Origin of the sequence: Pseudomonas sp. DSV-1, from assembly GCF_035830915.1 — a bacterium.
In the GTDB taxonomy this organism is placed as follows: domain Bacteria; phylum Pseudomonadota; class Gammaproteobacteria; order Pseudomonadales; family Pseudomonadaceae; genus Aquipseudomonas.
Genome location: NZ_JAYMYG010000002.1, coordinates 55,214 through 112,884, shown reverse-complemented (window position 1 = coordinate 112,884; position 57,671 = coordinate 55,214). Strand labels below are relative to the sequence as shown.

Here is a 57,671-nt window from a genome sequence, read left to right as displayed (position 1 = left end):
CTCCCAGCCGAGCACCGACGCAAAGTCCATCATAGAGTCATAGGAAAGATTCAAATGCTTCTCGCGTTCTTTTTGATTCGTCCAGTTACCGTACTCAACCCCGCTAAAACCGAAGGTCTTCAGAAAGTCCTCTGAAATTACCGACACACCTTTTCGGTAGTCATCCCCCACACGGACAACATCCCCGCGCATTACACGTGAACCCGAGGCTGGTCTTGTTACCTTTTTGGACTTCAGGTGATCATCCCACGTCGCATCTTTGAGAACGCTCCGCATAGAAGCCGAATCAGTGAAGGGGGAGTAGTGCCCTACTTTCAGTCCAGGCATTCCTCGTACCTTGATTTCTTTGTAAACCCCTTTCACTGAGTCGCTTTGGCACGTCGCACGAGTAAACAGCTTGAATTCAATATCAAGCAATGCACCATTAATGAATTTTGTATCATGCCGCTCTGTGTCCGGCAGTTCACCGCTCTTCACTTTCTCAATCAGATCAGCTGTACCGTCGCGCATACCCGCGATAAGGTCCGTAAACGCCTTTACATGCTCTGTGGCCAGCGACTTGGGGGCTTTCGGGAGGCTTTTCCACAACGTATCAATGGCTATCGCTGTGTGTAGGTGCAGCCCTTTCTCCTTCATTTCCTCAAAGCTTGTGCGCGGCCAGATCAACTCCCTCTTCACATAAATCTCTTTTTGTTCGGCGCTCATCTTTCCTGCGTGGAGCAACAAATCATCGCGGCTGAAGTTACGAATATCTTTGCGTGCATATCCTGCAACCACTCCAGTGTCTTGATAGTCACCACTAGCGCCCTCAACCACCTTTTCCAGTCCAGATCGTTCACCCGCGATCAATGAGCATAATTCAGGGTCCGAGAATGAAATTGCGTCGAAAACTGCAAACTTTGCTTTGAGTTTGTATACCTCTTTCGTTTGAACCATCGCTTTGCCGAGTACCGCATCTCGGTTTTCAAGGACTGCATCGTCCGTACCTGGAACACCAAATGTATAGTATTTTTTTTTCTGACCTAACGCGGCGAGTGCAACAACAACACCCTGGTTTCCCCTGAGATTATTTGTGACTGCTTTAATGACTCGTTGGAAACCTGACTCTGACCATTCAGTGATACGGCCTTGAAACGATCTCATTAGCTCGTTCTTAACCCACTCGGCAACCTTGCTCTCATCTGCATTCTTCGTGGCTTCAATCGCCTTGTGGAAGCGTGCAACAAGCGGAAAGGAATCCAAACGCAGCTTAGCCACCGCAAGCTCTTCAGTGCGCTCTCCAACCAAGTCGTTGACTGAAAGGGCCTCAAGAACCTGCTCCATTGCAGAAACAGCGTCAGCATGGTTTTCCAGGGGGATGATGCGCATCCGCTTTGGGCTGGTGCAGGTGAGGTGAGGGATCTTTCGAGATAGATCTGCCACCTCGCTACTTTCATAGCTCATCGACATTTGAGCGAATGAAAGCTTCGCGTCAATTGGTTGGATGCTTGCATGCGTTGGGCTTTGAAGCTCGCGCAAGATGTCAGCTACAGATACCAGAGAGACTGTGTCGTGGGAGATGCCAAGACTCAGCTGCCCATGGCTCATACCCCTAACATCGCTGGGCACCGGATAGTTGAAAAGAGTGAGGCTTACTCCTTCGCCTTTCTCAATTCCGTATAGCGCTTCTTTGGCGACACCATACTTGTCACCTGCAACAGTGATAATCGACATGAGTTGATTTTGGGTGATATTGCTTCCCAGTCCGGAGGACTCCAGTTCATTGAGCGCATTCGTAACGCGATAGCCTCTATAGAACTCAAGCGGGATAGCGCTTTCAACGCCTGCAGCTGCGCCGAGGGATTGGGCATCTCTTTCAAATTCGGCAATACGTAACCGCAGCTGCTCGTCTAACTCACTGGCCACTTGGTCATAATGTATCAGCCCGTTATCAAGGACCATTGCTGGGGTTACAGAATCAGTGACAGAGTAAAAGCCGAGTCCATTATATGAGCCGATTCTCACCGCTAAACCTGCGCTTGATGGGGTCATCGAGCGATTTTGGGCGAGACAAAAGCCTATTCCTGTTGGACCATAATAATGTTGTGAGACTGCATGTAGATTTGACTCGATTGATTCCAGTACACCCTGTACTTCATCGAGCATTACTGCGAGCGCGTCGTCATCTTTGGCCCTACTTGATAAATCCACTTTCCAACGATCTTGGGGGAAGTAGATGCACGTCTTGAGGAATGCAACAACTGCTTGCCCTGCTTCATTCGACAAGTCAGCAAGGCGGAACTCAATCGTAGGTTTGTAGGGTGCTGTAGAGGTATTCGCAAGCTCGGACCCAGCTGCCACACTCTGGTTTCTAGACCACTCTTCACCTGCATCCAAAAACTGAACCTGTTGTCGACTGACTTGGCCAAGTGTGGATGCAGAGATCCCGCCAACAAAGCGAGGGCCCCCTTCATAAACCCAGACTTTGGCATCCCCCACGCGCAGTGGCATTGCCAGTCGGCCCTTGTGAATCACGCCCTCGGAGTCAGCCCAATTCACGGTGTCGCCACTATGCAAAATGCATTTGCCACGCGGCACCACCTGATTAAGGTCAACTCCTCCCCAGCCTTTAAACGCGGCGTAATCGAGCGCATCTCCCACTAAGGTTTTCTGGTGACGCATCCTGGCAAACGCCAACTCTGCGACGGCGTCAGCTTCTGGTGTGGAGTCACCTGCTAACGCCGACTCCACATGACTCCACGCTACAGCCTTGGAGGTAACGTCATGGAAGCTCATCTCAAAGAGCACAGCATCCAAGTTACTTTGCCAAAGCTTAACAATTTCGTCCTGAACGGAAAGAGGCACTGGGTTTACCTGGGTCTCCTCTTGCGCGTTGACCAGATCCTCGGGCCGGAATCCAGTCAGAATAATTGAGGGCGAAAGGTACTGGAACTCTGACTGGGTCACCGGTCCAACGCGCAGCCATGCGCGACTCCCCTTTTTGAACCCCAGATCGTCCAGACGTGCGCTCCAATCTGCTGGGGCGCGCTCGACAGTGGTTATGAGCTTGTTCTTCACCATCACGGGATTGAACAAGGCTTCTCCGTGCTGCCCCCAAATGGAGGGAAGCGAGGAATCACGAACAGTTGCCATTCCTACATCCTTGGGCTTGAGTTGTACCCGAAGGTCTCAGCTACTTTGCTGAACATTGACTTGAGAAAATCGGCAACCTGGTCAATTAACTTGTCGAGACGTTGGCTCAGCGTATTCCCATTATGGTCATGGAGGGAGTCGAGCATTTCCTTGTGCTTATCGCTGACGCCCTTCAGTTTGTTGGCGATCTCGCCTTCAAGGTGATCACCGGATAAACCCGCCGCGACACCAGCCAATGCAGCCTGATTGGTCTTGGTCGATAGAGTGCCAATAGACTGAAGCAGGTCGTCAAACATCTGCCTGTTAGCAGGATTTGCCATGAACTCCTTCACGAACTCAGTCTTGTGGTCCCCTTTAAGGCCCTTGATGCCAGCCTTAAACCCATTGGCATCTAACCTATTCAGGATTCCGTCCATATTCTGAATATGAGAGTCCATTTCCCCTGTCAGCTTTGTGTACTTACGGGTGTTGATCGAGGTATTGATCGAGTTTCCACCAGCGCGGAACATTTGAGCCAAGCTCGCGAGACCGGCACCGCCGAGCATGCTCATGCCTTGGATCAAACCGACTTCCTGGCGCTGAGCTTGTTGGTCGCCCAACATGCCTGGTGCTTGAGCCCGCGCAATACCTTCTGAGGTATCCGAGCCCTGTTGACGCTGCGCTGCAGCGAAAGCAGCGTTGATGTCATCAGCATTGTTTGTGGGACTCTGTGATAACGAATCACCAGCTGGGTTTTGGGAAGGCGCTTCACCGAATGATTCACCCAGTTGATCCATCAGGCTATCCTGCGAAGCGTCTGCAGGGTTCAATGAGGCCTTCTCTGTTTCTGCATCAGCTTTCGGCTCTAAATCTGTGCCAAGATCCAATTCTTCGTCGAAGAGAGCCGCATCGAGCAAAGCATCGTCTGTCATCTCCTCGCTAGATACCTCGGAATCGGTTTTGCCTTGAGAAGCAAATGCACTGCTTAGAAGAGCGTCCATATCGCTTAGGTCTAGGCTTGGCTCAATTCGTAGATCGTTGTCTGCGCGATCAAGAGCAGCTTGTGCTCGTACAGCTTGCAACTCCTCTTCTGCGGAAATACTTGTATCTAGGCTTGCAGTAAGCTTTGTATCTGACTCAATTTCATTACCCAACATAAAAATCTCCTTAGCGTGTCTGCAAGCCATCTTTTGAAATTTCACGAATTTCTTTCATTGCAGAAAGAATAGACTGTTCGCGTTGTATCTTATTACTGCGACCCTGCTGATAGAGCAGCTCTGCTTGCGCGAGAACCATTTCTTTCAATAAAGAAACCTCACTCACGTTTGTAGCTACCCCCTTGATCCAAGAAGGCGACAGCGCTCTGTAATTGGCACCCAATTCATCAACCTGGTACGAAGATAACTTGCCAGTTGTCCAAAGCGCTTTTGTTTCTTTATCCATGCTCTCGACATAATAAGACAACTGATCTTTAAATGACTCAGAGTTGATATATTGAATGCGCGAACTTTCGTCCTGATCGAGAATGAATTGAGCCGCTTCTTGGCGGCTCTTAAGCACCTTCATCTGCGACAAACCTTCCCGTTCACCCTGCGAACCGTTTTTCTCTATGCGCAATATTTCTTCGGCGGGTGGTAACTCCACAGGATATGGGTTAGTAGTGGCATCTCGGACCAGCCGGTGCTTTGCAATTGCTGCGGCATCGTTTGGAATAGGTTCGCCAGAGAGAATGATAGTTGGATCAGATTTTTCTTTCTCGGCGAAGACTTCTAGCACCTTTGTAATCGAATATTCTTTCCGACTTTCACCTGGGGGTAGATTAGCGCCACGAGAATTATAGCTCGCTGTTTTTAAGGCTAAAGTCTTTCGCACTGCCGACGATGCGCCTTTACTTCCTGACCGGATACCTGCTGTTGCTGCCTGCGAACACGCGAGTCGAGGCTTGGCAATAGACGGGTCCATTGTGTATGCGTTCTTAATACGCTGCTCAGTCACACCCTGCGATGTTGCAATAGCAGTTTGAATGCCCAGCGATGTCCGCATGACATAGTCATCGGCATTAAGTAGGGCTTCGGTTTGCATACGCATAGCATCGATTATGGAATGCGCGGCGTTAAAAGTCGCATCTTGGCAGTTGTAACAATAAACAGGTATGCCAACAGCAAATGACTTCGAAGACGCTGCTAAGATTGCCGTGGCAAGAGCAACCTGCAAGATTTTTTTAGAGCCCATCCATAGCATCCTTAACACCTTTATCAATGGTGTTTTCAATACGTGGAGTTCGGTCACTAGCAGCGTTAGGCAAGCTATTCGTAACTGCTTTAGTTTGCTCTCTAGAAATTTCTCGTGCCTTGGCTGCAGCAGCATCTGCCACCTTATCTGCGACGATAGCTCCAAAGTCATAGGTTTCTGTTTGCACACCTCCGGAGCCATTAGTTGCTCCAACGCCTATAGATGCGACTCCATAAGGATCTGAGATGTTGTAGCTCAATTTCCCAGCAATACCAGCTATAAAGTCATTCGCAAACTTACAACTCATGTCGCGAATTTTAGCCATGATTCCGCTCATTAAGGCTCCAGTTGATGGAATCCTCATGCGCAGCAAGGTATCTAACGTGTCAAGGATTGGCAGGCACGACGCATCCTTAACGTTGGGGGCGGTTTCGATCTGATTTGCAATTGGCACTTCAAGATTTTTCTTGTAAATACCAACTGCCATTTCGTCCATCTTCCGAACGTTGGCAGTCATCATGTCATCGATGTCGCAAGCCGAATCCGTAGTGGTTACGGTTTCAGCTTGAGCAAAATTAATTGGCAGCACTAAACAACCGCACAGCAGTAGTGCTGTTGGCTTCAGCTTATTCATGTCGGGTTTCTCTGATGGTTCTGATAGCTTCTGCTATCGCATTGGTTCGGTTATCACCGAAAACCCGCCCTAAAAGCTCCCCCCTGTGCACGACCATTACTCGCTCAAAAAACAGATCCGCAAACCTGCCTGATCCACCGCCCACTCGACCCAACGCCAGTGCAAAACGGTTTACAAAATTCGGCGAATTCCTGTCCATTACCTCTAACAGCCTAAAGAACCTGGAAGACGCCACCCAAGCCAGTAATTCTGCGAGCGCCGCTGCCATGTAGGGCTTATGCATGTCCTTTACCCATGTCTCGTGCTCGCTTAGCTCGATGAGTTGATTCAACACCCCGTCAAGCTCTTCATCACCGCCTTTGTTCAGCCAAACCTCTTGGCTATCCATCCAAGTCATCAACCGGGCCAGAGAATCTCCCAAGTCTTTCCAGCGCTGGGCGACGACAGCAGAGTCAAGCAAACCCCCATCTAGACTGGCTCCATGGGAGCAAACTGATTCACTCAAGGTGTTCTCCCTAAACCTTTTTAACAATGTATCGTATTTTTATACCATACTTATTCGAGCTTGCCTAAACGGCGTGTAGTAGCCCATAGCGAGAATAAACATGGAAAAAACCACCCCCACGGACCTGCGACCTGAGGCTGCTAGCGCCCAACCAATGCAGGCGCCTAGTCCAAAAAAAGGGAGCCCTTTTGTTGGCGCCCTCAAGTGGTTGCTCGCCACCAAATCTTGGTCAAATCAAGCGTCCATCCTTAAGAAGCGTGGGTCATTCCCCCTTCTACGCCATGTACTGAAGAACCAAGTCATTTCGAATCGAATAATTATTCCGACGGAAGCCATCAGCGACCACCTGATCGCGAAGTCAATTATTGGCCATCGGATAATTCTCGCTGCGTCATCAATTACGTGTTTTTACTCGCTCATGCTCATTCCTCGCGGAGTGGCCATTGGCGTAAAACTAGACTCTTGGTTCAACGCCTCTCTTGTACTTGCCACACCATTACTTATTTACTCAGGCCTGAAGATCTTGATGAGTCTGAAGGTATTAAGGGCTTTAAATGAAGAGCTTGATTCAAGAGAGCATGCACAGGCGCAATCTACGGTTAGAGGTGGCGCTGATGCTTAAGCGCAATATTTCAATTCCAAAGTATGGTTTATACATAGCGGCGTTGACCCTTTTCTTTGGGGCTGGACTGGCGCATGCAGACGAGGGGTTCAAAATTGAATCACTCGCTTCCGTTTCGAATGCGGGTTATGACTTTGGGCAAAAAATAATAAACTGGGTCACCTACGGTTCTGACACGGGGTCGCATGGCGAGAAGTCTTTGCTCTCTGTGCTTTCCTTGACGCTAAATACCATTGGCCTATTCATGATGGCTGTGCTGATGGTTTTTGGTGGTGGCAACTACATCATTCAAACCGCCAATAAAGGCGTCCCTGGTGGACAGGTTATTTCATCTTTCTGGATGCCTCTGCGTATGGCAGTGGCTAGTCTGATGATGATTCCACTGACATCAGGTTTCTCTGCAATGCAATATGGAGTCACTTCTGTTGCAGAGATGGGTAATACCCATGCAAACATACTTGAAGAAAAAGGGCTAAATTATATCTACGATTTTGGCGTATATCGTCCAATATCAATTATAAATGGTGAGGATGTAATTTTTAGTTGGATAGGTTCTGAAGTTTGTAGGCAATACATCAATTCCTATACCAAAGCAGAAACAATCGGATATACAGTCTCGACTGTTGGAGATGTGCACAAAGGTTTTGTCAATAAAATACAATACCCTTACAAAGAGTCCTCAAGCTCCTTTCGAGCGGCGAACCCTCGTTCAGAATACTGCGGTGCGATCACCATTAGCGCACCTGCAAAAGGCAAAATCCCCGATAGCACTGGTATGGCGGAATTCGCTAAGAAAACTGATATTTCTACCCAAGTAGCTACAGATGCCCAGTCGAAGTTGGTTTCTTTATTGAATGGGCTCCGTCCTGAAATCGCCTCTATAGCTGCAAAAATTATGGCCGATCAAAGCGCACTGCAAAATATGCAGTCAAACGGATCAGGGGCTCAAGCGACCTTTGAGAAAGCTTTAAATGAGGCAAGAGGCAAATCTTCTGGCTTAGTAGGCGAAATAAATTCGGTACTAAAAAAATACAACGAAGGCCGTCAATCAATTGTTGCTCAAGCTGTTAACACAGCCAACACTGCTGGGCGCGACGGCATGGACTGGAAAAAGCAGACCATTGATGGTGGCTGGCCATTGCTAGGTACTGTCTTCTGGCAGGTGAGTAACGGGCAGTCTCAAATCAATAGTCTGGCCCAGCTCATGGTAGCCACAACCTCGGACCCCCAGATTGATGGTGAGTGGGCTCAGGACCAAAGGCTCGACGAGTTGTCCCAGCGTGTCGTCAACGTTAAAAAAGCATACGGAAGTTCAGGTGCCAGCATGCTGGCAGATGGCTCTCCAGGCCAAGTGATACCGTCACTATCTGCAATATCAATGTCAGGGAGTGAGGGTGCTGGCATGTACGATGCCATAAAAATGTCCCTGTACAACATGCTCAGCTCTATCACAAGAAGTGCTTTGCAGATGAACTCGCCAGATGACCTGATCATCAACATCCAGTTTATCGGGTCGGCAATTGGCGCAGGCGCTGAAGCCATGTATTTGACTAAAGCAGGCGTATTTACCGGCGCTACCTTCCTTGCAAAAACGGCTGAGATGGCAGGCGACGCTTTAAGCTCTAACGTGTTCTCGTGGGCCACTGGAACTGGCACAGCAGCAAAGTTTGTTGGTGGAGTTGGATCGGTGACGATTGCCGTCATTGATGCCATGTCAAAATTCTTGTTTCCACTCATAGACCAAATGCTGGCGATATTGATTGCCGTTGGATTTATAGCTGGTGTGGTCCTTCCAACAGTCCCGCTGAGCATCTGGTTTATGGGTGTTATCTCATGGATGCTTTTCTACATTGAATGCTTGCTTGTCTCCCCTTTCTGGCTAGCCGCACACGGTACTGCAGAGAAAGAGGGTTGGGGCACCGAACATACCCGCCAGGGCTACATGCTAATGATTGGTCTGTACTTAAATCCAATTCTTCGTGTGGCTGGTTTTTTTGCGATTTTTATTGCCCTCAAGCCGGTTGCTTACCTCGTCTCGTGGTTTTTTGACTACATAGCAGGCGTGCTTCAATCTGGGTTCGTGAACCTGTTTTCATCTGTTGGCGGCGTCGTCATTGGGATCTTGTTCGCCTATACCGCAATCATTCGGTGCTTCTCTCTCCCCTCTGAGCTTTTTGAAAAGGGATTACGCTGGGTCAACGGTGGCCACGAAGTTACAGGCGATGGACACAGCGAAGAAAAGGCCCGAGGCAACTTCATGGCATTTGTGAGTAAAGGCGAGCATGCCGCCTCTCGACCAATGCAGTTTGCTCAGAAGAAACCTTCACCTGCCACGGGCGCTGGCTAAGCACAAATTATCAAGGCAAAAAAAACCAGCTCGATGAGCTGGTTTTTTTTGGCCTGTAGCAAAGGGATGGTCAACTTCACTTCATCAACGGTACTGCCATGCTACCCACTGCCAGGATGACGAATGCGAACATGAAAAGACCCGCAAGTGGATTTGACCCCGTCACCATCAGCTTGTTGAACCAAGTACCTGATTCTGGTTGTGCAAAGACAAAACCATCACGATATGCAACCTCCAACCATTTTCGCATCATGGTTACGCCTGCCACCTGAAACGCAAGAACCGAGGCCACCGCGAGCACACCGATAGTGAAAGCTATCTTGGCCAGGCGGTATATGAAGTCCAACAAGCCGTCCCTCATCAGCAGCAGCCCCGCAACACCTTCTACTAAGTCTACGGCCTTGCCTGCATTCCATGGGAGGACATAGGCCCACTCAATCAGCACGACGCCAATCACTGAACCAGCAACAAGCATTGGATAACTCTCACGCGCATAGCTGTAGCCAGAGAGCTTTCCAGCGATCACTGCGTTACGAAGAGCCCCCACTGCTCGTGGGCCAAAGACCAACAAAGAAAGTAGCCCGACTACCAGGCACCCTGCGCCCACTTTCATCTGCATGAATGCAATCGCAAAGAACACCAAAGCAACGAACCAAGCTGAAACTTTCCAAAGGGGCCAGACTTCGCTGAACCAGTTCCCAGTCGATTCGCGGCTGTAGTAGAACTTGTACTTGCGCTGAGCCCCTTCACCTTTCGAAGCAACGCCCATAGCTCCGTAGCGTTGCGCTAGGCAAAGAAGAATCTTTGACTCCACGCCTAGTGGACCGCCCATCCATGGCAGCGCTACAGGAGCCTGGGGATTGTTGCGCACAGACTGAGCAGCTTGGTCGAGGATTTCATTACAAGCGCTGAAGCCTGTAGCCTTTCCGTTCAAGCAATCCGTTTTGGTATTCATTTGTCATCCCTAAGCATGGTCTAAATTGGCCTGATCCTATACTGCTGCCAAAACCCCTCTGTGTCAATAAATAAATACCATATTTTTTTATTAGAATGCCTGCGTCTTCAATGGTAGGATGCGCCCCATTCAATACTACGCAACCTCGGGATTCATATGGCAGGACGACCTCGGCTCGAAGGCAACCACGTCACGGCCACCACTTTTAAACTACGCCCTGAGCTACTACAGGTCGTTACAAGTGGCGCCTATGCCCTCTCTCAACATCTAACGCGTGAACATCCTAAAAACCGGCCGCATTCACCCAATAACGCTCTTTGGGTACGCTCGTTGATTTCATTCGCTTTTGACAACAGATCTTGTGTCTCGCATGAAGCTCAGAAGGCTTCAATCGCCGCTGTGACCGCTCGTGTAGACAAGCCGATACTATTAAGCTTGAAATACTCTGAGGAGATTAGGGTCAAGTTGCGGAAGATAGAATGCTCCGTCCAGGCTTTGGACTGGACTGTCGATTTCAATAGTGGTGCCACCCTGAACTTCATCGTCATGGTGTACGGAGAGCACTTCAATCGTTCGCTTGAGTAGTGCCCTACCCGCCTCAATCGAGCAAAGCTCCCCTTAATCCGCATAAAAAAAGGGGCCTTCGGCCCCTGCTTAAATTTCTAGTATCGACCTACCCCATTGCGCCCAGCAAATTGCCTCGGGGCCTACTGCGCACCTGCGTTGGTAATGGAGCTTTGTCACTCGAATCCACACCTTTTCCATCCGCTTCAATCTCTCGGATTACGTTCCCGATGATTGCCCTAGGTGCTTCCTGATTCCGTACAGCCCCAACTTCTGCGATTACTTGCGCTTGAGCTGTGGGTGCCGGGTTCATGGCTTCAAAAACAACTACAGGCTCTCTTGATTCGGGGACTACTACTTTGGCCACAACAGGTGCCTGGTGAGGTTCTGACTGGTACGGAGTCTGTGGCTCAGCAGTTCTTTGAGGTCGGGCCTGAGGCCCGACTTCGACAATCGTGGATGCAACGACTGACTGCCCTTCTTCTTGGCGCAGTTTGGACTTTAGGGCATCAAGCAAGAACTCTTGCAGTACACCTGCCTCTTTCATGGACTCAATCATGTCCATTAGCCGACTCTTTTCACTGTTAAGCGCAACGTCGCTTTCGGTGGCACGGAGCATGAATTGTACGCGAGTCTTAATTTGGCGCGCCGATGCGATAGGTTTGCGTCCAACCATTTAAATATCTACCTGGTGATAAGCGATGTCAGACGTTTTCCAGCTGCGCTACCATGTACTTGAGTACGCCGCGAGCATTTGCAAATTCATCTCCAATGCTGCAAACAGGCACAGCAGTTTTCAATGCCTCACCGAAGAGCACTGCACCGCCGCCAACAAAGTGAATTATCTCAAAATCGTTTATGCGACCTGCCTTAGATTGCATATACGACACAACACGTTGTGTAACGGCTCGGAAAATCACCTGCAAATCTGCGTTCAGATCATGAACTTGGCCACCTGCTTTGTGTGTGCCGGTCTCCATAATACGAGCTAGTGCCCGAGGGGACAGTGCGGACTCATACCCTCCTGAACTGAAGCGTTTCTGATAGGCCTTGTTGATCTCATCTTTAGCATCGAGCACGCCGATCTTGGCAGTACCTGAGTGAGTGTGGTCGATCATAATATTGCCGTCGACCATTCGAATGCAGACGATGTCAGTAGTCGATCCGCCAATATCGACGATCAGGACACTACCGTCATTATCACTCAGCTCTTCGAATGCGTCAGTTTGGTTACAGCTTTCATCCAGTGCCCAGTCGTAGAATGCACTCATACCTTCAGGGAAAACCCTGGCACCTACGATTTTAACCTTCACTTTGTTGTGTTCGGCTACCACGTTGTTCTTGAGAAAATTAGCCTGGGAGCGTTCTTGAATCTCTAGGTTCATCTGCCCGTCTACATTGAAGTAGTCGGCGAAAGGGAGCGTCACTCCGATTTGAACCTCCTTTCCGGCCAAACCCGAGCGGATCAACGCATGATGCATTAGCACCCTGTTTGCCTCTACAAATGGGTAGTTCGAGTTGCGAAGGTCAAGAGGCTGCGTGATGGCCGAGCTACAGGTGTACGTATTGGTGACTTGTCCTTCTTCACCCAATACTTCGTAGGTGTCTTCCTTAACACCACCGACGCTGGTCAGTGTCGAGCCACCAATCTGGATGCTGGTATCGAATTTTGTGCAGACAATCTTCCTTGCTTCGTCGAAAACAACGACTTTGTGGGATGCGTAGCCATTGTCGTCAGCTGCTAGCACTACTTTTTGTTGCGGCTTCTTAGTCATTATCAGCACCTAAATTTTCAATACTTGGCCATTCTGGCCATTTTTCGATTAGTTGTTTTCGTCCGAAACGGTCCTGCGAAGTAATGCCTGAGCCGTTTTAATGCGTACATCACCGTCCAGCCTCTACGCTCAAGAACAACCAGCACTACGATCACGCAAAAACAGACTTTCACGGTGATCCAAAAGGGCAGAACTGGAAGAATGAGCAGCGGAACCAGAACGCTTGTATGAGCTTCCAGTACCTTGAAACTGATTTTTGACTGCTTGCTTACAAATGCGGTGTTGACCACCTCGCCCTTCGGTGTTGTTAGCAGCATCAGATGAACTCCGATTTCAGCTCTCGCTCAAGGGCATACAGGGTCGACTCATCGATGTTGCCGAGTTTGAATTGCCCCTCAGCTGAGGCAAGCAAGCTCAGCCCCTCACGCTCCGTAGCCTCTTTAACAAGCAGCGGGACTTTATCGATGTTGCTCTTCAGCAATTCGTTTCGGATGTCTTGTGTGAACGCCAGAGCTGAACGAATAGCAACAAGCCCATGACCATTCTTGTTTCTTAACAGCCGCTGATGAACGATTAGCCTGGTGTTATCGATCAATGCGTTGGTGACCCGTATGCGTTCGTTTGCTGGAAACGCATCAACCATCCTTGGGATAGTCATGTGGGTACTGCTGGTGTGTGAGGTCGTGTAGGTCGTGTGTGCTGACATCGAGGCCATAACTGCACCATCAATTGTCTCTCTGTCACGTGCCTCGCCAAATACGACCTGGTCGGGATGGCGACGGAGCATATTTCTCACAGCTAAGTCCCATTGCTTGATGTGAGCACCATGACCCGGACGCCCAATTTCCGACTGAATCACTTGACCTGTAATACCTGGGATGTCGTTTAGATCATTTTCAATTGGCGCGTAAAACGTTATGACCCGTTTGGCAGGGAACCCTGTGAGATTTCTGCGCAGAATTGAGTCGAGCAAAGTCGTTTTGCCAGAGCCCGTTGGACCCGTGACAATCACGATCCCAGACGATGGTTGAGAGTTTTCAATGATGTACGGCTCGATTCCTAGCTGCTCAAGCGGGACTACATCCTTCCCTGTTGGTCTAAAAATTATCTCCAGCCCTTCGCCCCCACCAGCGGCCAAACAACCTGTAGCGCAGCAACGGAAGCGAATAGGCTTCTTCACGCCCCTACTCACGATGTAATTGAAGTCTCTAGGCTCGGCCCGCGAGATCTCAAGGGCTGCATTTGGGTCATTCACCAGACCGCCTAAGAGTTCCTGCATTTCTTGCAGATAGAACTTACGTTCACCGAAACGGTAAAGCGTCCCACCTGCTTTCATGACGATCATGTCGCCATTCACCAGAATCAAATCCGACACTTTGTTAACGACGCAATGCAAGAGAAGCGCGTCCAAGAAATCAAGGTTGAGCCGAACAGGCACCTCAATGGTCGGGGCCTCAAGGGTTTTGTTGAGGACCAGAGACGCAACCACACCTTCACGTTGCTCAGATAGACGAGTATTGCCTTGCATTAACGCGTCCATATCGGTGCCCACGTTTGGCTATTTGTGAAGTTGCCCAGCTGGCCAATACCGATAATTTGCTCACCTACGTTCATGGTCCGGCCTTGGAAAGTCACTTGTGAGTTCACCACTTTCAGATCAGCTGGTGAAAACATCGCTCGCGATTCCAGGGTCACGTATTGGTGGCGCCCTTCCACAGCCTTCGTAAGCTGATTCACGCGATCCTTGAACATCTCATCGGCTTGATAGATGCCCGCATTCCATCCTTCTAGTAAGGAACGCTTCCACTCACTTGTTTCGAAGTCATCGCGTGGGAAAAGAGCCTCATGGGGTAACTCAGGTTTTTCGTATCGCTGATACACGTAGTCCCTCCATGTAGGGACCGAGGAGACCACCTGGGCCTCTTCCTGAACGGTGTAACCGGCTTTGACTCGGTGCACCAAGCCGTTTTCCTTTGTGTACTGATCTCGAACCTCAGTAATCGCAGGTATGAGCAGGTGCCCGTCTCTAACGAACTGCGCAAAGTTGAAGGCCACATTGAGTTTTGGCTCAACAGCTTCGAGATAATCCATGATCATCCCGTACCGATAGGCCAAGGCTGTTTGCGCACCCACGCGAAGACCTTCTTGACGCAAGGCATCGGTCCGAAGCTTTCCGCCCTCATCATTGGAAAGCTCTTTCTTGTCTCGCCCCTTCAATTCGCCAATCAATCTCAACTCAGCAGGAGCCTCGATTTGCGATGCGGGCATTTCAGCTACCGGAAAATCGACCATCATTTACCCCGTATAAGAATACTAAACATTGTTACTCGGGACTTTATCACACCTCCAACTCTTGATCTCAGGGGAAGGAGGTGGATGTTCTGTACCACTTAATGCTGAGTAATGTACCACACGTTTTCTATTTACGTACCACATGATGGCCATTTTTGTGCCACATAAATGGCAATTTTCGCTAGCTACAATGCTCTATTACTCATGATCCACCGTGGCTGGTTGCCGAACCTTGAATTAGCCGTAGCTTAAAAAAGTTATTTAAAAGCCGTTCAGTGGCCATTTAAAAGCCATTAAGTGGTCATTTCATAGCCATTAAGTGGTCATTTCTGTGCCACCGAAATGGAAGAGCCATTGGAAAGCCATTAAATGGCTATTTCAAAGCCATTAAGTGGTCATTTCTGTGCCACCGAAATGGAAGAGCCATTGGAAAGCCATTAAATGGCTATTTCAAAGCCATTAAGTGGTCATTTCTGTGCCACCGAAATGGAAGAGCCATTGGAAAGCCATTAAATGGCTATTTCAAAGCCATTAAGTGGTCATTTCTGTGCCACTGAAATAGAGGATCATTTGTGAGGCTTTCAAAGAGGCATGGTTGTGCCACCTTAATGGCTTCGGATCGGCCCGCTACTTCTGCCCCTCCCCCATCACCATGACCAAACCCCCTCTAAAGCAACAGACATCGACAAATAACCCCCGTGATAATTCTTAAACCGCGCCACTAAAACTCTCTCTCTCTCCTGGCTCTTTAAGACCTAACTGAGCCCTAGCAAGGCCTGCTCATGTAACCCCCTTCCCATGTCTTCGACATGATCATAGGCAGCACCTCTATTCGAATTCAGCCTCTTAATAACTGACCTGATTCAGTTCTGTACCTAGCATCGGACGTTTTCTGTACCTAGGGGTGGACGTTTTCTGTACCTAGGGTAGGATTGTTGTCTGTACCGGGGTCCGGACGGTCTTGAAAAATGTCCCGAATCTATTACGTTTTGATGTTTTTTGGTGGTACACCGAAAAGCAGCGAAACGACCGGCCATCCCTATGAATGCCAGCAGAAGCGAATCCTCCGTCATCACATTTGTGTTGGATCGTTAACACCCATTTGGGCGCAAACCATGACTATCAGCAGTGAAATCCAGCTACGAGCAATCGGCATCCTCAACTCATTCAGAAGCGATAACTCAAACATCTCTGCGTCATCACCAAACAACAGCGCTGACTCAGCCACCTCCTCGGCGCCCACCCTTCCTGGCCCTGCTGATCACCCTGATGCGAGTGTTGACGTTGCAAAGTTCACGCGCTGGCTTGACCTACGCGTTACCGACAAAGGATTGGGTGAAAAAACTGCGCTGTGTTATCGCAAATGGGTTGCTAGCCATCTTGAATCTGTTGGTCATACGTCAACCCAAGAGCTTCGTGCCTGGATACCACCAAGCAGGCGTCAACGATTGAAGGAGGCGGCTTCAATAAGTCCTGAGAACGTACTTCTTAATGGGGTAGACGATTCAAAGCTGTTCGTGTCGTCGGCTAAGAAAAACCAGCGTTATCTCTCATTCGTCAGCGAGAACGTACTGGAGCTTCTGAAGGCTGACTTGATGCCTCCAGCTCGTACGAAAGATGAGGAGAACAATCCATCGCGCAATCGAATCGCGAGCATGGAAACCGCCATGTGGTTCATGTGCACGCTATGGACTGGACTGCGACCACACGAATGGCCCTATGCTCGTTATCTCGAAGAGCATTACGACCCGGACACACAGCAGACTATTCGACGTGTCTTGGAAGTGACCACGCTTAAGCAGTCAGGTCGGCGTGAAGACAATCCTCTTAAGGACAAGAGATACCTTGTGCTAGAGGATTGGCCTGATAACCAGCTGCGTGCTCTGAAGATGTTTCTTGAAATCGTGTACCAGCACGAGGATGCGAAACAGTTTGGCAATTTCTACGACCGACGCCGCAAGACGCTGCAGCGATCTTGGGCCAGAATCCTAAAGTTCCACGGTGGTACTATCGAACACCTTGGTGCTGAGATGGCTCCATCGAACAAGCCCAAATTGAAGATGCTTGCCGCAACTACCAGCAGCCCCGGTGTGTTTGAAGGGAACTCGCTCTGCTTCTATACGGCGCGTCATGCCTTTGCTGAGGAAGCTCGGCGTAGTGGCACCTTCAGCAGATATGACATAGCTGCTGTGCTTGGGCATTCGATGATTACGAACCAAAGCTATTACGGCCCGCGCAAGGAACATCTTGAGCGAGAGCACCGCTATACCCTTCCAAAACCATGGCCTGGTGAGTCAGACGCCATAGCGATGTGGGACCAGACAGCTAATCCATTGAGAGGTAAGTACACAAACCGTGACGACCTCTCACAGTCGCTTCTAGACACAGAGAGCAAGAATCGCAACCGTGAGGATGCGGATGGCATATCAAGCTTCTGGCTGGGCCTGTAGGGGCTCAGGTTCATGGCTTCTGGTGTGTAGGGTTGAGGGCCAATGTGCCCTCTTCCATTTCTGGTTGTCTTATCGCATAATCGTTTGGCACCGTAGCCGTTCGGCAATTTAATCGGTGCTCCAGCAATACCTCTTAAAATGGATCGTACGATCCAGACCCAGATACTGCGGCTCAGCAGCCCTTCAAATCCCTATAGTTCGTACCACGACCTTTCAATTCCCACATACAGACAGCTCTTGTCTGAGTTGGTCTATATCCTGTGTTTTTAAGGATTCCCGCACCTGATCGCGTCAACGCTAAAACGCTTTAAAGCGTTAACGTAGAGCAGCTTTACAGCGTTCCCACTTTCAAAGCTCCATAGCGTTCCCGCTACGTACAGCCCGTGAGTGTTATCGCTATCTCAGCTTTGGGTTCACTGTGAAGCATCTCGCCCTGGTGCTGGTGGCCTGTCAGTGGTGCGCAGTATTAATAGTTCCACGGTGGAACATTTCGTCGTTCCATACATTGTGGCTGAAGCGTTTGGCGGATGCCCATGGCTCAGTGCGCTGAAGGTCAGGCTGCTGATTGGGCCAACTCAATTTGAGTAAGGCCAGTGGGCGCAGTCTCAGCTATTGATTGCAATGTCTTGCGTGGCAATTCTTCGCTCTTCTACTGGAGTTCCACGATGGAACTTTTCGTCTTTCGTTTTGATAGTGGTATTGAGGCTAGGTGCTTGCCCGCCATCTCTGACTGAGGGTGCGGTATTGCGTCCGTGGTTTCTGCTAGAAAATCCTGAGCCCTGGACGGGTGTAAAAAATCTGGTCTCTGTGACTGGTTTCTTGCGCATGGGATGTGAGTTCCACGATGGAACTTATCGTCTTTCGTTTTGATTGTGGCTATGAGGTGTCGTGCTCTTCCGCCATTGCTCGCTTTGGGTGCAGAATTGCGCTCTCGGTTTCTGCTGCCAAATCCTCAGTACTGTCGTGTCTTGATGCTCTGGCCATTGAGCTTTCTTTCTGGGGGGGTGAGTGCCACGGTGGAATCCTCCTCTTAAACTCAAGAGGAATTGACCTGCACTTTGGTTCGCAGGAACTGAAACCGTCCTTATCGTATACAGCCTGTCGGGACCTAGATGGTGTTAGACATCAGTGCCAACTGTAGGATCTTCGGGCCCAGCAATGACATGACGTCTGTGTATTGAAAGGCGTTGTTGCTACCAGTTTCTGGTGCAATTCCTTGTCTGCTACGTGCCATTGCTTACTGGCGCCAACAACAGTTCAAGTCCTTCAGGTTGGGTGAGCATTGCGCCAGTTGTGGCAGCTGCGGGCTCTTGCTATTGGTCGGGATTGTTCAACAACTGGATGTCCTGGTGACAAAGCCCGGACCAGCCTTCGCCATTGTTCGTGTCTACTTGTCGGTCGCTGCATAATCCTGTCAGTAGTTCCACGATGGAACTCATGCGTCATAGGGTTGGTAACTGCATCAATGATGCTGCATCCGCTCTCTGGTCCTGATCAGCCGATTGAAACTTGGTGAGTGCCGTGGCGAACCAGATCTGAATTTCTGTCCTGCAGGGTCAGTCATAACCATCTTCCTGGCACCGCCCTACTCCGCTTGATTCTCATGACGCTGCGTCGTAGGCGTTGGCGCCCTAACCGCTTTAAGTGTTAACACTGGGGCTTCTTACAGCGTGAACCCTGGCTGCGCTGTGTGGCGTTGGCGCTCAGTTGTAAGCTCGTAATTGACAACTCATGTCTGGGATATGCAGGAGCTTCCGATTGCCGCTGTCATAGATGATGGCGCAGTAGTTTGAGCGTTGACGCTTCTTAATGACGGCGCCCATGGGTTCAACACTTCATGCTGTGTGTGATCCCTATGAAAAGCGCCAGCTCTGGTCTCAGTCAGCGCAGGGCATTGGGAGGCTAGTCAACTCGGTTTGATAGCCGGTCGTTCGTATCCGTAAGTGTTTAGCGATTGACGATGGGGGCAACGCACGTTGCTTTGCGGATACTGGTAACGAGCGCCCGCCTCGTCCAGTGCTAGCGTGGTGTTGCGTCACAGGCTTGGCGAGAACGCTCTACAGCGGTACCGAAAAACGATTCTAGGTGGTCACGCTAAGGCGATTCTTGGTGTCAACTGTGAAGCCGAGCCTCATCTGCCATGCACGTAAAGTGGTAGGACACACGCCGCTTGCATGATTGATTGGCATTTTGATGGGTTGGGATTGAGCCTTGTTGCTCATTTTATATAGCCTTTTAAGTGTAAGGTTATATCGTATATATCAATCGTACGAAAGGTTTGGTCCTAATCGCGTCCCCACATAATTGATCGAATTGAGGCTCACTCACGTGCATTGTTCCACTGTGGAACTATTGCGAGGGAACTCATCTCCCTGCTCAAGTTTGGTGAGTTCCATCGTGGAACTTTTGAGGGCTGGGCCTGCAGCGTGAGATTAGGGACTGTCGCAAATGTCCTGTTCCCTGCAACGAAATCACGTTCCCTGAAGGTGACCATTCAAAGTTCCATGGTGGAACTGCCTGGCAGATCACCAACTGCCAGCTTGTGCTTTGAAAGCTTGTGATGATCCGAATTTGCGTCACAAGTTGCTGGCACCGACCTACCATCACTTGACCCTTAAAATGTTCCACAGTGGAACTTTTGGTAGTGCGGCGCTATTGCGAAGGACTTATGGCTACTACTAAACACTCAGCCTCAAGCTCAAAGCCCATCCTAAGCAGAGCCGCCCTACTTCAGCCACTAGTGCGTCTAGCCCAAGATGTTATTTGTCAGCTCTACAATTGTTCCATCGTGGAACTCTTCATTGTCAGGCGTAGATATTGGTCAGCCAGCCCCCTTGAAAAGTGACCGGGCTTTTGAGCAAGTGCAACGGGTTTTCAATGAAGCGGTTTCCTACTGGCCAGAGTTCCAGCGTGGAACTATCTGAGTCAAAGCTGGTGTCGAGTATCTGTAGCGCAAACAATCAGAGTGGCTACACACCTACCTGCCAACACTCCTTGATCGTCATCAGAAACAGGTTGCCGCACGTGCTATCGGTGTTTCTGGAGTTCCAGCGTGGAACTATTGATAAAGCAGTCGACGGTCATTCGATTTAGTTCAACCCGTAGCTATGTGTCGCTCATGAGGGCGAGAGGGTTTTACTCTCGTGAAAGCATCGATATTTCAGGGCGGATTACGTTCCACCGTGGAACTCCCTATAGGTCTTTATGCAATGGCTACCTACTTGTGCAGTTGTTCAGCACGGCTTTAGAAATGGGATATTACGCGTGTGATTTTGCGGTGGGTTCTACAGCCTCAACTGACAGCGCAAGGAACTCTTGAGCGTTTGCCATTACTGACTGAAGTTCCACAGTGGAACTCACGTTGCTCCTCTATAAAACCATAAGGTTCCCACCATCGGCTTTTGTATAGCTGAGACTCGATATGGGTCACAACGGCGTGGTCCGCCATCCTGCACCTGGCAAACCAGCTGTGATCTTATGGCCATCCACTCAATGCTGCCAGCGCTGATCAGAGGCTCAATGTTGTTGATGCAGGGCTTTGAAAAGCTTGGGGGATGTAGGGGTCTGTTTCGAGGAGCAGAGTGCATGGACGACCGTGCAGTAGAGTCCGAGGTATAGCTGCAAACACATCCTACGGGTTCCACCGTGGAACTTTGACCAAGCTTATAAATTCCAAGCGCAATAGGGCATGCATCACACCCGTCAAGTAAGTTCCATCATGGAACTCGTATCGTGATCGCGATGAGTCACTGACCAGCGCCAGCATCATGAAAGCCATTTATCCCTTGTCGGTTTTGATTCGCCGTTCTTGGTTCTACCAAGTAAACCGCTGTGTGCTGTCTGACCTGTGAGGGGCAATCGTGATGTGTCGATTACTCTTCCAAACGTTCCAGGGTGGAACCTGGCTAAAAACGCTGAAGAGAGTGGCCATGGCGCAGGGGAGGGTTTGCCAATCGTGACGACACTCAACTCAGGCCTAGAATGACCGATTACGCAGTCTTCTTAATGCAGTGAAATTCCACCGTGGAATTTCACTCTCCCATTAAGAGAGCCAACAAGCCTGAAATGTGCGGTTTTTGACATTGCTGCTGCGTGAAATGTACAGGGGTGAGCTGAAGCCGCAGTCTCAGATTTCACGTAGCGTGAGATGGTGTGATTCGTTTAAAAACCATAATTTCGAGGCTTTTCGTTAACAGTTCCACTGTGGAACTGTTGAGCGACTCTGATTGCTAAAAAATCAGCCCTCGGTGGTTCGGTGTGCCAAGAAGAGATTTTGGTCAGAAGCTCAGCAGATTCTGGTTGTCTTGGCATGCTTGTGAGTGGACCGTTAGGGGAGGGTAGAAACTTTAGCTACGTATAGTGATTCGCTACGTAGTTTTATAGCTCCAGTGTAAGCGCTCAAAAAATCCATCGAGTTGACCCTCTAAAAGCTACAAATCGTTTTCACAAAAGCCTCTGCGTTAACGCGGTTTTCAGCCTCCAGTGAATGACCCAGCGGTAGATCGCGTTGGGTTCCCACCTAATTAGTTCAGCCATGCGCTCATGCTGGTATGCACAAGTAAAGTTCCACCATGGAACTATCACGCCCTGGTACCTGATTAGTTGAATTGCTGCAGGCAGACCATCAAAGGTCACTCCTATTGTTTTGAAGCTACGCTTTTATAGAGTGCCTGTTATGCCCCTTAGCAGGTGCCTGATTTGAGTTGAAGAAGAGACGGAAATGAGCCATTTCGTCAGCTGGGGTCTGTTATTGAAGTCGTTGATTAAGAGTTCGATACAAGAAAGGGGGCGGTAGAGACAAAGGGGGGGCATCCGGATCGTTGGAGATCGGTTGCAACAATGAATTGGTCGGGAAAAATGAAACCGAAGGCGATGAGGTACCTGGTCAAGAACCGAGGCTTATTTGGATAGGGATGCTTTGAGTTTCTTAAGGGCTTCGGCTCCAACCTTCCCGCGTGCAGGAGGTGTTGACGATTCCACTTGAGGAGGAGGGCCTGTTTGACGCGGTGGGTCCTGGTCTGCCTGGTTGTTCCACTGTGGAACTTTTGATTTCGGCATATCAGACATCATTGCAGCAGTCACTGCCAGCGCAGTGCTTGCCAAAAGCTTTCGAAGGGAAGGTCTTGCAGATGACCTGGCACTGAACCGATGAAAGCTCTTGTGCGGAACTATGGTCTCAGGATTCACCTTTACACCACGGTAGCCGCTTGTTTGAATCAGAGCGCGCAGTGAAGAGGCCATCGCCCTAGCTGAAGAATAGACGCCTAGCGCTTTATAGAAGGCTGGCGTTATAGCGATCAGGGCAACACCACGGTTTATCAAACGGTGCCGAGACAGATTGGACAGCGCTCGCTGTACCGTTCGCTTGCCAAGGCCAGTACCAGAAGCGATTTCGCGGATATAGAGTTCGCGGTAACGCTTTTTCTTTACTGAAACGCAAACGCCGCTGACTAGGTCAACTTTATCCACGAGGTATGACAAGACCAATGCGATGCTGCGGCGCAGTTGAGCATGCATCATGTGATTCCCGTAGGACTCGCGCTCAATCTTTATGCGTGCTGATAATGGGTAGCTACTGGTGTCTGCAGCAGGGGAATTCCACCGTGGAACTGGTTTGCCAGCTTCCTTTGCCGCCCTCATTTCACGATAGACAGCTGCATGCTTGCGGTTGCCGTAATAGTCGAGGTCAGCATCCCACTTGGAACGCCTTACAGAACGCAGATGTGCCAGCTCACTAAGGATCGAAGGATCAACCGCGAACTGACCGATGCGGTTTTTGAGCATCTGCTTGAAGGCCAGAACACTTTGTTGAGGTTGGTTTCGAGTAAGGGTTGTCATGATTCACGGGGGTTTGTGTGCCAAGCAGCACAACCAGTGATTCAAAAAGGGAGGAGGGGACAAATCTGGAGGGAAATGACAAATATCGTGGAACTTGGTATTGACCAAAGTTCCACGATAGCGGATTATGAGTGCCACAGGGTTTCGCTAAAAACCTTGTAGAACTCGCATAATCCGGCTTTGCATCTCGACCACCTAAACCCGCCTGCAAGCGTCTTTGAGGTCCTGATTGTATTGCCGGTTTTTTTTTCCCCTAAATCCCCCCTATAGCCAAATCCAACGGCTGGTCCATTGCATGAGACCTCTTGGTCATCATGTTGAGAGTTCCACCATGGAACCCTGGCGCTCCGCTAAAAGCGCATAAATCAATTCTTTGAGTGGGGCTTATGCCCTCTATTGTGTTGACCACGTGTGGTACGTTCCAGTGACCACTGTGGTACAAGACCGCACGAGAATACCGCAGTCCCTTTATTTGTCCGACCTGTTTATTTGTACAGTGCCCGGAAAATGGCAAGTTAGGTATCGTATTACGTTACGATAACAATTAGCTGAGTGGGCATTCAGTCGGCTCTAGTCAAATCCGCTCGTCAATGATCGAGCGCTCTCTATCGATGCAAGGCAAAGTCAATGACTCAAACGGATGACCTCGATGTGCTGCAGCACGGTGCTCACGCAAAACGATTGGGAGTGCGCTTTCCGCTGTTTGCTGTCGAATGGCTAAAACTGACAATGATCGAGAAAGGGAGCGGGGTGCCTGTGTTGTGCACACCTGGATGGAAAGGGCTGACGGTGCGTCTTTACGGTCGCTCGACGTTCAGGCGCTGGACCCAGAGTGGCATCACTGAAACACCCACCAATGCAATCGAGATAGTCCGAAGCACTGACTTCACCAACATTCAGTTGCTGAGCAAAACTGCCAGCTTTCTTCAGATACGAATGGGTGCCAGGGTAAGCCGGTCAAAAATGGTCGAAATGTGTGGCGATCAGGTTGCGGCACAGATCATCGAGCGCGTGATCCCCAAGCGGGGTCGAGACTATCCTCAGGTCGTGGTGTCAGGTGAGGATCTTGATGATGGCGCGGAGTCAGAGTCGGAAAGGCAAGCGAAGGACGCGTGAGGCTACCTACAGTTTTCAGACCTTGAAGACCCATTACATTGCGCTCAAGAAAAAGCCCGCTCAAGTGCGGGCTTTTTCATGATTGGTGAGCAGCGCCAGCAACTCAAACAGGTTTTGCTATCTGGCCAAGTACGCCGAAGTTGGAAGCGGCCATCTTACGTCTTGGTTTGTCGGTAGGGGCGGGTGTTTCTGGAACCGCTGGGGCTGCTGGTAGCTCAAGGGCCCTGGCCTCAATTCGGGTTTGCTTATTGAGGGCAGCGAGAATTGCTGCATCACCTGACTCAACAGAATCGCTGCCTTTATCTGCCTTCACTGAAGCTGCCTTGCGGATCATGCCTGTCCATCTCGGCGGAGGAAGGTGCGCTATTGGGGCCCCCTCTAAAATTTGTTTTATGAATATCTGTACTTCACTCTCACGCTTGTAGAGGACAAAGCCGCAGTCCGCGAACATGCGATGACGCAGTAGAAAAAATGCCGTCGATACGTTCTCAATTAACTGGCGAACCTCAACCAGCCTGTCATCAATCAAGCATTGGAGCGCTACAAAGTTTTCTCCATTTGCAATGCCATGCTCTCGGCAAAGCGGTAGGAATCGATCAGCGACCGCGATCAAGCTAGCTGGAGAGGTCGCCTTCTCAAGAATGACGCGGTGGTGTTCCTCGTCGCCGTTCTTTGTTATGCACACCACTTTGATTGGCATTGTGTCGAATCCAATGTACCTATAATTGCTTCGATTTTAGCTATTCATGTTGCGCATAACAAGGTTAAACGCAGTGCATATATCGTTTATTGCGCAGTGCATTGGCAGGCGCGTATCCTGCGCGGAATCAGTAAAAAATCATTTGGCGGCATAGAGGTGCCATTTTGACTCAATACAACTACGCCTCCGGTTTTCTGGCCCCTATCAGCGCTGCGCCTGTAGCGCGCAATGCCAGAGAGAACGGCAAACCGCCAAAGATCCATGCCCGGATGCTGGATGACTTCAGACTGGGCGTGTTTTCACGCGCTGCAGGGCAATTGCTATGCGGCGCCCCCGAGGAAATCCCGTGCCTACCAGTATCACTTCCCCTCGACAGTGTGAGCTGCGTCCTGTGCCGTACGCAGCTTGATCGATGGTCCCGTGACGCGTTGTTGTCAAAGTGCAAAGGGTTTGCCCTGAGTCGTGATGGGCATACCCGAGCAGTTGCTGCTAAGTCCACCGCTATGGCGAGTGAGATCCTGGGCATTGGTGATGGGATGATGGTTCGATGTGGCATCAACCAAATCGTTTTGGGAGCCCAAGTCGATGATGGTTACGATCACATTCGTAAAGCCCTTAAGTCCTTCGACTATGGCTCCGTTATACGTATGGATGATGGAGACACCGTGTGGACGCTTGAGCAATCCTCCGAACGAGCAGAGGAAATTCTACGCCAGCACCTGGTGAGCTTTTCCGTTCGTGGAAATACCCGTGTCGTGAAGAGTGCGCTGCAGCGAAACAGAAGTATCAGGTTGACCCCGTTCGAGGTGGAGGCTTTACGTGATCTGGGTGGCGCCGCATGGGTACGGGCGCGAATTGATCTGGCGAAGAAGAGCCATATTGAAAACGGGATGGAGACTCCCAGTGTCAATGTGACTATCCGCACCACGGAAGCTCAGTGGGAGAAGGTTCGAGCCATGGGCGGGTACACGTGGATTCGCTCGATGATTCATCGAGCATTGAAATCGAAAGTAGAGCAGAAAGGTGTGTAGAGCAGAGTTAATCGCGTAATGGTTTGAGCCCATAGTTCTGGGCTCGCTGAGCTTTCCTTCACGCTATGGAATGTGGCGCACTCCACGGCATTTAGGGAAGTCCATACACCCCCAAAAGCTACGTCCAACATTGGCTCCAGATTTGGCGGTCCTGTTCACCATGGACTTCCTACAAAGCGGGCAGCTGGGTTCGTTTGATTGTTGTGGTTCTGGCTCTGGCTCATGGTTTCTAGGTACAGCTCTATCAACATGGAGATTCACAGCAGGCTCGACCCTGGCCTTATCTGGCATTGCAGGAGAGCGTTTAGTTGCTGCGATCCATTCAGCAAGAGTCTGGCCGTCCACCAGATGTAGATTCCTACCTTTGGCAAACTCCCTTGCAGGTTTAGTAAATTTGCCACTGGTTACAACGAACCCGCCAGCGGCACCTTCTGCCGCCATGACCCCGTATAACTCACGAACGACTGAAACCCCGACTTGCATTGAGCGCCAATGCTTGCATTGCACAAGGAACCGCTCAGCGTCCTTCCTTGCAATCAAATCTACTCCTCCGTCCGGTCCACCGCCGCCAGCTTCCTGAATAGCAAAGCCTTGGCGTCGTAGAGACTCACCAACCAGAAGCTCGAAGTCTTTCCATGAATAGCCAGCTAAGGAATGTGTGGTGGAATTGTTAGCTGAGTTCAAAAGACGGCTGCGCTTGAATCGTTTGGCGATTGAAAGGATGGCAGCGAAGACGAAGATCATCGGGGCAACATACTGTGCAACCGAGGCGACACCCTTCAATATTGCTGGCGTAAAGTCAAAGCTCGAAGGGTTTACGACAACAGGCTCAATGGCGATTGTATGAAGGTAAAGACCTGATGCTACTGCACAAGCAAGACAGATCCACCACGGAAGCATGCTGGCGATGTGTATTAAGTCATTTAAGGCGGTGTTTCTCTTGGCCATGCTTAGCTCGATTGCTGGAGGGGGTTGGGAGAGAGGTTACTAGCGACCTGCAAGTAGCGTATTTGCGTTACACCTGTGGGTTAGGAGCTGAGAGCCGGTAAGCGGTGGGTAGGGTTGCCAAAACACACACGGCGCTGGCACCCAGCAATACAGAGCATGCGATTCCAACCTCAGTGCTACCGAGCAAACTCAAAATGCTTGGCGCGGTCATCGAGCCCACGACAGCGAGCGCCAGCGCAAAACACAAATCAGTTAACGAGGCACTGGCGCCGGTCACCGCCTTATTGCTGACCTGCAGCTGGCGAGCATTGGCCACCACCCCCATCATTTTCGCGACCACACCAGAAAAGTAAGTGCTAACTGCCAAGCACATTGTGCTGACACCGCTCATGTGGTCGTCGGACTCCCCGCTCGTCAGCGCCAGCACAACGCTTATAGCCACCCAGATGAACATGGCGAAGGCACCAGCGTTTGCTATGAATCTCCACTTTGAGCAGAGGGATTCGGCCAGTCGCCAAGCAACCAGTCTTGAAAACCGTTCTGACGTTGTTCGCATTTCGAAATCCTAGATGGTGATGAGAGGTCAAAAATAATATGAGAATTGCATGGTACAGAGATATTAAACATTGCAAAATCGCCTCACTTCACTGTGGGCGTTCTCATTTGCGTATACTCCGCGCCCCACAGGCCAACGGCCCGCTAATGCAAATCGGAGCGGCCATTAACGGATAGGGGGCGACTTGAATCCTACAACCGAAACCTACGATGAGATTCAGCGTGCTTTTGAGCACTTCAATACCGAGCTATTCGGGGGCCGTCTTCCTCGCTGCTTGATTACTCTTCCGCGCCAGCACGACACCTACGGATACTTCTCTGCCAATCAGTTTGTGAATCTGGGCGAGGACAGCAAAGGTGAGTTCTGTCATGAGATTGCTCTGAACCCAACTTACTTTGCCATTCGTTCGATTCCTGAAACCCTAAGTGTCCTGGTACGTGAAATGGTCAGCCTCGACCAATTACTCAACACGGAAGGGAAGCCACCGCGCCGCCGCTATCGCAATCGTGAATGGGCCGACATGTGCGAGGCTATTGGCCTGATGCCAACAGATACCGGAAAGCCGGGTGGCAAGCGTACTGGCGATAGCGTGCAGACCTACATCATCGAAGGTGGGCTGTTCGATGTGTCTAGCGCCATGCTCGTGGACAATGATTTTAAGCTCTCTTGGGTTGACCGCTTTCCGCCCCAGTTGGACCAAGAAGCGGGTGATGTACCCACTGCGCTTAGTTACGAGCACGCAGGTAGTGGTCCAGCGCCAGCACAGGAACTGGATCGTTCTCTGGCCAACCCTTTAGATCAGCTGATGGAGTTGGATCGTGAGTCGAGTGAAGGCAGTTCACTTGTAAGTGCTGAGAGTGACGATGTTCTGCCCAGCGACTCCAAGCCGGTGAATCATTTTAAGCCGGTTGCCGACCCTGAGCCTCTGGGGGGGGATGATGCGCCGCGAATGAAGGTGTTCGCCGCTGCAAATACTGCAGATCTGGCGCAGATGGGGATTGAGCCCAAGTCAGTCGCCAAGAACCCGAGCAAGAGCAAGTACAGCTGTACTGTGAAGTCATGCAAGGGGAATGCATGGGGTAAGCCTGGCATGCGGCTTTCCTGCATGGGTACGGACAAGAAGCCGCACGATCCTGAACTGATGGTGTTCGATGGGGCGCTAAGTCAGGCTGAGCAGCACGAGAGCGTTGAAGTCTTCTAAGTTCAGAACGTTGGCGCCAGCATGTGGTTCAGCTGCTCAGCGGGCAGCTCATCGTTTGGTATGATGTGCGTCTCGTTTTTTGAACAGGTAACGCCAGCTTGGCAGCCTCACTAAGGGGGCTGTGCGGGGCGACAGCGGCGATGAATGTCACCGCCGCCCCTGAGGCAGCGTTTCAGCTAATGGTGGCTTGTGCGCGACTTGCAGCGCCTGAGAGCTGTTTTGAATATCCCCGCGTTACTACCTGGAGCACGCATGCAATTTGCAGTAGGGAAACTTGTGCCTGGCCGCGTTGACCCTGAGCAGTTCGATCTGCTTTTAGCGGGTACCTCGATTCGCTCAAAGGAGCTGATCCTGGCACTACGCGATCACCTCGTTGGCGGAAGGCCGGTATCTGAAGTTGTCGACGAGAATCTGGTCAACCTCAACCAGTTTTATAAGCGCCTTCGAGTGCTGCAAGCCGAGCATGAGCGTGCAGCAAGGCTCAGCCGTTTTTATGTCCAGCTGGCGCCCCAATAGTCATAGGACATTGATTCTTGGATTGAACAAAAAAGGGGAGGGCCATGGCCTTCCCCTTAAAGTTTCATCGTTCGAACTATGTGTTGCAGACTAAAATCATTCTGGCCGCTTCGATTCGGACAACCTCCTGTTGGCGTCCTAGAAGTGCATCGAAGTCTTTGCGCTTAGCAGATTTCGGAAGGCCCTGAGGTACCCAGCCATTCCGCCCCCAGTAAAGCTCAATAGGTCTGCGACCGAGGAGCTTTAAGATTGCTCTCTCGCCGTCAGTGAACTCAGACGAATCTTTGTTTGATTCCATAAAATCTCCAGGGTCAGCGTGGGAGACCTAAGGCTCTCCTGAGGTAGTGTGTCTGGACCAAAGTTATACCCCAGCCGACCGCAATTAATGCGACACATATACCAAGATTTAGGGACCAAAAATCAGAGGCTGACTGGCCAATTACGCTAACTACTGCAGCAGGAAATAAGACAGCGCAGAGCTGAAGTGCAGCATTCAGGACTATCACCATTAAAAGCCAATACGACCACTTCGCTGCGCGCTCGGCCTGTTGAATTAAGCCTTTTTGAGCTTCTTCGGACACCATCGTTATCTCCAGTATTGTTTAGTGACACAGCGTGCTCACTATTAAAAAAATCGCAATTTACTTGGTGGGGATACCTGATCAACCGGTACTTATCTGATTGCCGTGAGCTATCGGCATGGGGCGATTATTGGATCATCCTGCTCTACGCCATTGGCGATGGCCATCTCACGGTAGCTCTCGAATAACGCATGGCCACCATCGTGGAAATCTTCAGTAAGACGGCCTGTGACGTAAGCCATTCGCACTGACAGGTTGTGGTCGGCGCCGCGAAGTAGAAAGCCCGCGCAGGTCGCTGGACGTTTCTTTCCAGCTGAATGACAGGCGAAGGTCTCTTGCGCCATGTCGTAGGCCGTGTGAGCAGAGATGCGGAAGGCCTCAGATGGGAACTCGCCCACCGCGTCCTTTCTCCATGGGCAGTCGGGACACGGCTGCTTCCGGTGCACCATCTTATCGCCGCCGTTGGTGAGAAGGGTAACGACCTGGTGATTAGGGTCGGCAGGAGTCTCCTTCACTATCTCTGTTACACGTTTGCTCATGCGCGAGTCCATTACTTAGCAATGCGGTCATGTGGAATGACCTGGTGGTGTTTGGTGTGGTCAGGCGTGTGTGAAAACGGCAATAGCCACGACTACCAACAGGATGGCCATGACGGCAATAACGCCGACCAACGACGTAACCAGTTTGTTAAGCGCCTGAATCTCTTTGCCCGTCCTTGTGACGGCTGCGATCAGGTCATTCATGTGTCGCGTGTTATCGATGACGATTGGGCCTGATGGTTGAGGCTCTTTGTCCTTCGAGGTTTTGTCGGCATGTATCGAAATAATGCTGGCGCCCGCGCCAGCACAAGCAATAGCGATCAACTGTCCAAACAGGTCAAGGTTTCGCTTCAACAGTGGCGCGAGGTCATTCATGTTGCCATCCGGATAAAAGACCATTGGCATGTAGATGAACTGGAAAGCCAATCCGTAGCTGATGAGTAATGAGCCTTTGATGACCCGATCAGCCTTGATCTCAATTAAAACAAGGAAACCTTGGAATCCCGCGAAGAACATCAGATATGAACTGACCATCACATACCCGAGCACAGCGGGGGATGGGACAACGACCAAGAACACTAACATCGAAATGACAAACAGAATTGTGAGTCGCGTTCTACGAGGGATGTTCATGGGGTGCTACTCGTCATCGGCTATTGGTGGTGTGCTGCGACCTGACGATCTCACTACGGATGGCTGCGCAGCTTCATAGTCGGCCAGCATCTCGTGAAAATCGGGATAGAGATCGATGCTGGCGCAATTGTCGACGACTACTGCGAGGTCTGTGTCCTCCAGTCGCGCCAGCAAGCGGACGTTTAGATTCGACCAGCCGTGTTGTGCGATGTAACCAGCGCACCCGTACTCGGCACCAACCTTGCTGTGGTGGCAAGCCATGATTGTTCTTAGACCGACTTCATCACTTCCCTTAGGCGGGACAGTGTTCGCAAGGCGGCGCATATCTTCAATGCTGAACCCATCGATGTCGGCGCCGCCGACCGTTGACGACTTGCGCCATGGGCAGGTAGGACAGGGCTTTTCAGCACACATCTTCATTGCTATTCGACCTAGTGTGAATGATCGGTGGCGGGGCTTTGATTAGCCCCGGTCGGCGGGTGGTAGCAGGTTTTGGCCTATCGATTACTTGCGCTTGTACGAGGCTAAGCGTTGCGTTACTTCATCAGGGGTCAGGTCATGCAGCGCTACAAGACTAGTGGCGCCACGACAGACGAGAATGGCGCGTGTCCCATCTTGGTACACCCATTTGTAATCGCTATGGGTGTTTTGAAAAATCAGATCTTGTTGAGCTAGTGTTGGCTTACTCAATTATCCACCCCCACCCTTCAAAGTTGCCTTTAGGCCTGTCAGCTTTCATTTCCCGCATATCGGCCAAGGCTCCATTCCAGTACGACTGCGCATTGTTTTGGAAAGCCTCTAACTCAATATCTGGTTCATCGCAGATCCAGTCATAACCGATTACTTCTAAGCGCCACGCAGCAATCTCTGCATGATCCATTTGCTGAAAGTCGGGCTGAAAGGTAGAACCTTCCAGACGAACCTTAGTATGAGCTGGTGCAAACTCCGCGATTTTGTCGCGCAGTTGATCAACCACAACGCTAAGTTCAGGAGTCCACTGGCAATCAAAGCTCGGTTTGCCAGTCTGCTCCGCGACTACGTAGCCCCCATCGCTTTCAACGGAGAGGGTTAGCTGAGAGGTAATGCGAACATCGGCGGCTGATGCCGTAGCTGGGATGCCAGACGCAACCAGAATCCGTGCCAAAAGTTGAAGTTCCATCATTGCCCTGTGCTCCCAAAGATCTCGTTTCGATGGGGCTATATTACTCGTAGGAGTAATATTTAGGCAAGATAAATATTACTCCTACGAGTAATATTTGGCGGCTGCGCGTACCTGCTCGCTGACCTCTCGAATCTCTCCGACCTTCCGTGAAAGCTGGCTTTGATTGACTTGGTAATGATCAATAACGTCACGCTGTGGCATGCCTTCTACAAAATGACTTTGCAAAGCAGTGATCATTGACTCGCTCCGGATTCGAGCGAAACGCACTAGCAAATCAAAATGTTCTTTATCTACACGGCCTGGAACCAAGCCCGGTATTTCACTTGTCATTATTTACGACCCTACACCGATGAGTTTGAGGCTCTCTAAAGCCCTGCATATCGTTCAGCCAAGCTATCGCTGCAAAGGGGGCATGTACCTCCGCTTTCTTATGACTGGCCCTCTGTTGAGGCCTGAGGGCTTCTGGTTGGCCAGACACGATTGAGATACGAAAACGGAAAATCAGTAACTCGTATCCCGGCGTTGACGCTTTGATCTCAAGGAATAAAAACTGTCGCTCCCCTCAAAAACAGGCCGTTGCTGCCAAGTGCTAGGTAATAAAAACTGTCGCAATTTTCACCCTGCAACACCATCGGGCCCTGGCACTGCTGGGAGCAGCAAGCTAACTCGACTGTTCTTGAGCTTCGGAGACTGAGTCTTGCGACAGTCTTTATTCCTCCGCGACAGTTTTAATTCTCCCGCGATAGCTTCCCAGTCGATATTACGGTTGTGAGTCATCGTGCGCAATAAAATATTACCTGCTGGAGTAATATTGAAAGCTCCCAGCACGCCCCGCAGGCAGGCTGGAGAGGGCTATCTCAAAAGGTGTGCTGTGCGGCATTACCCGCTCCTAACCGGCGCAGCCGATTTGATTGCGTTGGTTTTCAAAGCGGGTAGAGGAGTAGGGTGGGGCGGATGTTGTTGCTGAGTTGCTGGCCCAGATAGCTGGGCCGTGGTGCGGGGTGCCAAGAGTGACTTAGGATTTTGTAATTTCTACATAGCGTGGATTTGCAATTGCATTGCTGGTTTGAGAGCCGCTTACATCACCATCCCAGCACTCGCACTCTGAGTCCCAAGCGCTGCTGTCAAAGTCGAACCCGTTATCCAAAGTCACGGTGCCGTCTAAATTCTTGTGAACCCCATACAGGTGGTCATCAACCAACACTGCAAAACATCCATCACCAATTTCAAGCGCTTCACCTGGGCGGTCGGCTAGGAGCTTTCTGTAGTCCGCGAGAATCGATTGGTATGACATGTCAAAGACCTCAATATTTTGTACTGGCTTGCCCCCAGTGAAGGGGGCGCGTGGCTCAGTTTTTTGTGATGTCGGTTCTTGCGAATCCATAAATTGCGATTTGGTTTTTGGCGCCAGCTTCAAGCGCTTCGGTCATCTCCTGCGCTCTGGCCTCGCTGATACAGATCGATTTGGCCGCTTCCAGTACCGCTGCCTTGGGAGTACCTGCTGAAGCGATGGTGCCGTTAGCGTGATGGATCTTGTACATGGCATTACTCTCTTAATTCGTGAACTGCGGGAGGGCGCTGAACTACTTGTCTTTGCAGACTTACCCGCTCCCTCTAGGGCCCGCTTCACTCATCGTGATGATGGGCGAATCAGGTATAGGGTTATTCGCCCTCAGGGTTGAAGTCTTCCCACACCCCCAAATTCACCATCAGCTCTTTAATCTGCTTCGATGCGGCTTTCGGGCAAGAACCTTGCTCAACATCTAAGATCAGCTCTCTCGCGGCACTAAGGATTTCGTGCGTACGTCGTACATACACGCGAACCTCTTCCACCATATCGAGGCTCGCTTCACAGCTATCATCATCTGGCACCCAATCACCTGAGGCCAGCATCGCGATGTCATTACTCAAGTGCTGAAGGGAATCCAAAGCAACGTCTTGGGGCGAATTTGTGGTCATTTCTAGTGAATTTAGAGAATTAAAACTGTCGCAGAAGCTTCCCAAAAACGAGGCCCTCAGCACGCTTGGACAAAACGCAAAACTGTCGCAAGCGCCCAAAACGTCAATCGGGACGCAAGCTCTAGAGAATTAAAACTGTCGCAGCCAAGCAGCTTGCAGGGAGCTTGACCCTATAACATCAGAACTTAGCACACGCGTTTTTGACTGAAAGCCGACCGCTTTCAATTCCTTTACTCACAGTCGGACATATCAGGGCTTACTTAGCAGAGGCGTTCCTGACTTCCTGCTCAGCATGAGCAAGACAGATCATCCCCGTACGGTTTTCATTTATGGGCGCCAACCGCCATCCAAGAGACACTACCTACAGGGATATTCGGATGTTTGATCAGCAATGGGAGAAGCACCTGCTCTGCAGTGACACCTGCCCAATGTCCCTGAATACCACCGAGACGAATCAGCTCGATCAATACGGTGTAAGTGCGAGCCAGCAAATGCGCAGAGTCCATTCCGTTGAGTATCATCATCCACGCCTCTCCCATTCCAGGGTACGTCCGGAACATCTTGAAGACGGCGTACGTCACAGGCTCTATGATGCCAACACCCCAAGCCGGAACGAACGTACCATCATTCATCTCATGAGAAAATAGTTCATAAGAGGCAGCAGTATTGCCAGGCCTACGCAGAGCCACTACCGACTTGGCAACCTCCATCAACACAAACATCTGCGGAAAGAATCCAATTTCCGCCGATCTCAAAGGATGCGCAGCCAATACATGTGAGAGTGTGATCCAAGGCAAAATGTTGTCGCTGTAGTACTCTGGAAATGTCTCATCTAGCCTGTCGGTATCATCAACGTCGCCAATAGGCAGGTCGATAGTCCTAATAGCGAACCGAGTTCGTGGCGAGCTCAGCCCTTGAATCGGTGTTTGCCCCAGAAGCTCCCGACATAGAGGTACCGGGTCGTTGCCTGATCGAATCAATGCAACGATTGCACGCGCGGCGATAATTTCACCCATGGGTAATACCTCCGCTGCACTCATCAACCATTCCATCGCACTTTCGACGCCAGACTCAACTTGACTTCTAAGGCGATCCGCAATAACGGAGGCAAGCTCGCTCACCAACATTTCGTAAAAGCCTATTCGGAAGACGGGAAGATCCTCATACATCCGCTGCCTAAGCGCTCCACGATCCAACAAGTATTGCCTGGACTCATTTGCGAGGTCATTCAAAGCCTCGTTACGCAATAAGAAAGCACTTGCGGCCTCTATCTCCATTCTGTCCGAACGGCCAGCCCCAAGATAATCATCCAGCGTGACCCTAGCCAGCTCATGGTAGTGACGCCTTAGTGTCACGTCATCGTAATGTTCACGTACGTAGTTTATGAAATCGATTCCCAGCAATGGCGGAGCTTCGGTCGCTCGCGATTCATCCCCTGTGGAACGATCCATGGCATTGCAGATCACCGATCTGAAAATCCATGGGCGCCGGTAATCATCGGAACGAAAACTCCCCTCCATCATCGTCACCCCGTGACGCTTAGCAGCTAAAACGGCGTGTTCGAATTCATTATCCTGTAGAGGGTGAACCGTGACTCTCTCGCCCACCCTACCCAGAAGAGAGAGCGCCCTGCCGTTACGCGACTTGATGACACCGTCGACCAATGCATCATCCATAGCCACTACAACGGAGAATCCGCCGTTCTGGGCAATCCTAACTAGATCCTCCAGTTCTCTTTGACTGGTTTCACTAGTGCTCCAGTAGTGATCGATGATGATCACCAACTTCATCTCTTGATCCCGCGCTAGACACTGAAGCCAGAAACGAGCGTCCTCGACTTTAAAGGGCCACTTCACAGTTCTGGCCAGCGCATCCGCCAGGCATTGAAGGTAGCCGCCGCCCCCATCTTCCAAATACAGCGGCACGAGAGAATTCCCTTGCTCGGTGATATTCACCAGCTCACGGAGGACATTGCTTTTTCCAGTGAGCGGCTCACCTTCGAGAATAACGAAACAGGAATGTTCGAGGGCTTCGATCACAGCCCTTGTTGCTTCACGGGGAATCAAAAAGTCCCGCGCAAACGGTACATGACTGTCTCGCAGCTCACCGGAAAGCGACTCAATCTTCTCAGCAGTGCTTTCCTTCACAACCGCGGACCACACGTCACAGACGGTACCCATCAGGGTCTGCGCAGCCTTGCGTATATCATCAGTCGCTAACGTGAGTGCGTTGTTGATCAAACTATCAAGCTGCCTCTCGTCATTGCTGACAGGATTCCACTCCTGCCCGGTGTATGTGCAGTACTGCTTAGTGATTTCTCCGTTAGAGACCACTACTAGAGGCGCAATCGGATCCAGCATCCGCGCATAGGAAACGCCTTGCAACCTATCTTCGTCGTGAAGCTTAAGCCCTTTACGCTTCAGCTCTACGACAGCCAGTGGGCGCCCCTTGTGAAGGAGAACGATATCGGCACGCCCTTCTTTGGCCCACGACTGCCCTCCGTCGATATCAACCAATGCCTTGCCCACGTGGAATTTGAACCGCCTCTGATGCTGGATCTCGATATCCGCACCAGGAAATGCGATTGCGATTACGGCATGCAGAGATGCCTCCAAATCAGCCTCAGTTAAGTGCTGCGTCGGTCGGTTCTCTGACATTAAGTCTCAACTCCACGTTCATATTGATAGGCGGACACGATTTACACCCAATTCTCATAGCGAACACCTCGCGTAACGCCGAATGCTCATATCGGTATCAAACAGCGTCAAGGATCTCAGTGCCTCATCAGGGCGAACTGGGGGAAAAGATCCTAGGTGAGTTAGGCAGGTTGATAGTCCTGGTCATACTCACCGTCGTCGGTGACCGCTTCTTCGAACGAGCAAGCGAAGGTAGGTCTGCCACGGATTGTTTGGGCCAAATTGATTGTTCAGCACCGTACCTAGAGCGTGAATATGCGGCTCCCACCAATACCATTCAGATCCCCCTGACTAATCATCTGAAGCCCTAATTAAAGTCTCCGTACTCGGAACAGCAAGGTGTACCCGGAGCTTAACGGAATGGCAGGTCTGATTCATATGGCTATTTGATGGCTCGATAACCGCAGCTATTTCGCTGGGAAGCAGGAATCGACGATGCCAATAAATTGGTGATAAAACCTTTATCACCAATTATCAAGGATGGTCTGCATGACCTTTAGCATCGCCTCCCACTTTGATCAGCTCTATTCTTGCCCCACATGCGATCGCGATCAGCTCAAGCGAAATGCCGACTTTGATGTTCGCACATGGACTTGCGTGGCGCGTCATCAACCGGTACGCATAGAAATTTCCGACCGCGGTGGAAACTCCTACCACGTCGAGCGACGCCTCGTTCAGCAGTTGCTTGCCGGTGACCAACTCGTCTACCTACGACCTGGCGGACGCTTGGATATCGGTGAAGTCAAGGCTTCGAGCCCGAGTACCGGCAAATGCAAGCGCTGGTTCCTAGCAGTTGAGCTCTTTGGTCATGATCTGATTGAGCTGGATAGTTACGTCAACATTCTATGAAGAGCGCGTGGGGTTAGGCTCACAAGGCTTAGGTCGTGACAGCAGTATTCGAGGTTCTACCTAATCCGGAGCTTCACATGTACGACCCTAATATTTGCCTAGACTGCGGCCTGCTTTTCATCTGACTACAGTGAACGGTTTCATAACCCAACAATGCACCATGGAGTCGCTCGACAAGATATGAGTTTGAGGTCCTTTGAAACCGTCCTTGGAGACGGGGTAGAGCCTCCTTCAGAAAATCGTTTTCTGACCCGTTTGAAAAAATGAGCTGAAATTTCGACACTCAAATCCGACTCGGATTTTCGATCGCCCACTTTCGCTACGATTTCGACGTTTTTTCGTCAACTGATTTCACTTGACGCTAAACGTTGCATTCGGCAGTATTATCCCCAATCGCGCCCGATCCTCTGGTGCTGGCTCAGTCCGGCATTACGTTCGGGCCTTCTTATTTCTGGAGACATGGAAGTTGCTAGCTCCGAAACCTTTCCGGACCTACCCCGATCTTGTCTCCCTGCTCACACAACGCAATATGCACGTAGCCGACCTGGCGCGCGCAGAGCGTAAGCTCGCTCAGTTGGGATACTACCGCCTCAGCGGATACTGGTATCCCGCACGAGAGTTCGACAAGGATCCTGCGACCAACCAGGCTAAAATTTGTCCGATTTCGGGCAAACCGCTTCGCCAGGATGTGTTCGCTGCTGGGGCTGATTTCGACGACGCCGTTTCCCTTTATCAGTTCGACAAGCATCTCCGGCTTCTTATGCTTGATGCTATCGAGCGGCTAGAGGTTAATCTGAAGACCGTGGTAGCTCATGTGGTGGGGTACCACCACCCGATGGCATACACCGACCCCAAATTCATCCGGCCAAAGCACGTCAAGAACTTCACTTCGCGCGGAAAGGTAAGGAACAAGTGGAACGAGTGGGTAGCTCGGCAGCAGGAGCTACTGAACAGGAGTACCGAGGACTCCATCGAGTGGCATCGTCAGTCGGGGAGGCCCATTCCTTTCTGGGTCGCGGTGGAGGCCTGGGATTTTGGTGCGCTGTCTCGCTACTTCGAGATGCTTAACGGCACTTACCAGAACCAGATTCTTGCAAGGTTTGGTCTAACCGACGCGCGGATCTTCGCCCGCTGGTTGCAGGAGATCAACCTCCTGCGTAACCGATGTGCTCATCACACTCGGATCTGGAATCAAGTGTCCCTGAACCCGCTTTCCGCACTACCTGCTGAGCCATATTTCATTGCACTGAACTTGGACGGCAATGCGCTGACTAGACTCTATGGTCTGGTGTCCATTGTCTGGTTCTTGCTGGAGAAGATCGCGCCGCGCTCGAACTGGATCAAGGCCGTCGCGAATTTGGTTGATACTAAACCCCGGTTGCCAGGGTGCACGTTTGGATCTTTCGGGCTACCAACCGAGACCGGGTTCCCCCGGGCCTCCTTCGGGATCTAGCCTTTCGGCAAATTGTCAATCCCACTATCGAGCAACTGCGCCAAAAGAATCTCACGCGAAAGCCCTAGGCTTGCGAGGCGCACCAATGTGCTAGCGGCCCCTATTGCAACGCTGCGCGCCAAGACTCGATGTGGGGTTGAGATTGGGAGAAGACCAGCCCGTCCACGGACGAACGTACTCCTCAAGTCGAACAGGTATAGCTGAGCCTGAATTAGGTAGGAGCCAGACCGGTGATTTGCTGGAAGGCTCGGCCCGAACGCAAATGCTGAGAAGCTGAATGTACCGACCGTTTCGGCTCGCAGGCAGTGGTCAGAGAGGTTGAAGCTGACGATGCGATGCAGAAGGCATCAAGGACGCAGGAAGCACCGGGCGGGCATGTAATGGTTCAAGCAGTCCAAGGTGTGCTGCTCGGCCCTGCCATTACCAAACGCCATGTTTAAGACGGTATCGAATTTCTTCGCATTCGTGGTCGTTTCTTTGCCGTAGCCAACCTTTGTGGTGATGTGCTCGTGGCCGTAAATGCCGATTGCCTTCACCAACAACGATTCCAGGCATTCAACTCGCTGGTAGAGGATGGCCTTGGCGAGCTCGCAGTCGGATTCGTAGATAGCGCTTAGAAAAATCTTATCCCCGGTGGTCAGAGTGAAACTCGTGCTTTGCGAGTGGAGATTTTCTGCGTGTAGGGTCAGCTGCAATTCGCCGTCGTGCACGCCATCGAGAGGCATCAACTGCTCGAGCAATTCGAGATTCTCTTGAGCCACCCCCAGCTTTTTGCAGGATTCGACCATCTGGCACAGCCGACCGAACGCGGACGCGTTGCCCAGACGCTTATCCAGACATTTGGCTGGGTTATTCAAGTAAAGCGAGTAAGGCGCCTCGCCAAGCACATAGCAGTCCGTAAAGCTGCAATTGAGCACCGTCAACGCCTCATCGACGAGATCGCATTGAGCCAGTGCTACCAGGACATCATTGTCAGCGAGCACGATCATTTATGCGATAAGAGTCCGAAGCAGGTGCTCGCTGTCAGGATCAAGCCCATCAGCCAAATTGCTCAATGCACGTTCACGTATCAGATCTTGATCAGTGAGCGGTCCTGAGATCGATTTGACCGCACCCACACAGAGTCCGAAGATTTTCGGGTTGTTGTGGGCAACGTTCAGCACTGCATGTGTCGGATCAATCTGCCGGTCTCTTCCGAACCGAGTGGCGATATCAGCAAGCGCGTTTGCTTTGATGAGCCTTGGCAGGACCAATCGGGTATCAGCATTCCCAGTTAATAGCTCGATCGCAAAACGGTCAGCTTCGATCTCCTGAGAATTGCGTCCTTCCTCGGACTCTTCTTTGGTGATCTCGTCATCCACAATCGCACCGTTCTCAGACAGATGTCCTAAAGCGATATGACCAAGCTCGTGGGCGAGATGGAACAGCAAGAAGCCCTGCTTACGAACGTTGGACAGGACGATGGATGGCCTGCCTTTGATCGACATAGCGATGCCATCCATTTTTTTCTTTCCCAGCAGCGGGGAAGCCAAATGGAGGACAGGGATGCTACTGCTCCAGCAGAGGTCCAGGAGCTGGGTCAGGCCGACCCACGGCGCCCCGCTAGCGAGAATCTGAGAACGAATCTGCGCCGCGCTTTTCGGTAGCGGAGAGTAATCGTTGTCCATCGAACCCAGAGCGATTCGGGAAGCACTCTTCGCCAATGCAACAGCCACAGCGACATCGCTTTCCGATGTCCTAGAGGACAGCTTGAACCGCTTTTCGACAGGCAAATCGAAGGCCACGCGAGGAGGACTCTCGCTGAATGCCCGGATTTGAAGGCTCAATGCCTTAGCCAGGTAAAGCTTGGCCCGCTGTGCGGCTCCTGGGGTCGCCTCAATCTCGGGTGACCACCATTCGGGCATAAGACTGACCAGATTTCTCTTGGTCAGGCCTTGGCTGTGGAGGGCGGAATAGATGCTTTGAATATCAGTCATGATCAGCCCTCCGTGGGTAGATGCGCTTACGAAATAGACTGCGGTTAGACGGCCCAGTGAATTGGGAAAGTCACCGATATAGTCGAAATGATAGCATTCTGTATAGTTTTCCCATAGTTCTCCATGTTTGATCCAGCTCTCCAATCGGAGTTCGGATACAGCGCAAGCGTTCATCCGGGCTTCGTTTTCTACACCCGCCCTTTGTGATGCCCCCCAACCACTCTGTCAGCGAAAGTCATTTTCATTGCGTAAGACAGCGCCAGCAGCTCGCACTAGAAGTCCTTCTGAGCTAAGTCGATCTGCCTCATCAATGCAGTGTGAGCTTCCAGGGAGAGAATCGCAGCCTTCCCCTCTGCGGCCTTTATGTATCCCCCACGCGCTCATACAGCGTTGCTGGATCGGCTGACACACCACTGCCAGATCGTGGAAACAGGTAGCCCCCGTAAACCTCATCATCTTGGCTTTTTGGGGTTAGACGGCAGCGACATTGAGTCTATGTAGTCCTGAAAAGCTCTATTCGACTCTTCATCCGTCGCCTTCAGCACCGTCGGGCGCCGGACTGGCTTAAGCGGGCGTGCAACGTCACCAGGTATCAGGTCGATGTCTTTCATCACCGACCGCTCATTTTCGTTGAGTGCCGAATCAAAAACCTTCGCGATCACACGATTATCCCGATCCGCACGAGCGAATTTCACCACATTCGACTTCATCTCAATTGGCAGGTCGAAGGGACAACGCAGATCCAGATGGCGACCAGTCGACCGAGGTTGTAGTGCTTGAAAATGCAGCTCTTCGACTTCCTTCGAATTGCTGGAATACTCACTGGCACAATATGCCCGGCTGATATCAGAGAGAATCACATATTCTCGACCGGCGTTACGGCACTCAATATAAGCGAGCTTTAGAAGCTGGACGGCAAGCCGTTTGATCCCGAAAGTAGAACGGTAAAGCTCCACAGCAAGGTCGTCGATGTCGGTCTGAATGTGCCCCCCAAAAACCCTGATGCACTCAGCGACGTAATCTTTCCAGTCCTGGCTTTCAGGCTCGTCCGGCAACATGATCCGAGGCTCCGAGAGCAGCCTCTGCTTATCCTCACTGTTACGACGGAGCAGCTTATGCACGAGGCTATAATTGGACACGAAGATCATGGGAGGTCCAATGGCAGCCATCGTCAGCAGAATGTCAGTGACCTTGGATGCACCCAAACCAGTGTTAATGTGCTGCGTCTCTTCAAGAACAACCAATGAGATCCCGTCACGGTTAGCTCGTCTGCGGCTTTCTACGAGCAGCTTTGACAAATTCCAGCGTCCACCGGACTCTTCGCTCCCAAGCACGAAATCGGTAAGTAGCTGCTTGCCACCTGCCTTACCACGCGCACTCGCATACCAATGTGAAATCAGTTTGACGGCCCCGTGATAATGATCACAGGTAAAATCCATGGGCTGTGGCAAGATTTTTCTCAACGCTGCAATCGTTTGGCTCTTTCCAACACCAGCCAATCCCGTTAAGCATACTGGTGATACTTCTACCTCTGGCGGGTTGTATATTCTTGAGACGTACTCACTTTCGGTTGCAAAAAGCTTACTGCTATGAAGAGATGCTCGTCCCGCCATCTCCTTGATGAAATCCAAAGAGAATTGGTTCGGTAGAAATATTTTCATCAAAACTTCTGCTAAGGCCTCTGCGGCGATAACAGAATCCATGGCGCTCAAGCAGCCTACCGGTTCGGGTCTAACTGTTATCAAGCCTCGGATCTTTTCTGCATCCAAGCACCCGTCGAACCGAGATTCAACTGACTGGTTCATTTGGCTTTTCCCCTAAAGCGATCGTAGTCAGCCACGTCCCGCTGGGCTGCCCCGCCTTTAGCCGGCCTTCCAAGTTTACGCTCGCCACTATCCCAATCTTCTCCAGTATTTCGCTTGAATCGATCCTTGAAATCCTGCTGAACCGCGGGCCTTTCATCCCGAAGAGCTGCAGCTGCCTTTCGTCGCGCCTGATCGATTTCCTGCAGATCACGCAATGAAATATCCTCGGCGCCAGCATGAGTGCTTGCAGTTCGCACAAAATCTAACTCATATAAAACTCCATTAACTTCAATCCATATGTGCCGAACACACATTGTCAAAACAAAAACAGACGTTTCAATAACGCCTTTCATGGCTACCTTGTCAAATACCCCAGTCGCTACCAAGGATTGAGATCTATATTTACGCCCATAGAAATAGACTGCGTCCTTTCGTATTTTTGCGGGACAATTTTTTAGAAAAGTTTTGACTGCGGTATCAAATTGCATCCCAATCGAAGAGTCTCGACCTCGACAACTCCAATAGTTGTAAATATCAAATGGAGTCGGTTTTATGCCGGCCAGATACATTTCTTCATCCATCCGTCTTCCTGCATCGGAGGTGTGATTGTCGGAAATGACTCGAAAAATTTCACGTTTAGCCATCTCAACGAAATTTAACTTACTATGAAAGTGCGTTGGTTGGTCCAAGGACTTCTTATTCCTCGGATGAGAAGACTCAACAGTCGCCTTCGACTGCCCAGAAAATACGGGAGTCAGTTCGAAAGCTTTGAGCCAAGTAATGCTGGGCTCACCGTCGTAGCCTGCCCCTGGCCCTCGATCAAACACAATACCGCCGGACAATCCTTCACTTGGCCATTCCCCAGGCTTAATCTCAATGCCAAACAACTCACAAAACTTCACCTTACCAATAGCCATGCAGAACAGGGCCATTTTGTAAGCATCCATATTTTCTCTGCCCTCCGAAAATCCGACGCCCAATACAGCCCCCGATAAACCGCACACAGCACGGACCACGCAAAAGCTATCAACCGCGCTTCTTTCTGTGAGACCGGTCAGCTTTTCAGAAATATTGTATCCGTCAAACTCAACACTCTGATTTACATTAATAAGCTTCTCAGCGAAACTTCCTTCCGACCCCGAAATAGCTCGTGCTTTGTGCTGCCCTTTCAATGCACGCTTGAGTGCCTTGGGACTTATGAGCTCTCCAATCCAATATTTAAACTGGTTGAATGTCGGGAATGGCTTACCATCAGGATGCACATATTCTTTATGGTTTTCACCCTCAGCAACAACGCATCCAAACTCGCGGGTAACAACGTCGTTATAAATATCGTTCTTTGTTTTATGTGCTGATTTGAACTTCAGAAAGCCAGAGAGAATCTTTCTTTTCATACTCGCGTCAGACGGGTATCCGTGTCGTTTTCCTTTCGGAGACGGCCTGCCTAGTTTTCGTACACGAGAGGGATCTTCCCGATTCCAACCGCCAAGCCGGTGCAGGGGTGGCATCAACGCCCATTTGTTATGTCCAAACGTGATATAGGTGTAGAACCACAACCTAACTCGGGCTGCGTTCTGCTGCGGCCGCTGGCCTTTGGCATGAACATTGATAAGAGCGTCTGGATTATCACCTGCTAAAATCTCGTCCCTCCGTGCAACGAGGTCAGAAATAGCCACGAATCGCCGGTTGACCTTCTGGTCGTAGCTCTCCTTTACTGACTGCCTTCGGCCCTCCAAGTGAGTTACTGACACACCCTCAATGGGTGCAAGCCAAGGAGGAAATTTTTCACCAGGACCGTCTTCTAACACCCACCCGTTTTCAAGTGCATCTTCAAACTCGATCCTGGATAACGTGATCAGATGGGTGCTCAACTCCTTGCCATCGTCACTGAACATCACGAGCCTAACCCGGTTCCGGTTGCCGTTACTGCTTAGGAAGTAATAGGTGACGCCCTTCGAAAGGCTGAGAAACCCTTCCGGCGCGATAATTCGAGACCCCGTCATCATGGCGCCGACTCCTCAAAGAGCGAGCCATAAACGGAGAAAAGATCGCCACCATCAGTGGAAACTGGATGGTCGATGTGAATGGGATTGAAAAAATTAACCGACAGCTTTCGATCCCAAATGTCTTGGTAGAACCTTGCGATGAACTGGTCACGAAAGCCCCACCGTGCCCCGTATTTAATCGCGACATGCGCCACCGGGTTTCCGGCAAGGACCGCCGCTCTGACATCAGCACTGAATTCATCAAGCAACGCTTTCTCATGACTTAGCGGGAGGTCATGCATTACGAAAAGCATGTTCAGATTTGCAATGACTGCCTGTTCGACCCTATCAAGAGAAACCTGCACCGTTCTGACACCTGCGCTAGCGTAATACGCTCTCTCTAGCTCAGTCCTGAGCTCGGCATGGTCGCGATCCTTCTTCTGCTGGATTGGAGTCTTTGGCCTTGTGCCTCTCCTTTCGCGAAATGCATCCTCGCGGTCTTTGACGGTCCAATTAACGGCATAAGGGATGCCGTCATGACCTTTCATGTATAGAAGCAGGTCACCCTGGTAAGGAAAGGGCATCCTGTGTCGGTTGCCATCAGGGCCTTCAACCACGATTTCGTGGTGCTTGAAACCAATCTCCTTGGCTATCTCTACCGTTCCACGTACAGGGCGAGGAGAAGTGCCTCTTGTCAGTGGATGACCACGAAGGGGATGCCCCGAGCTAAATGGCCATAGCATTTTTTGTTCATGGATATCGAGAAGGTCTGTATGACAAAGTGCAAGTTGAGCAAACACCCGTTCAGGAGTTGAGAGAACGTGCAATGTACGGCCGAGTTTTGCGCTATGAAGCCTACTGATCCGCGAGCCCTTAGGGGCTTCACGGGGTACCGCTAGCGTCGACGGAATGTACTCATGTCCCCATTCGAACCGACCTTGACGGCCCATAATCAGAGCAAATTTATCCTGCAGTTTCATCTTGGTAATTCCAATGTCATTTAAGCACGTCCTTCCGCCTTGGCTGGGGATAACAAATATGGCGTATGACGAACTCCATACCCAGCGGGCAGGTGCACACGCGCATCGCTGTGGATAACACGTGGCATCTTGTGGACGAACGAAGTCGTGCGGGACTTGACGCCCCACATGTATGGAATAGACAATGGATTCGTCAGGCACCAAATCTGACTTATCCACAAGGGCCCAAGCTCGAACTTGGGCCTTTGTCTATCTGACTTCTAGCTTTACGGTTAGCTAGACTTCATTTTAATTCCTCCTAACAAATTGTCACCTTTCACTTATAGACATGTACCACAGCACTTGCAGAACTTGTACCACACCTACTTTAGAGCATGTACCACAGCACTTGCAGAGTTTGTACCTCACGTACTTGTTCCACAATAAGCTTTAATCGATTTAGGTACACGCCGGTGTCCACATGGACGCTCTATCTACGGTTAAAGAGAAACATGTTACCGCTTGAAATTACCTGCTGACAACCAAAAAGTTCCCCATGCTGCTCCTGTGCTGGCGCCTAATAGTTCCGTCATCAAAAGCTTCGATGATTTACGCGCCAAAATCTTCGAGTTACGCGCAAAGCTTAAACCAAGATCCTTATGGCTATTAACTTTGTTATTAAGTAAATGCTATTAGCACGCGGCTTTTATTCCAACACAGAATTTCGTGAAGAACGTCGACATATATATCATAAGCATTGATAACTAACGGCCGAAATCATGAATAATTCCTGCGCACAGCGTCGCGATATTGTCCTGCACTTTTTTGAGGACGAGACTTTCTACAGCCTCTGCTGTCGTCAGCACCAATTTTTGGGGCATTTGAAAGCTTCAGATACTTTAGCTTGGCTATTCGGCCAGCATCGTTGTGCCTTTACCCATGATTTTCCATGCAACCTCGACGCCCTGAATAGCCTAGCGCAAGCGGTTTGGGGGGATTCCCTGTCAATCATGCGAGAACACACGATTCTCCCAATATTTTTTCCATTCCAATCAGATCCACAGATCGCGGACGTATTTCAAACCGTAAAAAGTGCCCAAATAGGATCGATTAAGTATCGCTTAGGGCTTTTGACGGGACGCTTCGGCGCAGAGCATCCTTTGAAAGCCTGCATCGCTTGTATGTCAAATGATCAGACCAGTCACGGCATTGCTTACTGGCATTTATCACATCAGTATCCTGGTGTCGTTTTGTGTCCTATCCATGGATTGATGCTGAGAGAAAGTACTGTAAATCGCCAATGGTCGGGCAGCTTCCAATGGGTGTTGCCAAGCGAAGCTTCTCTTGCCGCGGCAACGTCGCCAGTACCTTCCGCCACAGCTCAAAAGGCACTCCAGCAGCTAGGTAAGGGAGTTCTGGATCTTGCAAGTTGCGGTGTTTCCGGGCGTTTCCATCCAATGACGGTGAGATCAGTTTATAAAGAGGCACTCGCTCAACGAGGAATCTCTGAACCGGAGAGGATAAGAGTCTTCATTGACTTCGCTGAGTACGCATCGCAGCTTCAGCCTTACCCTCCACTCACCTCCCTGCCCACCACGCGGCAGAGAGCTGAATCTTACATCCATCAACTGACTCGCTCCCCCCGAGGTCATTGCCATCCGCTCAAGCACCTGACGCTAATCACGTGGCTGTTTGGTCGACTTGCCCCATTCATCGATGCTTACGATTGCTTGGATAGCTCACCCCACCAACAGATATCTCAAACCAAACACCAGAACAGTGCCAAGGCTGAAATCATGGATACGAGACTGTTAGAAAAAGCTGCCGACAAAAAAGATCTCAGAAAACCAAAAAAGCTCAAACCACAAATTCGAAGCGCAATCTTGGAATGCTTGCGGAATGGAAATTCTAAAGAGTCAATCTGTTTCAAATTTGGAATTTCTATTTGCACTGTAAATAGAGTACTCCGCTCAGAGCCAGCGGTAGCGAATTCACGAACTGAACTGCGTCAGAAATCGACGTTAATTAAATATCGCGCAGAATGGCAAGCTACTATTTCGGCACACCCAGATACTACAGCAAAGAGCATTCGCTTAATAATTCCAAACACTTACGCATGGCTGTACAGAAATGATAAAAAGTGGCTGCTCACAAAAACTCTGGATTTACCAAGTGGTCGTCGCGGAAACTACTCTAACATTGATTGGCATGAGCGTGACTATGAACTCGCAGACCTAGTTATCACCTTAACTCGCCGCGCAGATCAAAAATTAAAGCTTCATAAAACGGAGATATTCACATTGATTCCCGCGCTTTCGCGGTTACTGGAAAACAAAGGTTACTATTTAACAACAAGGAAACTATTATCAAAAATACTACAAGAAAATTAAATCACAAACTTTCAGACGGCATACAACACCTAGTTAAAATTAATAATTTGTGAAGCTGGTGTTACGAAGAAAACTTCCATTCATTCTTAACAAACTTATTTTCGTAGATCCGTTAATGAATTTCTGTTTACATTCGTATCGGAAGTGACCAACTGCCGATTATAGATTAACCAACATCCTCTCAGACCTTACCTCGGGTGGCAGTTTCACGAAGGGGTAGATTAGTCGTTGACATATCAGTGCTGCGGGTAAGTATCCATCAGCGGCGCAAGCGACAGAATCGCTCGCTCTATAATTCCCTATAAGCCCTTATTCGTAAGCGTCCGCCAACACACATCTGATGCCCGTAGCGGCCAACTGGCCAGGTCAGGAACGCGTGCTCAACACGCAGCTTCAAAGCTCAAGTCCTCAGGACTTACTCGTCTCTATCCTCTCGAGCAGCATCGGCAGTACTTCGGCAGCAGACCCCAACAGCATGAACTCCTTCTCCACACCCATTGCGACGTCAGCCTTGTTCACATGAATGACTGAAGCTCCAGATTCCAATGCAAGGTTGGGTAGACCTGCGGCAGGCCTGACTATGCCAGAGGTGCCCACTGAGATCAGAAGATCGCAATCCTTCACCAGGAGCACTGCGGCCTTCCAAGCCTGGGGCGGCAAATCCTCTCCGTACCAGACCACGGCAGGACGCATTTTGCCGTTACAGCGCGGGCACCTAGGAGGCTCGATCAAAGCGCCATTAACCGGCACAGCTGATTGATCTGGTGGTACAACTGCGGGCCGATGGCAGGCGAAGCACTTAGGCATTGCCAAACTGCCGTGTAAATGCACAACATCCAACGACCCGGCTCGCTCATGAAGGTCGTCAATATTCTGGGTGATAACAGAAACCTGGCGTTGCGAGTCAGCCATGCGAGCTACCGCAAGATGTGCTGCATTTGGCTCTGCTTGAGCGACTCGGAACCGCCGCCATAAATACCATCCCCATACCAGTGCTGGGTTTTCCCCAAAGGCCTTGGCCGTCTCTAGATCCCTCGGATCGTATCCTGCCCAGAATCCAGAAAGTTTTTCGCGATACGTGGGGATACCGCTATCGGCGGAGATACCAGCGCCAGTGAAAAAGACCACCTTCTTGGCCTTCTGCAGTACGTCTACAGCTTGCTCTATGACAGTCATGGTACCAATCTCCTAACTTCCCGCTTTGCGTTTCAATGAGCTGTAGTTGAGAATTATTGAGCTTATGCCATGGCTCTTAAGCTTTTCGTTGATACCCTATCTCATGTGTTTAGGGCAATAACTTCGCTCCCGCAGAAAAGGCCAGAAAAGACCGGAGAACACGCAATGTGTAGTGGTCAACTAATCCCGGACACGACGTTAAGTTTTTTCTCGGCCTGAGCGGGCGTTAGCCCGCCATTGAATTGATGAGGCCGTATCCAGTTGTAGCGATGCATCAAATAATGGCTGATGTCCCGTTGCGCCTGCTGAACCGACATGTAACCCACTGAAGGTATCCACTCGGTTTTCAAACTCCGAAATACACGCTCCATCGGCGAGTTGTCGTAGCAATTGCCCCGACGACTCATGCTCTGCCCGATGCGATACCGCCACAGACGCTGGCGGAAGTGGCGACTTCCATATTGGGACCCCTGATCCGAATGAAACAGCAGTCCTTGAGGCTTCCCGCGTTGCTCATAGGCCATATCCAGCGCTTTGGTGACCAAGTCAGCATCCGGGTTCCCTGACAACGCCCAGCCCACTATCCGGCGAGCGTAGAGATCCATAACCACAGCCAGATAGTGCCATTTCCCTTGCGCCCAGATGTAGGTGATATCACCGCACCAAACCTTGTTTGGCTCGGGAACATCAAACTCACGATTCAGTGTATTTGGAATGTCAGGCCGCTCGACCGTTGCTTTTTTGTAGGCATGCGAGCCCGGCTGCTTGCTGATCAACCCCAGTTCCCGCATCAAGCCACGCACCTTGAAACGCCCGATCTGCTCGCCATCTTCCTGCATCATCGACACGATACTGCGGCTGCCAGCAGCGCTTCGGCTCTGGGTGAACAGTTCGTTGACTCGACTGCGTAATCGAATTCTCTCGATGCCCGCAGATCGCCGCCTGAGGCGATGGGCGTAGTAAGTCGAACGGGGGATTTCGAACACCTCGCACAAGCAATCAACAGGTTCATGGTCGCTTAGCTGATGGATCAGCGCGAACGCTCGAGATCTTCCGACATCAAGAGCGCGGTAGCCTTTTTTAATATCGATTTCTCTCGTTCGAGACGGGCGATTCGGGCTTCCAGCTCCTGGATCTTTTGCTGCTCTGGGGTCAGCGCCTTGTTCTGCGGGGTGACGCCAGTGCGCTCCTGCAGAAGCTGACTAACCCAACGGCGCAGGGCCGACTCGCCAATGCCGAGCGAGCGACAGGCTTCAATGAAGCTGTAATTTTGCTTGAGTACGAGGTCGGCAGCCTCGCGTTTGAATTCAGCGGAAAAAACACGACGTTGTTTGGTCATCTGACACCTCGATATGGCGAGCATTCTCGCCTAAATGGGTGTCCGATTTCATTAGACCACTACAATGACCCATCGGGCCCAAGCTGGTTGGTTAGGGCCATTCAAGGGAGAAACCCCAGTGCAGAAGAATACGCATATCCTTTTCCTTGATTTTGATGGCGTCTTACACCCTGACGCCGTCTACTTGAGCCGCCAAGGGCCGACACTGAAGGCCGAAGGTACGCTTTTCATGTGGGCGCCGATTCTTGCCAATCTTCTCGATGATTTTCCAACGACATCGCTGGTATTAAGCACCAGCTGGGTCCGGCATCTTGGCTATAAACGAGCACTTTGCTATCTGCCTCGCGAGCTGCAAGAACGAGTTATCGGTGCCACGTGGCACAGCTCGATGGCTAAAGGCTGGGCGGATGAAAATCAATGGGACGGAAAGACAAGATACGACCAGATCTGCCACTACGCTGCCCGATCAAAACTACGGCACTGGATTGCCCTTGATGACGATGTACAAGGCTGGGCAAAGGGCTCGGCGCAACATCTAATTGCCTGCGCACCAGACCTTGGACTCAGCTCCGCCCAGACACAAACAGAGCTGCAAAAACGTCTGGGGGAAATGTGCTCACACCAAGGTTAATGTCGCGAACCACCTATCCAGCTTTCAGAGGCTTGAGGATAACGAACGCTACCGCAAAGTAGACGAAACTGATTCTGAGTGCATGCAGGCGGCGGTATGAATCGACACTGATTCCCTTGACGCATCCGAACGACTGGTTCTAGAAGTCTACTTCCCCTCGTGACAGGCAAAAATCGGCCAAAAGCACCCTGTCGTAACAAGCCTGAACCAGGCAGCTTTCTTACAGCGCTGAGTTGAATGCTCGCAGGCTGGACTCTAAAACCAGCTTCTACTGAATACGGGGAACCTCGAGAACCCTGTTCCTTCGGCCAAGCCGTCTCGCTACTATGTGGCCACCTGCCATTGGTGCCTTGGGTACCGAAATGCTTGAAGGGATTCAGAATGATAAGAAGGTTCCGGCTTGAGCAAAAAGGCCGCTACGAAAAGTTGGTAATTGCTCGGCATCTGTCGGACATGATGGACAAATACTTAGATGGACGTACTGCACCGTTGCTGATCGGCGCCGAACAGGGCGATATCGGTGAGTGGGATGACGTGGTCATTTACCATGCGGATGAACATTACGAGCACTTCCAGATCAAGCGGCAGACGACCCCCTTTTGCGATAAGCACATCGTTAAAGCCGACTACATCAAATCCTATATACCCAAGGCAGGCAGTAAGGCAGCAGCAAGTTCAACGCCAGTTGTCCCGCCCGATAGCGCCATCGACTCTGAGCTTGATAAGGCCATGAAGAGCTTGTCTGCCTGGAGTCTCACACCCCAGTCCAAGCAGCAGCCAGCCCGTGCCTTCTCACTTGTCCTGCTTGGCCTAGAAGTCGCCCTCAAGGGCAAGCGGAGTGACTTCATCACCGCCAACCACTTGCATGAGTTTTGTCGACTCTGCAAGCAGGATGGCCTTGACTTGGCCGCCCTCTCCAGCCGCCCCGATACCCCAACGCAAAATGTCTACAAATGGTTGACGACCTGGTGCGGCTTTACCGACTGGAATCACGTTCGACAAACGATGCGTACACTCACGATTCATGCCGTTGGGAGCGAAGAGAACCTTGAAGATCGTGCGTGCGAGTTGTTAGGACGACACTTTAATGATTCGCGGGCAACCCTTGAGAAGCTGGTGGGGTACATTTCTACAAGTGCGACGGATGTTAACGCCATCAGCTGTCATGCGATGGCCAACCATCTCAAAGACGCACGCCGGTCAGATGCTGTGACCTGGACGCAATACCTAATTAAGCCGCAGGCTGGGTCGAGTTGGATGGTCGCCGGTACCCACAACCTAAATGGTACGACGAGCCTGCAAGTACTCCATGCTGCCACGGAAGTTGTCGGTCACCACTGGACAGCGGGCGGTAACAACAGAAAGCTGCGGCTGCACGCTACCTATTGCCCGCCCATACCAAATACAGTGGCCCTCCCCTCGGCTATCCTTCGCCTAGCTCTGCACTTGAAAAGCGGGAGCCATTGCCTGCTTTTGGGTGAGCCGCTCTGGCGACAAGGCGCCGGGAACGAGTTGGGTAGGACGCTAGGGATCAGCATCAATGATCTTGATGAGCTTCCTTGGATAGACAATTCAGAAGCACTGTCCTGTGCGTCGGGTCGAGAGCTCTCGACGATCCTAGAGACGCGAGATGAATCTTCAGAGCTTCACAGGGCAATGAATGATCTTGTGTGGGAGCAGCTGCAAGCCCGCATCACGGCCAGGTTGAACTCGGTATCCGACACGCCATTACTGGCAGCATTGGAACCGAAGTGGCGCTCTTGGGCCGCTGAGCTTACAGCTGACGCCGCTGCGCGTGATTCGCTGTTTGAGCAAATGATGTACCCCAAAACAGAAGGTTTGGACGGGAAGCACGCGCTGCGCATAGGGCCTCGTACTGCAGATCTAATGGAAACCGCCATTTTGATGCTGCTTCTAGTGTGCGTCGCGATCGGTAATGACGATGGCAACTGGCGCGAAATCCCAAATATTGGGGAAGTTCTCAGCATCGCTTTGAAAAACTGGTCAGGCATATCCGGCGATCACAGCGGCGCGAGGCCTGTTGCGGATGAGCTAATGGCTGTTTTGGGGCCTTCACCGCCACCGGTAGTCATTCTTACGGGCGTCGAAGGGTCTCCCACGAGCCTGCTTGAATCCGGCATGGCTGATGATTTTGAAAGCAGTCACAGCATGGCAGCTGAGCGACAACCCAAGTTGCTGGTGACACGATTTGGGGTGCTCAAGTACCTGCGCACCGGAACACTCGCCCAGCTACAAGGGCAATTTAAACGTCATTGGGATGCTTGGCGCGACACTCGCGAAGCAGCAATCGAAGCTTATGGAGAAGGACACTAATCATGCTGACACTGCAGGAATTGACTAGCGCAATCATTCAGCGTGTAGAGGGTAGGTATGACTTGTGTCCCCGGGACGTAACGGAACTTATGCTGCCTGAGGTCGAGTACGACTCGCATGTTCTTCGGCTCAAGCGCTCCCACATCGAACGGGCGGGCTGGCGGACGGTTCTGCTCATCGAGCTTCCACTAACGGCCCTGCAGGCAGCCAACCAATGGGCCGCCGATGTCCGGGATGTGCTGCCGGAACCTGAGACTGCAGACCTCTATATGTTTCTGATGATCAGCGGTATCGCCAAGGATGATGCTGCTCGGATTGAGACTGATGACAGATTCTGCCGCAAGGTTGTTGTGCGCGAATCTGAAGCGGCTGGTGATTTTCTTAACCGGACATTCTTGGCGACTTTGGATCCTGCTGGCGATGTCGAGATGCTTAGCGACCCTTTGGTGTCGGCGTTGAATACTCTGTCCAATGAGCGCCCTTGGTCAGTTCCACACATCGCTGCCTGGAGAACGCAGCTTCTGACCAACCAAAACGGAGCGGATGTCGTGCGTGTACTCATCGGTTCGCTGAGTGAAAGTGAGGTTCAGCTGTGAGTAAGTTGAATTCAATCACCCTGTCGAACCTGCGTAAATTCGGGGCTAACGTCACCATCGATCTGAGTCCTGGTGCGACTATTTTGCTCGCACCAAATGGGACGGGGAAAACAACGGTATTTGAGGCGATCGAGTTTGGTCTGACAGGGAAAGTCGCACGACTCCGTGACGACATTGCCCACATCATTCGTGATGATCAGACCGAAGCGGCAGTCAGTTTGAATTTTTCTGAGCTGACCGCGACATCACGTGTGACTGCAGCTGGCAAGGTCAACCAGGACGGGGACTTAAGCAGCGTCTTTCCTAATGTGTCCTCAAGTGACATCCCATTTTTACTGCGCCTAACCCACCTTTTGGATCAAAGGGAGAACGGGTGGATCGTCAATGCGGAAGAAAAGGAAGCCGGATCCCAGCTGGCAAAGCTGCCGATTGGTCGCGACGGTTCTAAAGCTCGCGCCAACCTCGCAGCTGTGCGAAGGTCGCTCACGGAGCAAAAAGCCCGCGCAGAAGAAGTGCTGATTGGGCATGAGGCTGATTTGAACGAGTGGAATCGTCTACTTGACGAGCGTGACATCGCTGCTGCTGGTGCAGTAGGTGCATTGCGTCCGCGCGATCGAATTGCGGACATTCTCTCTGACGCTGCAAACCAGACGAAAAGCTTGAGTCAGATTCCGCCTGGCTTGTTGACCGGGCCTGTGAGCCAGGAGGAGTTGACGATTGCACACTCCGCACTGTTCGAGATTTTGCAAGGAAAGGTCGAGCGGGCTCGGACGCAAATCTCAAACCTCGCCTTGGTAAATGATCTTGTTGAAAGCTTCGTTGCGGCGCGGGAGCAGCTTGAAAAGCTCAATACAGACCTCACGGCAGCGAGTGAAACGTTTGGCCACCACACAACTAAAAGGGCTCAAGGCAGTGCCGCAGTGCTCGAGCATCAGGCCAGTATCCACTCTGCACAGCAAGAGCTCGCCAGTATCGGGCAGCAACTTGAGCGCCTGATCGGAGAAACAAGTGCCAAACAGGAGATCGATCACCGTAATGATGCGTTGACGTCAGCGATTGCTGCCCTACGTGAGGCCGAAAAAGATTCTCGCGTACTTCGCGAGCAGCATGAGCACAACCAACGTGTTCGGAACCAGCATGCTCAGATTGACGCCCAGCTTCAGGGCATTAGCCAGACCGAGCGGCGCCTGGACGCGGGTCAACTAATGCTTGCCGACTGGCAGGCAATTGAGCAGCGGATTAGCGAGGTTGTTCAGCAAATCACAGCGCTCGAAGTGATCATCGATAAACAGGGCATCGATCGGGATGCCGAACGTTCCTCGCATGATACGTGTAAAGCTGCGGAGGCCACTGCCCGATCACATTATGAGATGCTCAGTTCTTCCGCCGACGCAATCCGTCAGGCTGTTGCATCCATAGCGCAACATCTTCCCGCTGACCAAGATCAATGCCCGCTTTGCCTGGAGCCGCATGGTGCAGCCAAACTTCAGTCCCGTGTGGCTCAAGCCCTTGAGGCGATCAATCCTAGTTTGACCTCAGCTGAGCAGCAATTGCGGGCTGCGGTGGAAGCGGTAACGGCCAGTGAGGTCGCGGTTGAGAAAGTGCATCAAGCACTAGACTTCAGTCGAGGGGAATTGGGTGCTTTGGAGTCCAGACGCGTGGAGCTGGGACGGCAAGTTACGCAGTTTCGTACAGATCCGATTTTGGCTAGTGACTCGCTCCCGTTGGCAAGAGAGGCGCTCAGGCAGCAACTCGATAGCATTGTTCCTGCCAAAAAGCGTTTGGCTGATCAGCGAGCGGCGTTGGACGCTTTCCCTACCCCTGAAGCCTTTGAACAAACCGAGCGAGCATTCAACTCGGCACAGCACATGCTTGACTTGGCCCGAGTTCAACAGAGCGAAGCGGCCACGCGGCTGGATCAAGCAGTCGCCTCACTGGCCGCGCTCACCTCTGGGGAACCGCTGGCTCGTACGCTCGAGCAACTCACTGCAGCAAAAGCTCAGCTGGAACAGCAGATCAGCGATCTAAACAGTAAGGTCGGGACTGTGCAATCCGCCCTAGACACCCAACAGCATCAGTTGCTTGAGTCATCAACCGTTGTCCAGGGGATTGAGGAAGAAATCAGAAGGGTTCAAACGCTCCTTCTTCAATTCCGGGCAAGCTGGCAAGAGCTGGAGTTGACCGGCGACCCACTTGCGGAAGCTGCGCAAGCCCGTGAAGCGACCCTGCGCGCTACGTTGACCCTCCTAGAAGGCTATGTTTCAGCACTAGAAGGCATTGGGGTGGAAATTTCTGCTTGGGCCAAGTTGAATGAATCACAACTGGCCCAGCGGCTAATTGATGCTCAGCGTCTTGACCGTTCAGAAGAGGCCTTCGAAGCTTTCCTCAATGACAGCATCAATGCGGCGCGATCCAGCTTCTTGCGATTGACCTTGATCTCGGACGCGATGGATTTGCTGGACGGCTCACTCAAGAAAGAAATTGAGAACGTTCAGAAGCATGTCGGCAAGGTGGTACCCCGCTGGCAGGCGCTGCTGAAACGGGTCGTGCGGGAGTCCAGATTCCATGAGGCAAGCTTGAAGTTCTTCAGCTCGTATAACAAAGATCGTGCCGGTGTTTCTGTACCGCTTGGCAATAAAACGGTACCGGTACCTGATATCGCGAGTGAGGCACAGTTGACGGATCTTCAACTGACCTTCCTTCTCTCGATGGCCATTAGTCATCAGTGGTCTCCTTGGAAAGCACTGTTGTTGGATGACCCGACTCAGCACCACGACCTGGTGCATGCCTCTGCGGTTTTCGATTTGCTGCGTGATTACATCGTTGATCATGGTTTCCAGGTCGTGATCGCTACCCATGATGCTCTGCAGGCGCGTTACTTCCTGCGCAAGCTGCAAAACGACGGGATTGAGGCCAAGATCTGGACGCTCGTGCCGACTGAAAATGGTGTCACTGCGCAAGCAGGGAACGGGAAACAGCGCATTCAATAATGCAGATACCTTTCGGACGCCGATCTAAGTGCAAGCTGAGCGCGAGCCAAGCCCTAACGGAGGTTTGGTTTCGCGTAGCGGTAGGTACGCATCTATAGATTCGCCATCTTGGGGCCGAAAACAGCTCTTGGTGAATGACTGTTTTTGGCCGATTCTGTTGAAAAAGTCGCTCATGGCTTCCACGGCAGAAAAGTAAGCGCTTGAGATTGAAATCTTTACTTTGAG

At 51.1% G+C, this 57,671-nt stretch carries 44 protein-coding genes (1 of these 44 cut by a window edge); 14 read left to right on the top strand and 30 right to left on the bottom strand.

What is annotated here, in order from left to right; genetic code table 11:
- The 5 genes in view from VSQ83_RS24990 to VSQ83_RS24970 are tightly spaced (at most 10 nt apart) and all read right to left on the bottom strand, a layout consistent with a single transcriptional unit that may run on beyond the window.
- On the bottom strand, positions 1-3,132 hold the 5' portion of the coding sequence (locus VSQ83_RS24990; RefSeq protein WP_326427832.1) for an LPD1 domain-containing protein. Its footprint begins 1,332 nt before the window's first position; the window shows 3,132 of its 4,464 coding nt (coding positions 1-3,132); it begins with the start codon at positions 3,130-3,132; its stop codon lies beyond the left edge, outside the window.
- A gap of 2 nt (positions 3,133-3,134) precedes the next feature.
- Positions 3,135-4,268 carry a hypothetical protein gene (locus VSQ83_RS24985; protein WP_326427831.1) on the bottom strand — a complete coding sequence of 378 codons (1,134 nt, stop codon included), beginning with the start codon at positions 4,266-4,268 and terminating at the stop codon, positions 3,135-3,137.
- A 10-nt stretch (positions 4,269-4,278) separates the two neighbouring features.
- A complete protein-coding gene (locus VSQ83_RS24980) occupies positions 4,279-5,343 on the bottom strand; it encodes a hypothetical protein (RefSeq protein WP_326427830.1) in 1,065 nt (354 codons plus the stop codon).
- Positions 5,333-5,977 carry a hypothetical protein gene (locus VSQ83_RS24975; protein ID WP_326427829.1) on the bottom strand — a complete coding sequence of 215 codons (645 nt, stop codon included), beginning with the start codon at positions 5,975-5,977 and terminating at the stop codon, positions 5,333-5,335. Before VSQ83_RS24975 ends, VSQ83_RS24980 begins: the two co-directional genes overlap by 11 nt.
- Positions 5,970-6,482, bottom strand: a complete 513-nt coding sequence (locus VSQ83_RS24970) for a type IVB secretion system protein IcmW (RefSeq protein WP_326427828.1) — start codon at positions 6,480-6,482, stop codon at positions 5,970-5,972. The genes VSQ83_RS24975 and VSQ83_RS24970 overlap by 8 nt, the downstream gene beginning before the upstream one ends.
- A 100-nt stretch (positions 6,483-6,582) precedes the next feature.
- On the opposite strand from VSQ83_RS24970, the gene VSQ83_RS24965 reads away from it, so the two are divergent.
- Entirely contained in the window at positions 6,583-7,104 is a 522-nt protein-coding gene (locus VSQ83_RS24965) for a hypothetical protein (RefSeq protein ID WP_326427827.1), read from the top strand.
- Positions 7,097-9,451 (top strand): DotA/TraY family protein, encoded by a 2,355-nt coding sequence (locus VSQ83_RS24960; RefSeq protein ID WP_326427825.1) that lies wholly within the window; start codon positions 7,097-7,099, stop codon positions 9,449-9,451. The genes VSQ83_RS24965 and VSQ83_RS24960 overlap by 8 nt, the downstream gene beginning before the upstream one ends.
- Before the next feature lie 76 nt (positions 9,452-9,527).
- Here the strand turns inward: VSQ83_RS24960 and VSQ83_RS24955 are convergent, their stop codons facing one another.
- From VSQ83_RS24955 to VSQ83_RS24935, 5 genes are all read right to left on the bottom strand, one after another.
- Positions 9,528-10,406, bottom strand: a complete 879-nt coding sequence (locus tag VSQ83_RS24955; protein ID WP_326427824.1) for a hypothetical protein — start codon at positions 10,404-10,406, stop codon at positions 9,528-9,530.
- A 1,268-nt stretch (positions 10,407-11,674) separates the two neighbouring features.
- Positions 11,675-12,745, bottom strand: a complete 1,071-nt coding sequence (parM, locus tag VSQ83_RS24950) for a ParM/StbA family protein (protein ID WP_326427823.1) — start codon at positions 12,743-12,745, stop codon at positions 11,675-11,677.
- Positions 12,746-12,762: 17 nt separating this feature from the next.
- Positions 12,763-13,062 carry an IcmT/TraK family protein gene (icmT, locus tag VSQ83_RS24945; protein WP_169873016.1) on the bottom strand — a complete coding sequence of 100 codons (300 nt, stop codon included), beginning with the start codon at positions 13,060-13,062 and terminating at the stop codon, positions 12,763-12,765.
- A complete protein-coding gene (locus VSQ83_RS24940) occupies positions 13,062-14,273 on the bottom strand; it encodes an ATPase, T2SS/T4P/T4SS family (RefSeq protein WP_326427822.1) in 1,212 nt (403 codons plus the stop codon). The genes icmT and VSQ83_RS24940 overlap by 1 nt, the downstream gene beginning before the upstream one ends.
- Positions 14,273-15,037: a type IV secretory system conjugative DNA transfer family protein gene (locus tag VSQ83_RS24935; protein WP_326427820.1), complete on the bottom strand. Its 765-nt coding sequence runs from the start codon at positions 15,035-15,037 to the stop codon at positions 14,273-14,275. Before VSQ83_RS24935 ends, VSQ83_RS24940 begins: the two co-directional genes overlap by 1 nt.
- A gap of 968 nt (positions 15,038-16,005) precedes the next feature.
- On the opposite strand from VSQ83_RS24935, the gene VSQ83_RS24930 reads away from it, so the two are divergent.
- Positions 16,006-17,487 (top strand): hypothetical protein, encoded by a 1,482-nt coding sequence (locus VSQ83_RS24930; protein WP_326427819.1) that lies wholly within the window; start codon positions 16,006-16,008, stop codon positions 17,485-17,487.
- Between the two features lie 4,899 nt (positions 17,488-22,386).
- Here VSQ83_RS24930 and VSQ83_RS24925 read toward each other — a convergent pair.
- Positions 22,387-23,325 (bottom strand): hypothetical protein, encoded by a 939-nt coding sequence (locus VSQ83_RS24925; protein ID WP_326427818.1) that lies wholly within the window; start codon positions 23,323-23,325, stop codon positions 22,387-22,389.
- Positions 23,326-23,952: 627 nt separating this feature from the next.
- On the opposite strand from VSQ83_RS24925, the gene VSQ83_RS24920 reads away from it, so the two are divergent.
- Positions 23,953-24,441 carry a hypothetical protein gene (locus VSQ83_RS24920; protein ID WP_326427817.1) on the top strand — a complete coding sequence of 163 codons (489 nt, stop codon included), beginning with the start codon at positions 23,953-23,955 and terminating at the stop codon, positions 24,439-24,441.
- A 103-nt stretch (positions 24,442-24,544) separates the two neighbouring features.
- Here the strand turns inward: VSQ83_RS24920 and VSQ83_RS24915 are convergent, their stop codons facing one another.
- Positions 24,545-25,141, bottom strand: coding sequence for a hypothetical protein (locus tag VSQ83_RS24915; protein ID WP_326427816.1), 597 nt, complete (start codon positions 25,139-25,141; stop codon positions 24,545-24,547).
- 164 nt (positions 25,142-25,305) lie between these two features.
- Here VSQ83_RS24915 and VSQ83_RS24910 point away from each other — a divergent pair, with 164 nt between their 5' ends.
- Entirely contained in the window at positions 25,306-26,172 is an 867-nt protein-coding gene (locus VSQ83_RS24910) for a hypothetical protein (protein WP_326427815.1), read from the top strand.
- Between the two features lie 63 nt (positions 26,173-26,235).
- Here the strand turns inward: VSQ83_RS24910 and VSQ83_RS24905 are convergent, their stop codons facing one another.
- Both VSQ83_RS24905 and VSQ83_RS24900 read right to left on the bottom strand, forming a co-directional pair.
- Positions 26,236-27,120: a restriction endonuclease gene (locus tag VSQ83_RS24905; protein WP_326427814.1), complete on the bottom strand. Its 885-nt coding sequence runs from the start codon at positions 27,118-27,120 to the stop codon at positions 26,236-26,238.
- A gap of 67 nt (positions 27,121-27,187) precedes the next feature.
- On the bottom strand, positions 27,188-27,574 hold the full coding sequence (locus VSQ83_RS24900; RefSeq protein ID WP_326427813.1) for a hypothetical protein: 387 nt from the start codon (positions 27,572-27,574) through the stop codon (positions 27,188-27,190).
- Positions 27,575-27,860: 286 nt separating this feature from the next.
- Between VSQ83_RS24900 and VSQ83_RS24895 the strand changes: the two genes are divergently transcribed.
- Positions 27,861-28,877, top strand: a complete 1,017-nt coding sequence (locus VSQ83_RS24895) for a hypothetical protein (RefSeq protein WP_326427812.1) — start codon at positions 27,861-27,863, stop codon at positions 28,875-28,877.
- A gap of 252 nt (positions 28,878-29,129) precedes the next feature.
- Positions 29,130-29,393 (top strand): PapB/FocB family fimbrial expression transcriptional regulator, encoded by a 264-nt coding sequence (locus tag VSQ83_RS24890; protein ID WP_169873005.1) that lies wholly within the window; start codon positions 29,130-29,132, stop codon positions 29,391-29,393.
- Positions 29,394-30,084: 691 nt separating this feature from the next.
- On the opposite strand, the gene VSQ83_RS24885 is transcribed toward VSQ83_RS24890, so the two are convergent.
- From VSQ83_RS24885 to VSQ83_RS24845, 9 genes are all read right to left on the bottom strand, one after another.
- Positions 30,085-30,513, bottom strand: a complete 429-nt coding sequence (locus VSQ83_RS24885) for a DUF6283 family protein (RefSeq protein ID WP_169873004.1) — start codon at positions 30,511-30,513, stop codon at positions 30,085-30,087.
- A gap of 60 nt (positions 30,514-30,573) precedes the next feature.
- Entirely contained in the window at positions 30,574-31,146 is a 573-nt protein-coding gene (locus VSQ83_RS24880) for a hypothetical protein (RefSeq protein WP_326427811.1), read from the bottom strand.
- 6 nt (positions 31,147-31,152) lie between these two features.
- Complete coding sequence (locus VSQ83_RS24875) at positions 31,153-31,566, bottom strand: DUF6283 family protein (RefSeq protein WP_326427810.1); 414 nt, start codon at positions 31,564-31,566, stop codon at positions 31,153-31,155.
- Positions 31,567-31,828: 262 nt separating this feature from the next.
- Positions 31,829-32,308, bottom strand: a complete 480-nt coding sequence (locus VSQ83_RS24870; protein ID WP_326427809.1) for a hypothetical protein — start codon at positions 32,306-32,308, stop codon at positions 31,829-31,831.
- A gap of 81 nt (positions 32,309-32,389) precedes the next feature.
- Positions 32,390-32,638, bottom strand: coding sequence for a PapB/FocB family fimbrial expression transcriptional regulator (locus tag VSQ83_RS24865; protein WP_326427808.1), 249 nt, complete (start codon positions 32,636-32,638; stop codon positions 32,390-32,392).
- A 685-nt stretch (positions 32,639-33,323) separates the two neighbouring features.
- Positions 33,324-33,692, bottom strand: a complete 369-nt coding sequence (locus VSQ83_RS24860; RefSeq protein WP_326427807.1) for a hypothetical protein — start codon at positions 33,690-33,692, stop codon at positions 33,324-33,326.
- A complete protein-coding gene (locus VSQ83_RS24855) occupies positions 33,658-33,849 on the bottom strand; it encodes a hypothetical protein (protein ID WP_326427806.1) in 192 nt (63 codons plus the stop codon). Before VSQ83_RS24855 ends, VSQ83_RS24860 begins: the two co-directional genes overlap by 35 nt.
- Positions 33,850-33,970: 121 nt before the next feature.
- Positions 33,971-34,219 (bottom strand): hypothetical protein, encoded by a 249-nt coding sequence (locus VSQ83_RS24850; RefSeq protein ID WP_326427805.1) that lies wholly within the window; start codon positions 34,217-34,219, stop codon positions 33,971-33,973.
- A gap of 371 nt (positions 34,220-34,590) precedes the next feature.
- Positions 34,591-36,924 (bottom strand): type I restriction enzyme HsdR N-terminal domain-containing protein, encoded by a 2,334-nt coding sequence (locus VSQ83_RS24845; RefSeq protein ID WP_326427804.1) that lies wholly within the window; start codon positions 36,922-36,924, stop codon positions 34,591-34,593.
- A 528-nt stretch (positions 36,925-37,452) separates the two neighbouring features.
- Here VSQ83_RS24845 and VSQ83_RS24840 point away from each other — a divergent pair.
- On the top strand, positions 37,453-37,812 hold the full coding sequence (locus VSQ83_RS24840) for a hypothetical protein (RefSeq protein WP_326427803.1): 360 nt from the start codon (positions 37,453-37,455) through the stop codon (positions 37,810-37,812).
- Positions 37,813-38,278: 466 nt separating this feature from the next.
- The gene (locus VSQ83_RS24835; protein WP_326427802.1) at positions 38,279-39,265 is read left to right on the top strand and encodes an Abi family protein; all 987 of its coding nucleotides are present in this window, start codon (positions 38,279-38,281) and stop codon (positions 39,263-39,265) included.
- Positions 39,266-39,612: 347 nt separating this feature from the next.
- Here VSQ83_RS24835 and VSQ83_RS24830 read toward each other — a convergent pair whose 3' ends face one another.
- The 5 genes from VSQ83_RS24830 to VSQ83_RS24810 all read right to left on the bottom strand — a co-directional run bounded on the left by VSQ83_RS24830 (position 39,613) and on the right by VSQ83_RS24810 (position 46,011).
- Positions 39,613-40,254 carry a hypothetical protein gene (locus VSQ83_RS24830; RefSeq protein WP_326427801.1) on the bottom strand — a complete coding sequence of 214 codons (642 nt, stop codon included), beginning with the start codon at positions 40,252-40,254 and terminating at the stop codon, positions 39,613-39,615.
- Positions 40,255-41,241, bottom strand: a complete 987-nt coding sequence (locus VSQ83_RS24825; RefSeq protein ID WP_326427800.1) for an ImmA/IrrE family metallo-endopeptidase — start codon at positions 41,239-41,241, stop codon at positions 40,255-40,257.
- A gap of 452 nt (positions 41,242-41,693) precedes the next feature.
- The gene (locus VSQ83_RS24820) at positions 41,694-42,944 is read right to left on the bottom strand and encodes a transposase (protein WP_326427799.1); all 1,251 of its coding nucleotides are present in this window, start codon (positions 42,942-42,944) and stop codon (positions 41,694-41,696) included.
- A 98-nt stretch (positions 42,945-43,042) separates the two neighbouring features.
- Positions 43,043-45,052, bottom strand: a complete 2,010-nt coding sequence (locus VSQ83_RS24815; RefSeq protein ID WP_326427798.1) for a transposase — start codon at positions 45,050-45,052, stop codon at positions 43,043-43,045.
- The gene (locus VSQ83_RS24810; RefSeq protein WP_326427797.1) at positions 45,049-46,011 is read right to left on the bottom strand and encodes a hypothetical protein; all 963 of its coding nucleotides are present in this window, start codon (positions 46,009-46,011) and stop codon (positions 45,049-45,051) included. Before VSQ83_RS24810 ends, VSQ83_RS24815 begins: the two co-directional genes overlap by 4 nt.
- Positions 46,012-46,769: 758 nt before the next feature.
- Here VSQ83_RS24810 and VSQ83_RS24805 point away from each other — a divergent pair.
- Positions 46,770-48,380, top strand: a complete 1,611-nt coding sequence (locus tag VSQ83_RS24805; protein WP_326427796.1) for a TnsD family Tn7-like transposition protein — start codon at positions 46,770-46,772, stop codon at positions 48,378-48,380.
- Between the two features lie 408 nt (positions 48,381-48,788).
- On the opposite strand, the gene VSQ83_RS24800 is transcribed toward VSQ83_RS24805, so the two are convergent.
- On the bottom strand, positions 48,789-49,556 hold the full coding sequence (locus VSQ83_RS24800; protein WP_326427795.1) for an SIR2 family NAD-dependent protein deacylase: 768 nt from the start codon (positions 49,554-49,556) through the stop codon (positions 48,789-48,791).
- 176 nt (positions 49,557-49,732) lie between these two features.
- A protein-coding gene (locus tag VSQ83_RS24795) for an IS3 family transposase (protein ID WP_326427794.1) occupies positions 49,733-50,895 on the bottom strand; the annotation gives its coding sequence in 2 pieces (ribosomal slippage) (positions 49,733-50,640 and positions 50,640-50,895; 1,164 coding nt in all).
- 118 nt (positions 50,896-51,013) lie between these two features.
- Between VSQ83_RS24795 and VSQ83_RS24790 the strand changes: the two genes are divergently transcribed.
- The 4 genes from VSQ83_RS24790 (at position 51,014) to VSQ83_RS24775 (ending at position 57,446) form a co-directional block, all read left to right on the top strand.
- Positions 51,014-51,526 (top strand): HAD domain-containing protein, encoded by a 513-nt coding sequence (locus tag VSQ83_RS24790; RefSeq protein WP_326427793.1) that lies wholly within the window; start codon positions 51,014-51,016, stop codon positions 51,524-51,526.
- Positions 51,527-51,907: 381 nt separating this feature from the next.
- Complete coding sequence (locus VSQ83_RS24785; RefSeq protein ID WP_326427792.1) at positions 51,908-53,860, top strand: ABC-three component system protein; 1,953 nt, start codon at positions 51,908-51,910, stop codon at positions 53,858-53,860.
- A 2-nt stretch (positions 53,861-53,862) separates the two neighbouring features.
- The gene (locus tag VSQ83_RS24780; protein ID WP_021492903.1) at positions 53,863-54,456 is read left to right on the top strand and encodes an ABC-three component system middle component 1; all 594 of its coding nucleotides are present in this window, start codon (positions 53,863-53,865) and stop codon (positions 54,454-54,456) included.
- Entirely contained in the window at positions 54,453-57,446 is a 2,994-nt protein-coding gene (locus VSQ83_RS24775) for an AAA family ATPase (protein WP_326427791.1), read from the top strand. The genes VSQ83_RS24780 and VSQ83_RS24775 overlap by 4 nt, the downstream gene beginning before the upstream one ends.
- Positions 57,447-57,671: the final 225 nt, after the last annotated feature.

What these genes read in the sequence shown, in the direction of transcription:
- VSQ83_RS24985 (WP_326427831.1), bottom strand. Translation starts at nt 4,268, where the DNA reads ATGTTGGGTAATGAAATTGAGTCAGATACAAAGCTTACTGCAAGCCTA.
- VSQ83_RS24980 (WP_326427830.1), bottom strand. Translation starts at nt 5,343, where the DNA reads ATGGGCTCTAAAAAAATCTTGCAGGTTGCTCTTGCCACGGCAATCTTA.
- VSQ83_RS24975 (WP_326427829.1), bottom strand. Translation starts at nt 5,977, where the DNA reads ATGAATAAGCTGAAGCCAACAGCACTACTGCTGTGCGGTTGTTTAGTG.
- VSQ83_RS24965 (WP_326427827.1), top strand. Translation starts at nt 6,583, where the DNA reads ATGGAAAAAACCACCCCCACGGACCTGCGACCTGAGGCTGCTAGCGCC.
- VSQ83_RS24960 (WP_326427825.1), top strand. Translation starts at nt 7,097, where the DNA reads ATGCTTAAGCGCAATATTTCAATTCCAAAGTATGGTTTATACATAGCG.
- VSQ83_RS24955 (WP_326427824.1), bottom strand. Translation starts at nt 10,406, where the DNA reads ATGAATACCAAAACGGATTGCTTGAACGGAAAGGCTACAGGCTTCAGC.
- parM (WP_326427823.1), bottom strand. Translation starts at nt 12,745, where the DNA reads ATGACTAAGAAGCCGCAACAAAAAGTAGTGCTAGCAGCTGACGACAAT.
- icmT (WP_169873016.1), bottom strand. Translation starts at nt 13,062, where the DNA reads ATGCTGCTAACAACACCGAAGGGCGAGGTGGTCAACACCGCATTTGTA.
- VSQ83_RS24940 (WP_326427822.1), bottom strand. Translation starts at nt 14,273, where the DNA reads ATGCAAGGCAATACTCGTCTATCTGAGCAACGTGAAGGTGTGGTTGCG.
- VSQ83_RS24935 (WP_326427820.1), bottom strand. Translation starts at nt 15,037, where the DNA reads ATGGTCGATTTTCCGGTAGCTGAAATGCCCGCATCGCAAATCGAGGCT.
- VSQ83_RS24930 (WP_326427819.1), top strand. Translation starts at nt 16,006, where the DNA reads ATGTCCCGAATCTATTACGTTTTGATGTTTTTTGGTGGTACACCGAAA.
- VSQ83_RS24925 (WP_326427818.1), bottom strand. Translation starts at nt 23,325, where the DNA reads ATGACAACCCTTACTCGAAACCAACCTCAACAAAGTGTTCTGGCCTTC.
- VSQ83_RS24920 (WP_326427817.1), top strand. Translation starts at nt 23,953, where the DNA reads ATGACTCAAACGGATGACCTCGATGTGCTGCAGCACGGTGCTCACGCA.
- VSQ83_RS24915 (WP_326427816.1), bottom strand. Translation starts at nt 25,141, where the DNA reads ATGCCAATCAAAGTGGTGTGCATAACAAAGAACGGCGACGAGGAACAC.
- VSQ83_RS24905 (WP_326427814.1), bottom strand. Translation starts at nt 27,120, where the DNA reads ATGGCCAAGAGAAACACCGCCTTAAATGACTTAATACACATCGCCAGC.
- VSQ83_RS24900 (WP_326427813.1), bottom strand. Translation starts at nt 27,574, where the DNA reads ATGTTCATCTGGGTGGCTATAAGCGTTGTGCTGGCGCTGACGAGCGGG.
- VSQ83_RS24890 (WP_169873005.1), top strand. Translation starts at nt 29,130, where the DNA reads ATGCAATTTGCAGTAGGGAAACTTGTGCCTGGCCGCGTTGACCCTGAG.
- VSQ83_RS24885 (WP_169873004.1), bottom strand. Translation starts at nt 30,513, where the DNA reads ATGAGCAAACGTGTAACAGAGATAGTGAAGGAGACTCCTGCCGACCCT.
- VSQ83_RS24880 (WP_326427811.1), bottom strand. Translation starts at nt 31,146, where the DNA reads ATGAACATCCCTCGTAGAACGCGACTCACAATTCTGTTTGTCATTTCG.
- VSQ83_RS24875 (WP_326427810.1), bottom strand. Translation starts at nt 31,566, where the DNA reads ATGAAGATGTGTGCTGAAAAGCCCTGTCCTACCTGCCCATGGCGCAAG.
- VSQ83_RS24870 (WP_326427809.1), bottom strand. Translation starts at nt 32,308, where the DNA reads ATGATGGAACTTCAACTTTTGGCACGGATTCTGGTTGCGTCTGGCATC.
- VSQ83_RS24865 (WP_326427808.1), bottom strand. Translation starts at nt 32,638, where the DNA reads ATGACAAGTGAAATACCGGGCTTGGTTCCAGGCCGTGTAGATAAAGAA.
- VSQ83_RS24860 (WP_326427807.1), bottom strand. Translation starts at nt 33,692, where the DNA reads ATGGATTCGCAAGAACCGACATCACAAAAAACTGAGCCACGCGCCCCC.
- VSQ83_RS24855 (WP_326427806.1), bottom strand. Translation starts at nt 33,849, where the DNA reads ATGTACAAGATCCATCACGCTAACGGCACCATCGCTTCAGCAGGTACT.
- VSQ83_RS24845 (WP_326427804.1), bottom strand. Translation starts at nt 36,924, where the DNA reads ATGTCAGAGAACCGACCGACGCAGCACTTAACTGAGGCTGATTTGGAG.
- VSQ83_RS24840 (WP_326427803.1), top strand. Translation starts at nt 37,453, where the DNA reads ATGACCTTTAGCATCGCCTCCCACTTTGATCAGCTCTATTCTTGCCCC.
- VSQ83_RS24830 (WP_326427801.1), bottom strand. Translation starts at nt 40,254, where the DNA reads ATGATCGTGCTCGCTGACAATGATGTCCTGGTAGCACTGGCTCAATGC.
- VSQ83_RS24825 (WP_326427800.1), bottom strand. Translation starts at nt 41,241, where the DNA reads ATGACTGATATTCAAAGCATCTATTCCGCCCTCCACAGCCAAGGCCTG.
- VSQ83_RS24820 (WP_326427799.1), bottom strand. Translation starts at nt 42,944, where the DNA reads ATGGATTCTGTTATCGCCGCAGAGGCCTTAGCAGAAGTTTTGATGAAA.
- VSQ83_RS24815 (WP_326427798.1), bottom strand. Translation starts at nt 45,052, where the DNA reads ATGATGACGGGGTCTCGAATTATCGCGCCGGAAGGGTTTCTCAGCCTT.
- VSQ83_RS24810 (WP_326427797.1), bottom strand. Translation starts at nt 46,011, where the DNA reads ATGAAACTGCAGGATAAATTTGCTCTGATTATGGGCCGTCAAGGTCGG.
- VSQ83_RS24805 (WP_326427796.1), top strand. Translation starts at nt 46,770, where the DNA reads ATGAATAATTCCTGCGCACAGCGTCGCGATATTGTCCTGCACTTTTTT.
- VSQ83_RS24800 (WP_326427795.1), bottom strand. Translation starts at nt 49,556, where the DNA reads ATGACTGTCATAGAGCAAGCTGTAGACGTACTGCAGAAGGCCAAGAAG.
- VSQ83_RS24785 (WP_326427792.1), top strand. Translation starts at nt 51,908, where the DNA reads ATGATAAGAAGGTTCCGGCTTGAGCAAAAAGGCCGCTACGAAAAGTTG.
- VSQ83_RS24780 (WP_021492903.1), top strand. Translation starts at nt 53,863, where the DNA reads ATGCTGACACTGCAGGAATTGACTAGCGCAATCATTCAGCGTGTAGAG.